Annotated in this window: 53 protein-coding genes and 2 tRNA genes (1 of these 55 cut by a window edge); 24 read left to right on the forward strand and 31 right to left on the reverse strand. The window is 71.1% G+C overall.

Annotation, left to right across the window (positions count from 1 at the left end; all coding sequences use genetic code 11):
- The first annotated feature begins 598 nt into the window (after positions 1-598).
- Positions 599-1,009, forward strand: a complete 411-nt coding sequence (locus GT755_RS36450; protein ID WP_161484132.1) for a hypothetical protein — start codon at positions 599-601, stop codon at positions 1,007-1,009.
- Positions 1,010-1,844: 835 nt separating this feature from the next.
- On the opposite strand, the gene GT755_RS36455 is transcribed toward GT755_RS36450, so the two are convergent.
- The 6 genes from GT755_RS36455 to GT755_RS36480 form a co-directional block, all read right to left on the reverse strand.
- A tRNA-Met gene (locus GT755_RS36455) sits at positions 1,845-1,921 on the reverse strand.
- 84 nt (positions 1,922-2,005) lie between these two features.
- Positions 2,006-2,079, reverse strand: a tRNA-Met gene (locus GT755_RS36460).
- Between the two features lie 56 nt (positions 2,080-2,135).
- Positions 2,136-5,057 (reverse strand): UPF0182 family membrane protein, encoded by a 2,922-nt coding sequence (locus GT755_RS36465; RefSeq protein ID WP_328794740.1) that lies wholly within the window; start codon positions 5,055-5,057, stop codon positions 2,136-2,138.
- A gap of 167 nt (positions 5,058-5,224) precedes the next feature.
- Entirely contained in the window at positions 5,225-6,268 is a 1,044-nt protein-coding gene (locus GT755_RS36470) for a YlbL family protein (RefSeq protein ID WP_161484134.1), read from the reverse strand.
- Positions 6,269-6,302: 34 nt separating this feature from the next.
- Positions 6,303-6,725 (reverse strand): molybdenum cofactor biosynthesis protein MoaE, encoded by a 423-nt coding sequence (locus GT755_RS36475; RefSeq protein ID WP_062339097.1) that lies wholly within the window; start codon positions 6,723-6,725, stop codon positions 6,303-6,305.
- Between the two features lie 9 nt (positions 6,726-6,734).
- Entirely contained in the window at positions 6,735-7,805 is a 1,071-nt protein-coding gene (locus GT755_RS36480; RefSeq protein ID WP_328794741.1) for an NAD-dependent epimerase/dehydratase family protein, read from the reverse strand.
- Between the two features lie 82 nt (positions 7,806-7,887).
- Here GT755_RS36480 and GT755_RS36485 point away from each other — a divergent pair, with 82 nt between their 5' ends.
- Genes GT755_RS36485 through GT755_RS41465 form a run of 3 tightly spaced genes read left to right on the forward strand, consistent with a single transcriptional unit; the run spans position 7,888 to position 10,749 of the window.
- Entirely contained in the window at positions 7,888-9,147 is a 1,260-nt protein-coding gene (locus GT755_RS36485) for a zinc-dependent metalloprotease (RefSeq protein WP_407929449.1), read from the forward strand.
- Positions 9,144-9,698, forward strand: coding sequence for an NUDIX hydrolase (locus tag GT755_RS36490; protein ID WP_161484137.1), 555 nt, complete (start codon positions 9,144-9,146; stop codon positions 9,696-9,698). Before GT755_RS36485 ends, GT755_RS36490 begins: the two co-directional genes overlap by 4 nt.
- A 40-nt stretch (positions 9,699-9,738) precedes the next feature.
- The gene (locus GT755_RS41465) at positions 9,739-10,749 is read left to right on the forward strand and encodes an endonuclease/exonuclease/phosphatase family protein (protein ID WP_161484138.1); all 1,011 of its coding nucleotides are present in this window, start codon (positions 9,739-9,741) and stop codon (positions 10,747-10,749) included.
- Here the strand turns inward: GT755_RS41465 and GT755_RS36500 are convergent.
- Genes GT755_RS36500 through GT755_RS36515 form a run of 4 tightly spaced genes read right to left on the reverse strand, consistent with a single transcriptional unit; the run spans position 10,721 to position 12,664 of the window.
- A complete protein-coding gene (locus GT755_RS36500) occupies positions 10,721-11,143 on the reverse strand; it encodes a VOC family protein (protein WP_161484139.1) in 423 nt (140 codons plus the stop codon). The two genes, GT755_RS41465 and GT755_RS36500, sit on opposite strands and share 29 nt — an antisense overlap.
- A 38-nt stretch (positions 11,144-11,181) precedes the next feature.
- Positions 11,182-11,529: a helix-turn-helix transcriptional regulator gene (locus GT755_RS36505; RefSeq protein WP_202610958.1), complete on the reverse strand. Its 348-nt coding sequence runs from the start codon at positions 11,527-11,529 to the stop codon at positions 11,182-11,184.
- Between the two features lie 41 nt (positions 11,530-11,570).
- Positions 11,571-12,155, reverse strand: coding sequence for a glycosyltransferase family protein (locus tag GT755_RS36510; RefSeq protein ID WP_161484141.1), 585 nt, complete (start codon positions 12,153-12,155; stop codon positions 11,571-11,573).
- The gene (locus GT755_RS36515; RefSeq protein ID WP_161484142.1) at positions 12,149-12,664 is read right to left on the reverse strand and encodes a M48 metallopeptidase family protein; all 516 of its coding nucleotides are present in this window, start codon (positions 12,662-12,664) and stop codon (positions 12,149-12,151) included. The genes GT755_RS36510 and GT755_RS36515 overlap by 7 nt, the downstream gene beginning before the upstream one ends.
- A 603-nt stretch (positions 12,665-13,267) precedes the next feature.
- Here GT755_RS36515 and GT755_RS36520 point away from each other — a divergent pair.
- Both GT755_RS36520 and GT755_RS36525 read left to right on the forward strand, forming a co-directional pair.
- Complete coding sequence (locus tag GT755_RS36520) at positions 13,268-14,338, forward strand: ThiF family adenylyltransferase (RefSeq protein ID WP_328794742.1); 1,071 nt, start codon at positions 13,268-13,270, stop codon at positions 14,336-14,338.
- Positions 14,335-15,666, forward strand: a complete 1,332-nt coding sequence (locus GT755_RS36525) for an ABC1 kinase family protein (RefSeq protein WP_161484144.1) — start codon at positions 14,335-14,337, stop codon at positions 15,664-15,666. Before GT755_RS36520 ends, GT755_RS36525 begins: the two co-directional genes overlap by 4 nt.
- A gap of 37 nt (positions 15,667-15,703) precedes the next feature.
- Here GT755_RS36525 and GT755_RS36530 read toward each other — a convergent pair whose 3' ends face one another.
- The 4 genes from GT755_RS36530 to GT755_RS36545 form a co-directional block, all read right to left on the reverse strand.
- The gene (locus GT755_RS36530; protein WP_161484145.1) at positions 15,704-16,369 is read right to left on the reverse strand and encodes a class I SAM-dependent DNA methyltransferase; all 666 of its coding nucleotides are present in this window, start codon (positions 16,367-16,369) and stop codon (positions 15,704-15,706) included.
- Positions 16,370-16,670: 301 nt separating this feature from the next.
- On the reverse strand, positions 16,671-16,934 hold the full coding sequence (locus GT755_RS36535) for a WhiB family transcriptional regulator (protein WP_030451771.1): 264 nt from the start codon (positions 16,932-16,934) through the stop codon (positions 16,671-16,673).
- A 475-nt stretch (positions 16,935-17,409) separates the two neighbouring features.
- The gene (gene tesB / locus GT755_RS36540) at positions 17,410-18,276 is read right to left on the reverse strand and encodes an acyl-CoA thioesterase II (RefSeq protein ID WP_161484146.1); all 867 of its coding nucleotides are present in this window, start codon (positions 18,274-18,276) and stop codon (positions 17,410-17,412) included.
- The gene (locus GT755_RS36545; protein ID WP_161484147.1) at positions 18,273-20,315 is read right to left on the reverse strand and encodes an ATP-dependent DNA helicase UvrD2; all 2,043 of its coding nucleotides are present in this window, start codon (positions 20,313-20,315) and stop codon (positions 18,273-18,275) included. The genes tesB and GT755_RS36545 overlap by 4 nt, the downstream gene beginning before the upstream one ends.
- 149 nt (positions 20,316-20,464) lie before the next feature.
- Between GT755_RS36545 and GT755_RS36550 the strand changes: the two genes are divergently transcribed.
- The 5 genes from GT755_RS36550 to crcB are packed head-to-tail and all read left to right on the forward strand — an operon-like array spanning position 20,465 to position 22,852.
- Complete coding sequence (locus tag GT755_RS36550) at positions 20,465-21,400, forward strand: alpha/beta hydrolase (RefSeq protein WP_235968193.1); 936 nt, start codon at positions 20,465-20,467, stop codon at positions 21,398-21,400.
- 59 nt (positions 21,401-21,459) lie between these two features.
- The gene (locus tag GT755_RS36555; RefSeq protein ID WP_161484220.1) at positions 21,460-21,711 is read left to right on the forward strand and encodes a mycoredoxin; all 252 of its coding nucleotides are present in this window, start codon (positions 21,460-21,462) and stop codon (positions 21,709-21,711) included.
- Between the two features lie 45 nt (positions 21,712-21,756).
- Complete coding sequence (locus tag GT755_RS36560; protein ID WP_161484148.1) at positions 21,757-22,155, forward strand: fluoride efflux transporter FluC; 399 nt, start codon at positions 21,757-21,759, stop codon at positions 22,153-22,155.
- Positions 22,152-22,481 (forward strand): DUF190 domain-containing protein, encoded by a 330-nt coding sequence (locus GT755_RS36565; RefSeq protein ID WP_161484149.1) that lies wholly within the window; start codon positions 22,152-22,154, stop codon positions 22,479-22,481. Before GT755_RS36560 ends, GT755_RS36565 begins: the two co-directional genes overlap by 4 nt.
- Positions 22,482-22,489: 8 nt before the next feature.
- The gene (crcB, locus tag GT755_RS36570; RefSeq protein WP_161484221.1) at positions 22,490-22,852 is read left to right on the forward strand and encodes a fluoride efflux transporter CrcB; all 363 of its coding nucleotides are present in this window, start codon (positions 22,490-22,492) and stop codon (positions 22,850-22,852) included.
- Between the two features lie 18 nt (positions 22,853-22,870).
- Here crcB and nudC read toward each other — a convergent pair whose 3' ends face one another.
- Positions 22,871-23,785, reverse strand: a complete 915-nt coding sequence (nudC, locus tag GT755_RS36575; RefSeq protein ID WP_161484150.1) for an NAD(+) diphosphatase — start codon at positions 23,783-23,785, stop codon at positions 22,871-22,873.
- Positions 23,786-23,865: 80 nt separating this feature from the next.
- On the opposite strand from nudC, the gene GT755_RS36580 reads away from it, so the two are divergent.
- Genes GT755_RS36580 through GT755_RS36595 form a run of 4 tightly spaced genes read left to right on the forward strand, consistent with a single transcriptional unit; the run spans position 23,866 to position 29,103 of the window.
- Positions 23,866-24,999 carry an ATP-grasp domain-containing protein gene (locus GT755_RS36580; protein WP_202610946.1) on the forward strand — a complete coding sequence of 378 codons (1,134 nt, stop codon included), beginning with the start codon at positions 23,866-23,868 and terminating at the stop codon, positions 24,997-24,999.
- Positions 24,996-26,555 (forward strand): IucA/IucC family protein, encoded by a 1,560-nt coding sequence (locus tag GT755_RS36585; protein WP_161484151.1) that lies wholly within the window; start codon positions 24,996-24,998, stop codon positions 26,553-26,555. Before GT755_RS36580 ends, GT755_RS36585 begins: the two co-directional genes overlap by 4 nt.
- Entirely contained in the window at positions 26,552-28,057 is a 1,506-nt protein-coding gene (locus GT755_RS36590; RefSeq protein WP_161484152.1) for an IucA/IucC family protein, read from the forward strand. The genes GT755_RS36585 and GT755_RS36590 overlap by 4 nt, the downstream gene beginning before the upstream one ends.
- The gene (locus GT755_RS36595; RefSeq protein ID WP_161484153.1) at positions 28,054-29,103 is read left to right on the forward strand and encodes a type III PLP-dependent enzyme domain-containing protein; all 1,050 of its coding nucleotides are present in this window, start codon (positions 28,054-28,056) and stop codon (positions 29,101-29,103) included. The genes GT755_RS36590 and GT755_RS36595 overlap by 4 nt, the downstream gene beginning before the upstream one ends.
- Here the strand turns inward: GT755_RS36595 and GT755_RS36600 are convergent.
- From GT755_RS36600 to GT755_RS36655, 12 genes are all read right to left on the reverse strand, one after another.
- Positions 29,082-32,318 carry a UvrD-helicase domain-containing protein gene (locus GT755_RS36600; RefSeq protein ID WP_161484154.1) on the reverse strand — a complete coding sequence of 1,079 codons (3,237 nt, stop codon included), beginning with the start codon at positions 32,316-32,318 and terminating at the stop codon, positions 29,082-29,084. The two genes, GT755_RS36595 and GT755_RS36600, sit on opposite strands and share 22 nt — an antisense overlap.
- Complete coding sequence (locus tag GT755_RS36605; protein WP_161484155.1) at positions 32,312-35,476, reverse strand: ATP-dependent helicase; 3,165 nt, start codon at positions 35,474-35,476, stop codon at positions 32,312-32,314. Before GT755_RS36605 ends, GT755_RS36600 begins: the two co-directional genes overlap by 7 nt.
- Before the next feature lie 19 nt (positions 35,477-35,495).
- A complete protein-coding gene (locus GT755_RS36610) occupies positions 35,496-36,890 on the reverse strand; it encodes a beta-N-acetylhexosaminidase (protein ID WP_161484156.1) in 1,395 nt (464 codons plus the stop codon).
- Between the two features lie 136 nt (positions 36,891-37,026).
- The gene (locus tag GT755_RS36615) at positions 37,027-39,915 is read right to left on the reverse strand and encodes a CDP-glycerol glycerophosphotransferase family protein (RefSeq protein ID WP_161484157.1); all 2,889 of its coding nucleotides are present in this window, start codon (positions 39,913-39,915) and stop codon (positions 37,027-37,029) included.
- Positions 39,916-39,966: 51 nt separating this feature from the next.
- A complete protein-coding gene (locus GT755_RS36620) occupies positions 39,967-40,272 on the reverse strand; it encodes an MGMT family protein (RefSeq protein ID WP_161484158.1) in 306 nt (101 codons plus the stop codon).
- Positions 40,269-40,628 (reverse strand): hypothetical protein, encoded by a 360-nt coding sequence (locus GT755_RS36625; RefSeq protein WP_062356077.1) that lies wholly within the window; start codon positions 40,626-40,628, stop codon positions 40,269-40,271. The genes GT755_RS36620 and GT755_RS36625 overlap by 4 nt, the downstream gene beginning before the upstream one ends.
- A 67-nt stretch (positions 40,629-40,695) precedes the next feature.
- Positions 40,696-41,823: a S8 family serine peptidase gene (locus GT755_RS36630; RefSeq protein WP_161484159.1), complete on the reverse strand. Its 1,128-nt coding sequence runs from the start codon at positions 41,821-41,823 to the stop codon at positions 40,696-40,698.
- Positions 41,817-42,650 (reverse strand): hypothetical protein, encoded by an 834-nt coding sequence (locus GT755_RS36635; RefSeq protein WP_161484160.1) that lies wholly within the window; start codon positions 42,648-42,650, stop codon positions 41,817-41,819. Before GT755_RS36635 ends, GT755_RS36630 begins: the two co-directional genes overlap by 7 nt.
- 52 nt (positions 42,651-42,702) lie before the next feature.
- Entirely contained in the window at positions 42,703-43,902 is a 1,200-nt protein-coding gene (locus tag GT755_RS36640) for a S8 family serine peptidase (protein ID WP_328794743.1), read from the reverse strand.
- Positions 43,896-44,615 carry a hypothetical protein gene (locus tag GT755_RS36645; RefSeq protein ID WP_328794744.1) on the reverse strand — a complete coding sequence of 240 codons (720 nt, stop codon included), beginning with the start codon at positions 44,613-44,615 and terminating at the stop codon, positions 43,896-43,898. The genes GT755_RS36640 and GT755_RS36645 overlap by 7 nt, the downstream gene beginning before the upstream one ends.
- A gap of 32 nt (positions 44,616-44,647) precedes the next feature.
- Positions 44,648-45,829, reverse strand: coding sequence for an adenylyltransferase/sulfurtransferase MoeZ (moeZ, locus tag GT755_RS36650; RefSeq protein ID WP_161484161.1), 1,182 nt, complete (start codon positions 45,827-45,829; stop codon positions 44,648-44,650).
- A 65-nt stretch (positions 45,830-45,894) separates the two neighbouring features.
- Positions 45,895-46,818: an alpha/beta fold hydrolase gene (locus GT755_RS36655; RefSeq protein ID WP_328794745.1), complete on the reverse strand. Its 924-nt coding sequence runs from the start codon at positions 46,816-46,818 to the stop codon at positions 45,895-45,897.
- A gap of 148 nt (positions 46,819-46,966) precedes the next feature.
- On the opposite strand from GT755_RS36655, the gene GT755_RS36660 reads away from it, so the two are divergent.
- The gene (locus tag GT755_RS36660) at positions 46,967-47,545 is read left to right on the forward strand and encodes a fimbrial protein (protein WP_161484162.1); all 579 of its coding nucleotides are present in this window, start codon (positions 46,967-46,969) and stop codon (positions 47,543-47,545) included.
- Positions 47,546-47,689: 144 nt separating this feature from the next.
- Entirely contained in the window at positions 47,690-48,031 is a 342-nt protein-coding gene (locus tag GT755_RS36665) for a hypothetical protein (RefSeq protein WP_161484163.1), read from the forward strand.
- Positions 48,032-48,044: 13 nt separating this feature from the next.
- Here the strand turns inward: GT755_RS36665 and ku are convergent, their stop codons facing one another.
- Positions 48,045-48,875 carry a non-homologous end joining protein Ku gene (gene ku, locus GT755_RS36670; protein ID WP_030451796.1) on the reverse strand — a complete coding sequence of 277 codons (831 nt, stop codon included), beginning with the start codon at positions 48,873-48,875 and terminating at the stop codon, positions 48,045-48,047.
- A 77-nt stretch (positions 48,876-48,952) separates the two neighbouring features.
- On the opposite strand from ku, the gene ligD (GT755_RS36675) reads away from it, so the two are divergent.
- The 5 genes from ligD (GT755_RS36675) (at position 48,953) to GT755_RS36690 (ending at position 51,955) form a co-directional block, all read left to right on the forward strand.
- Positions 48,953-49,882, forward strand: coding sequence for a non-homologous end-joining DNA ligase (ligD, locus tag GT755_RS36675; protein ID WP_328794746.1), 930 nt, complete (start codon positions 48,953-48,955; stop codon positions 49,880-49,882).
- Complete coding sequence (gene ligD, locus GT755_RS36680) at positions 49,879-50,745, forward strand: non-homologous end-joining DNA ligase (RefSeq protein ID WP_161484164.1); 867 nt, start codon at positions 49,879-49,881, stop codon at positions 50,743-50,745. Before ligD (GT755_RS36675) ends, ligD (GT755_RS36680) begins: the two co-directional genes overlap by 4 nt.
- 22 nt (positions 50,746-50,767) lie before the next feature.
- The gene (locus tag GT755_RS38990) at positions 50,768-50,938 is read left to right on the forward strand and encodes a hypothetical protein (RefSeq protein ID WP_202610947.1); all 171 of its coding nucleotides are present in this window, start codon (positions 50,768-50,770) and stop codon (positions 50,936-50,938) included.
- A 79-nt stretch (positions 50,939-51,017) separates the two neighbouring features.
- Positions 51,018-51,638 (forward strand): TetR/AcrR family transcriptional regulator, encoded by a 621-nt coding sequence (locus tag GT755_RS36685; protein WP_030451799.1) that lies wholly within the window; start codon positions 51,018-51,020, stop codon positions 51,636-51,638.
- Positions 51,639-51,724: 86 nt separating this feature from the next.
- A complete protein-coding gene (locus tag GT755_RS36690) occupies positions 51,725-51,955 on the forward strand; it encodes a DUF3107 domain-containing protein (protein WP_161484165.1) in 231 nt (76 codons plus the stop codon).
- Positions 51,956-52,251: 296 nt separating this feature from the next.
- Here GT755_RS36690 and GT755_RS36695 read toward each other — a convergent pair whose 3' ends face one another.
- Positions 52,252-52,905 (reverse strand): ferritin-like fold-containing protein, encoded by a 654-nt coding sequence (locus tag GT755_RS36695; RefSeq protein WP_161484166.1) that lies wholly within the window; start codon positions 52,903-52,905, stop codon positions 52,252-52,254.
- A gap of 351 nt (positions 52,906-53,256) precedes the next feature.
- Between GT755_RS36695 and GT755_RS36700 the strand changes: the two genes are divergently transcribed.
- Complete coding sequence (locus tag GT755_RS36700) at positions 53,257-54,909, forward strand: DEAD/DEAH box helicase (RefSeq protein WP_202610948.1); 1,653 nt, start codon at positions 53,257-53,259, stop codon at positions 54,907-54,909.
- Between the two features lie 63 nt (positions 54,910-54,972).
- Complete coding sequence (locus tag GT755_RS36705; RefSeq protein WP_161484167.1) at positions 54,973-55,848, forward strand: alpha/beta fold hydrolase; 876 nt, start codon at positions 54,973-54,975, stop codon at positions 55,846-55,848.
- Positions 55,849-55,920: 72 nt separating this feature from the next.
- Here GT755_RS36705 and GT755_RS36710 read toward each other — a convergent pair whose 3' ends face one another.
- Both GT755_RS36710 and GT755_RS36715 read right to left on the reverse strand, forming a co-directional pair.
- On the reverse strand, positions 55,921-56,730 hold the full coding sequence (locus tag GT755_RS36710) for a RecB family exonuclease (protein ID WP_202610949.1): 810 nt from the start codon (positions 56,728-56,730) through the stop codon (positions 55,921-55,923).
- Positions 56,731-56,759: 29 nt separating this feature from the next.
- Positions 56,760-57,187, reverse strand: the 3' portion of a protein-coding gene (locus GT755_RS36715; RefSeq protein ID WP_161484169.1) for an MBL fold metallo-hydrolase. It continues 286 nt past the right edge of the window; only the last 428 of its 714 coding nucleotides appear in the window; the start codon falls outside the window, past its right edge; it ends in the stop codon at positions 56,760-56,762.

Below are 57,187 nucleotides of genomic sequence, written 5' to 3' on the forward strand. Positions count from 1 at the left end.
AATTTTTCCTGGCCAACATTCACATGAATGTCAACCAAAGGAATCCGTCATCAAATGACGGGGTTGTGCATCATGCACTGGCTTTTAGCACACTGTTGAGTTCTCAAGAAACGGACTTGCTTTTGTTCTTGCTGTTGTGCCTTTATCTTCTCAGCGGCCCCGGTTAGTGTCAAATTCAGCGATTTGACTTCCGGGTCCGAATCCGAGAGGAATTCGGCGCCCCCTTCCGGAGGGCAACCCCTCTAACTTACCAGCGATCGGGGCGGAAGGCGAACCAGCCGCTAGACCGTGGTGTTCAGGGGATGAAGCAACCCACGCCGGATCGCCGTGAGGCGGTGGGTGGGGTTTCGCCGGACCAGGCCGACACGAGAAGACTAACAGTTCCCCCGACCACTCACGCCACAAACGACTGCCGTGGCCTGACAACCAACCTGGTCACTCGCGCATCTAAGTAGCACCCGGTTCGAGCGCGGCCGCATGACCTCGGTGAGGGCAAGCCGATGTCAAGCCGACCGCAATCAGGGCGGGATACGAATGAGATGCGGGAGTCACCCGACGCCAACCCGGCGTCTGGACCCCCGCCGTGGAGGTGGCCATCATGACGCAGCGGTCGGAGTTCGATGACATCCGCGCCCACATCACGGCCGAGGCCGGGCACGCCGGCGATCTTCTCCGGATCGCCCGGGAACTGCTCGACGATCTGGAGCAGGCGCGCATGCGAGAGGCGTCCCTGCGCAACTACTACCTCGCCCTCCTGACGGCCAGTCGCGCGACGGTCGCCGCCCACGCGGCCGGCGACCCCGAGCCGATGACCTTCCTTGAGCACGAGCTGGCCAAGAACGGCCAGCTGCCCGTGGGCGAGGAGGCCGCCCGGGTACTGGCCGACGCCAAGACCGCCCAGGCGCTCGTGGCCGCGCTCGACCAGCCGGTCCACCAGCCGCGGCGCATGGGCCCGGCGAGCAGCCGGCTGCGCCGTTGCGTGAGCGTGCACCGCAGCCTGCCGCACTGACCACAGCCGTAGCGCTCGAAGCCACCGCGGCATAACGCGGAGGGCGACCGCACCAGGGGCTGCCACCCCGCGACCGCCCTCCGCCGATGGCCCGCACCCCACACCCACACCCCGGGGTACGGCCGGGCCCGGTTCCGATCCCATCGGAGCCGGGCCACCCAAAGCACCACCAAGGGGGAACGGGGCCTGATCCTGGGGGGTCGGGATCAGGCCCCACACACCGAGGCCCGGCCCGACATGGGCCAGGGCCTTTTCTCCGTTACGGCTCCCGCCCACCCGGCACCCCCCGCCGTCCCCGGCCCGCCAAGCGCCCGGCGCCAACCGGCCGCTTCCGGAACCCACCGCCACGGGCCATCTTGGGCATCTCGCCTTAGACGTTCTCGACAGTCCAGGGCCTTGGATCGCCTGCAACGAGCCGAGGTGGTCACCGACCCGCCGCCCCCTCGGATATCTCGGCAGCCCGACTTCCCCACCTCCACCGGCAGCCTCGAACAGCCCGACTCATGTGCGGGGAGTTGTCCAGGGCGACGGCAATGTCCTCACGGGCAGCCAGGGCCGCCGGCGGTCCAGCGGATCACGCGTGACGGCTTGGTCGGGATCACGGCCACCCGACCGCCTTGGTCGCCACGGGCACAGCCCGGAGCGTGGTCTCGGTCGCGGCGCAGCCGCCGAGCGCCCCTCCGGCATCCATCTCAGGGAAATATCGCGATTTTCCGATATGACCAGCCAAGACGCACGGCAAAAATTCGACATCAGATCATTCGGCCGGAATCGTCGGGGCGTACACGAAGAAAAAACAAAGTGGCCCGGTTCCAGAGGAACCGGGCCACTTTCTTGGTAGCGGGGACAGGATTTGAACCTGCGACCTCTGGGTTATGAGCCCAGCGAGCTACCGAGCTGCTCCACCCCGCGTCGGTATGTATGAACACTATCCATGAACGTGGAGTAGTGCAAATCAAAAGGCCCGGAGAGTGATCTCCGGGCCTTTTGGCTGAGTAGCGGGGACAGGATTTGAACCTGCGACCTCTGGGTTATGAGCCCAGCGAGCTACCGAGCTGCTCCACCCCGCGTCGGTGTGTCTTAAGACTATCCGGCGCGGGGTGATGCGGCAAATTGAATGCTCGGATCAGGGCGCTTGCGGTGGTGTCGACGGTGTCGGCGTGGGTGTCGGGGTCGCCGATCCCGAGGCTGCCGGGGTCGGCGACGGGCTTGGTGACGGGGACGGGTTCGCCGCCGCGCCCTGGGCGGCGGCCAGCTCGTCGAGGGCGGCCTTCAGTGCGGCCTGGGCGGTGCCGTAGGCCTGCCAGTTGGGCGGGTTGGCCGCCAGAGCCGCCTGGGCGTCCTCGTAGGCCTTCTGCGCCTTGCCCAGGGCCGTGGCGACCGTGGCCTGCTGGGTCGGCGTCTCGGCCTGCTCGTTCTGCGTGGGCTGGGTCTGGCCCTCGTTCTGGTCGGTCGGTTGGGTCGTACCCGACTCGCCGAAGACCTGCTTCAGGGCGGTCTCCAGGTCGTCGCCGAAGCCGACGCGCTGGCCGTAGAGGACCAGGACCTTCTGCAGGGTCGGGAAGCGGCCGGCCGCCTCGTCCTTCGGCTGGATGTAGACCGGCTCCACGTAGAGCAGGCCGCCGCCGAACGGGAGGGTCAGCAGGTTGCCGAAGATGACGTCGGTGGCGCCGCCGCTGCCTCTCAGGATGTTGAGCTGAGCGGAGACGGTCGGGTCGGTCAGGAACGTGTTCTGCGCCTGGGGCGGACCCTGGATCGTCGTCGTGCTCGGCAGCTGGAGGATCTCCAGCTTGGCGTTCTTGGCGTCGGCCGTGGCGTCGACCGCCATGAACGCGGCCATGTTCTGCCGGTTGTTCGGGACGAACGTGGTCGTCAGGGAGAACTTCTCCTGGGCGACGCCCGGCATCTTCATGGTCACGTAGTAGGGCGGCTGCTTGCTCTTCTTGGTGGCCGGGTCTTCCGGGACCTTCCAGAAGTCCTGGCCGCCGAAGAAGGAGTCGGGGTTGGTCACGTGGTACTGCGTGAGGATCTCGCGCTGGGCCTTGAACAGGTCGGCCGGGTAGCGCAGGTGCTCACGGAGTTCCGGCGAGATGTCCGACGCCGGCTTGACGATGGTGCCGAACGCCTTCTGCCACGTCTTCAGCACCGGGTCGGTGTCGTCCCACGCGTAGAGGGTCACCGTGCCGTCGTAGGCGTCGACGGTGGCCTTCACCGAGTTGCGGATGTAGTTGATGTTGTCGCGCGGCACCTGCGGCACGCCGGGCTGGAGCGAGGAGGTCACGTCGGTCGTGAGGCTCTCCAGGCTGTGGGGCTCGGAGTAGGGGTAGGCGTCGGACGTGGTGTAGGCGTCCACGATCCACTTGATCCGGCCGTCGACGATGGCCGGGTAGGGGTCGCGGTCGAGCGTCAGGAACGGGGCGACCGCCTGGATGCGCTCGATCGGCTTGCGGATATACATGATCTTCGAGTCGGCGTTGATGCTGGAGTTCAGCAGCAGGTTCGTCTCGCCGTACTTGAGGGCGTAGAGGAACCGGGTGAAGATCCCGCCGATCGGGACGCCGCCGTTGCCGGCGTAGGTGTTGTTCTTCTGGCCGCTGGTGCTCTGCTCGGGGTAGTCGAGCTCGACCGGGTTGCTGCCCTGCGGGCCGCCGACGATCGAGTAGTCGGGCGAGTTCTCGCCGAAGTAGATCCGGGGCTCGTACTTGCCGAGGGCCTGGGTCGGCGGGATGTCCTTCTCGTTGAAGCTGGGCACGCCGCTGCCGTCGACCGCGCTACCGGGGGCGGCCACGAAGCCGAAACCGTGGGTGTAGACGAGGTGGTCGTTGATCCAGTTGCTCTGCGCGCTGGGCGGGGCGCCCATCTCGCGGACCGCCACGACCGTGTCCTGGATCTTGCCGGTGGCCGGGTTCTTGTAGCGGTCGATGTCGAGCTGCTCGGGGAACTGGTAGTAGCCGCGGATCTGCTGCAGCTGCTGGTAGGTCGGGCTGAGCACGGTCGGGTCGAGCAGGCGCAGGCCGGGGATCTGCGACGACTCCCGCTGCAGCACCTCGGGCTTGGCCTCGGTCTCGGCGCCGTATTGGGTGACCGTCGCGTTGTCGACCCCGTAGGCGGCTCTCGTCGCCTTGATGTTGCGGTCGATGTAGTCGCGCTCCTTGGCCTGCTGGTTCGGCTTGACCTGGAACTGCTCGACGAGCGCCGGGTAGACGCCGCCGATCAGGACCGCCGACAGGACGAGCAGGCCGAGTGCGACGCCGGGCAGCATGCCGCCGGACCGGACGACCCCCGCGAAGAACAACGCGGCGCAGATGAGCGCGATGAACGCGAGGATGGTCTTGGCCGGGAGCACCGCGTTGACGTCGGTGAACGAGGCGCCGAACACCTTGCCCCGATCGGAGAAGACCAGGCCGAATCGATCGAGCCAGTAGGCCACCGCCTTCAGCAGCACGAACACGCCCAGCAGCACCGACAGGTGGGCCCGCGCGCCGCGCGAGGCATGCACGCCGCCGGGGGTCTGGATGCGGAAGCCGCCGTAGAGGTAGTGGACGAGCGCCGCCGCGATCGCGGACAGGACGACCGCGATGAACAGGAAGTTCAGCACCATCCGCAGGAACGGGAAGGTGAACATGAAGAACGACAGGTCGATCCCGAACTCGGCGTCGACCTTGCCGACCGGCGTGGCGTTCGCGAACTCTATCCAGGTCTTCCACTGCCCTGAGGTGGACGACCCCGCGAACAGCGCCAGGACCGCCATCCCGATCAGGAAGATGATCTTCCGGTGCGGGTCGATGGCCAGCCGGTAACGGTCGGCCCCCTGGGCGTTGCCGAACATGCCGGGGCCGAACATGGGACGGACTCGGAACGCCAGCGCCATGTTGCCGCCGACGATGCCCACCATGAGGGCGGCGCCCACGACGAACAGCAGGATCTGGGTGATCAGCATGGTCGAGAAGACCGAGCTGAAGCCGACCGAGTCGTACCAGAGATAGTCGGTATAGAAACCGGCGAAGATGTAGAGGACGATCACGACCGCGACGATCGCGATTCCCACGGGAATGAGCAGGCGGGGCCGGCGGGGCACGCGCATCGCCCGACCGGCTCCGGGGCTCCGGAAGCTCAACGCCAAACCCCTTTGGTCAAAAGCACAAACGGTCTGTGCCTGGCAACCTACACCGCGTTCGGCAGTGCTGCGCTTCCCGAAAGCTCTCCGGAAAGTGTTCAGGAAGTGCAGGCGGGGACGGATCCCGATCCGGTCCGAATCGCGTCGATCGCCTTGATGGCGCCGTTCAGCGTGTCGACTTTGACCAGGCGCAATCCGTCGGGGACGGCCGCGACGGCGGCGGGGCAGTTCGCCGAGGGCGTCAGGAAGATCGTCGCGCCGGCCTTCTTGGCGCCGACCATCTTCTGCTCGATGCCGCCGATGGCGCCGACGGTGCCCTGGGCGTCCATCGTGCCGGTGCCGGCGATGGCCTTGCCACCGGTCAGCGGGCCGGGGGTGAGCTTGTCGTAGATGCCCAGGGAGAACATCAGGCCCGCGCTCGGGCCGCCGACGTCGCCGACGCTGATGTTGACGGTGAAGGGGAACTTGTAGGACATGCCCATGCGGACGCCGACGATCGCCTGGCCGCTGGACCCCTTCACGGTCTTGACCGTCACGTCCTGCTTGGCGCCCTTGCGGTCGACGCCGAAGGTGACGTCCTCGCCGGGACTGTGCTTGCGGACCAGGGCGGCCACCGTCTCCATGTCGGTGGCGGGGGCGCCGTCGACGGTCGTGATCAGGTCGCCGGGCAGCAGCTTGCCCTCGGCCGGGGAGCCCTTGTCGGTGCTGGCGACCTCGACCACGTTCTGGTAGGCGATCTTGAGTTCGCGCAGGGCGGCGGCGGTGGAGGTCTCCTGGGAGGTCGCCATCTCGGCGGTGTTCTCCTCTTCGACCTCTTCCACGGTCTGCTCCCTGGGGAAGATCGTCTCTTCCGGCACGACCGCGATGGTGTCGTCGAGCCAGCCGCGCAGCGCGGTCAGCAGGCCGATGCGGTTGCCGGGGCCGCCCTGGTAGGCGACGGTGACCATGCTGAGCATGCCGGTCGTGGGATAGGTCTGGTGCCCGGCGACGGTGATCACCGGCTTGCCCTTCACGTCGCCGATCGTGTTCTCGGTCGGGCCGGGTGACAGCACGACGTAGGGGACGGGGAGCATCGCGCCGCCCACAGCCAGCGCGAGTGTGAGGAAACCCGCCACGAGCAGGGTGAGGGCACGTCGGGACATGCCAGAACTCTAAGGGCTCGCCGATAAGGAGCGGCTAACAGGCGCCGACCCACTCGGCCGATCCGTCGGCGAAGCGCTGGTTCTTCCAGATCGGCACCTCGTGCTTGAGGTCGTCGATCAGCCGGCGCGAGGCCGCGAACGCCTCGCCCCGGTGGGGGCAGGCCACCGCGACGATCACGGCGATGTCGCCGAGCTCCAGGTCGCCGACCCGGTGGACGGCCGCCAGCGCGGTCACCGGGAAGTCGGCGGCCACCTTCTCGGCCACCCGCCGGAGCTCGGCCTCGGCGCTCGGGTGGGCCGAGTAGGACAGCAGCTCGACGTCGCGGCCCTCGTCGAGGTCGCGGACGGTGCCGATGAAGAGCGTGGTGCCCCCGGCCGCGTGGTCGCCGACGGCGGCGACGACCTCGTCGACGGAGAGCGGGGTCTCGCGGATGGCCAGGAGGCGGATGACGTCCACCCCAGGAGTCTAAATCTTCTTCTTCCGCCGGGCCGCGCGGACGATCGCCGCGGTGCCGATGACGGCCACCGTGGCGCCGGCGGCGGTGAGGGTGGCGTCCTTGCCGGACAGGCGGCGGCCGACGACGGCGTGCTTGCCCTCGCGGTAGGTCATCAGCTCGCGCAGCGCGGCGTCGTTGGTCCAGGCCGGCTTCCAGCCCGCGGCCCGCAGGGTCGCGCAGTCGACGACCCAGGGGTAGACGACGTAGTGGAGGTCGGTGGCCGGGGCGGGGGTGATGCCCAGGCGGTGGAGGCGCTGGGCGGTGGAGAACGTCAGGCCCGCCGGGAGCTCGAAGCGGCGTACGCCGGAGATCTCCTCGACCTGCTCCATCTCCAGCCAGCCCTCCGAACCCACCGCGACCACGCCGTTGACGTGGCCGAGCGCGGCCAGTTCGAGGGCCGAGACCAGGTCGTCGACGTGGCAGAACTGCCAGCGGGGCAGGCAGCCCTTGACCACGAGCAGGCGGGGGGCCTCGAAGTGGCGGGTGACCACGGTGTCGACCTCGGGGCCGACCAGGGCGGCCGGGCGCAGCACCACGACCTCCAGGCCGGGGTGGGCCCGCAGCGAGCGGCGGACCAGCGACTCGATCTCGAGGTGGTCGCCCACGACGCCGGTGTCGGACTCGGCCGCCACGGGGGCGTCTTCGGGCAACGGCACGGGGTTGTCGGCGTCGGCGCCGTACACCATCGCGCTGGTGACCAGCACCACCCGGCGCACCCGGGCGGCGGCCGAGGCGGTGAGCACGGTCTGGGCGGCCCGCAGGTTGTAGGCCCGGCGTTCGGCGGGGTCGCCGTCGAGCGAGAAGTCGCCCGCCAGATGGACCAGCACGTCGACGTCGGAGATCCGGTTCGCCAAGAGCGGATCGCGGATGTCGAGCACCCGCCAGGTCACGTCGGTGACGTCGCCGCGTTGCGCGTCGATCGCCACCACACGGCGGAAATCCGCAGACGAGGCGACTTTCGACAGGAACGCCCTGCCTACTCCCGAGGCCGCGCCGGTGACGGCGACGACGGGCGGACGATGGCGTTTCGAGACTGGCACGCGGTCCTCACTTTGCGCTGACACGCCCCACGACGGATAACGTGGCGGATGTGGACTCCTCCATCCTGCACGAGGTGGCGCGGTGACTGACCTGCCAGGTCGCGAAAACGATCCTAACGAGAACCCGTTCGCCATGTTCGGCAACCCCGAGCAGATGGCGCAGGCGATGCGCCAGTTCGCCGACATGCTCTCGGCCCCACCCGGCTCCGGCCCGGTGAACTGGGAGATGGCGAAGAACATCGCCCGCCACGCGGTGGTCGCCGACGGCGGTGATCCGAGTGTGATGGAGGGGGAGAGACGCCAGGTCGTCGACGCGCTGAACCTCGCCGACCTGTGGCTCAACGAGGCCACGTCGTTGCCGAGCGGCGTGTCGAACCCGCAGGCGTGGAGCCGGTCGGAGTGGATCGAGAAGACCGCCCCGATCTGGGGTCAGCTGTGCGACCCGGTGGCCGCCAAGATGGTCGAGACCATGGGCGGCAGCCTCGGCGCCGCCGGGCTCCCGGCCGAGGCGCAGGCCATGGCCGGGCCGCTGATGGGCATGCTGAAGCAGATGGGCGGCATGATGGTCGGCCAGCAGATCGGCCAGGCCCTCGGCACCCTCGCCCGCGAGGTCATCGGCACCAGCGACATCGGCCTGCCGTTGTCCGACACCGCCGCGCTGCTGCCCGGCGGGATCGCGGCGTTCAGCCAGGGGCTCGAACTGCCCGCCGAGGAGATCCGCCTCTACCTGGCCCTTCGTGAAGCGGCGCATCACCGGCTGTTCCAGCACGTGCCGTGGCTGAAGTCACATCTGCTCGGGGCGATCGAGGAATACGCCCGCGGCATCACCGTCGACGTCTCGGCCCTGCAGGACAAGCTCCAGGGGCTCGACATCAACGACCCGTCGCGGCTGCAGGAGATCCTCTCGGGCGGCGACCTGCTCAAGCCCGCCGAGACCGAGCGGCAGAAGGCCGCCCTGGCCCGCCTGGAGACCACGCTCGCGCTGGTCGAGGGCTGGGTCGCCACGGTGGTCGACGCGGCGGCGGCGGGCAAGCTGCCCTCGGCCGGCGCGCTGGCCGAGACGGTCCGGCGCCGCCGGGCCTCCGGCGGTCCCGCCGAGCTCACCTTCTCCACGCTGGTCGGCCTGGAGCTGCGGCCCCGGCGGCTGCGTGAGGCGGCTGCGCTCTGGAAGGCGCTGGGCGACGCGCGCGGCGTCGACGACCGCGACGCGGTGTGGAGCCACCCCGACCTCATGCCGAACTCCGACGACCTCGACAACCCCGAGCCGTTCGTGGCCGGCAAGGAGGACTTCGACCTCGGCCTGCTGAAGCTCCTCGAAGAAAACGACGACGACGACAAGTGACCCTGCGCGACGAAGCCGCGGCGCTGCTCGCGGCCTGGACCGGCCCGACCCCGCAGGAGGAGTCGCTCCGCCAGGAGTTCCTCCGTCATCTGGCCGAACACGAGAACGGCATGTGGCGTGAGTGCGTACCGGGGCATCTGACCGCCACGACGGCGGTGTTGTCCCACGACGGCGCGAAGGTGCTGCTCACCCACCATCCAAAGGCGAAGTTGTGGCTCCCGATGGGCGGCCACTGTGAGCCCGGCGACCAGACGCTGCCCGACGTGGCGCTGCGTGAGGCGATCGAGGAGTCGGGCATCCCGGGCCTGACCCTGCTGCCCGGTCCGCTGGCGCTCGACCGGCACGAGGTGTGGTGTCATCCGCCGCAGTGCTGGCACCTCGACGTGGAGTTCGGCGCGGTCGCGCCGCCCGGCGCCGAGTTCGTGATCAGCGACGAGTCGCTCGCGCTCGACTGGTTCCCGGTCGACGACATCCCCGAGCCGAGCGACATGGCGACCCGCCGGCTCGCGCGCAGGGCCCGCGCGATGCTCGCACACGATCTTCACAATTGACTTACCCCTCCCCTGCGCGGCGCTGGTTAGTGTGGCCGGGGTGGACACACAGGTAGGCGTCGAAGTCGGCGGGGAGATCCGCTCGCCCGCCCCCTCACCGGGGCGCAAGCGGCGGGCGTTCGCCTGGCTGCTGGCCGGGATCAGCGTGGTCTGGGCGGTCTTCCGGCTGACCGGGATCGAGCTCACCGGGTTCGGCACGCTCCTGTCCACGGGCACGCCCTACGCGGTGCTCGGGGCGGTCGTGGCGGTCCTCGTCGCGGTGCTGAGCCGGGCGCGGTGGGCCGCAACCCTCGCGCTGGCGTCGGTGGTCGCGTTGTCGTTCGTGGTGCTGCCTCGGGCGCTGCCCTCGGCGCAGCCCTCGGCCGACGGGCCGTCGCTCCGGGTGCTGTCGGTCAACATGCGCTTCGGGCGCGCCGACGTCGGTTCCCTGATGGCTCTTGTACGTTCTGCGCGTCCCGACGTCATCTCGGTGCAGGAGCTGAGCCCCCGGGCCGTCGAGGGGCTGGCCGCGGCGGGGCTGGGGGACCTGATGCCGTACACCCATCTGGAGCCCCACTGGAGCGCCGCGGGGTCGGGCATCTACTCGCGGTTCCCGCTGGCCCCTCTGGCGCCGTTCGCGCCCGGGGAGGGGCACCGGATGCCGTACGCGAAGATCGAGGTTCCCGGCGGCCCGCCCGTCGAGCTGGTCGACGTGCACACGGTGGCGCCGCTGGGGCGCGACATCGGTCTGTGGCGCGACGGGCTGCGCTCGCTGCCCCGGCCCGAGGCCGGCACGATCCGCATCCTGGCGGGCGATTACAACGCCACCTTCGACCACGCGGAGTTCCGCGCGGTGCTCGGTCACGGGTGGGTCGACGCCGCCGACGCCACGGGGAAGGGCCTGATCACGACCTGGCCGGCCGAACGGCGGCTGCCGCCCCTCATCACCATCGACCACGTGCTGGTCGACCCCCGGGTGGCGGTCGGGCACGCCAGCGTCCACGACGTGGCCGGCACCGACCACCGGGCGGTCTTCACCGTGCTCAGGCTTCCTTCTTCAGCGGCTGGTTGAACCGCAGCAGGTTGCCCGAGGGGTCGCGGAAGGCGCAGTCGCGGACGCCGTAGAACTGGTCGATCGGCTCCTGGAGGACTTCGGCGCCCGCTTCGGCGATCTTCTCGAAGGTGGCGTCGCAGTCGTCGGTGGTGAAGATCAGACCACGCAGCAGGCCCTTGGCCAGCAGCTCGGACATGGTCTCCTTGTCCTCCGCCGAGGCGTTGGGGTCGGCCAGCGGCGGCTCGAGCACGATCTCCACGTCGGGCTGCGACGGCGAGCCGACGGTCACCCAGCGCATGCCCTCGTAGGAGACGTCGTTGCGGACCTCCATGCCGAGCACGTCGCGGTAGAAGGCGAGCGCGGTGTCGTGGTCGTCGACGGCGAGGAAGCAGGTGTGCAGTTTGATGTCCATGCATCTCACGCTAGAGGGCGACCTGCGGGGTCGGCTTCTCAGTTCCTGACCGGCCTGGTGTGGATCTTCGCGATGCACGCGGGGATGGCGGCGGCCTCGTCGTGGGAGCGGGCGCGGTAGGCGCTGGGGCTCTCGCCGACCAGTTCGGTGAACCGGGAGCTGAAGGAGCCGAGCGACGTACAGCCGACCGCGAAGCAGACGTCGGTGACGGACATGTCGCTGTTGCGCAGCAGCGCCTTGGCCCGTTCGATCCGGCGGGTCATGAGGTAGCTGTAGGGCGTCTCGCCGTAGGCGGCCCGGAAGCTGCGGGAGAAGTGGCCGGGAGACATGAGGGCCGCCTTGGCCAGAGCGGGCACGTCGAGAGGACTGGCGTAGTCGCGGTCCATCATGTCGCGGACCCGGCGCAGCCGGACGAGGTCGTCGCGGTTCACGACAGGACCAACGCCCTGGTGGAGTTCCATCCTTCCAGGCCCGGGTCGAGGCGGGCGAGGTCGTCGGGTCTCCGCAGGCGGTGCCAGCCCGGCCCGGTGGCGACCTTGCGGGGCCCGGGGGCCTGGGCGCGCAGCGCCTTGACGACCTCGGGGTGGTCGACGTCGAGGGTCGCCCACGCGGGGAACGGCAGGTGGGCGGCCACCGCGACCGCTCCCCCGGTGTCGGACGGGCAGACGGCGATCTCGGCGCGGCCGAGCTCGCGGAAGAGCTTGCCGATCAGCAGCGGCGGCAGGTCGGGCGCGTCGGCGCTGACCACGACGGCCTGGTCGGCCGGGGGCAGCGCGGCGAAGGCCTGGTCGGCGGAGTCGACGGAGATCACCGGCGTGCCCGGCCAGGCGATCTCCTCCAGATCGGGGACTCCAACGGATATGATCACCGGGGTCACCAGGTCGAGCCCCGCGACCATCTCGTACGTGTCCTCGGCCACGGCACGAAGGAACTCCTCGCGGCCGACCCCCGGTGGCGCGGCGTCACCGCACGACGGGGTCACCAGGACGGCCACCAGCCGTTCGGTCAACATTCCTCCGGGGTGCCGCTCGCGGCCATGGAGAATCCCTCCAGGAAACCGCGCGCCCGTTCGGCCTTGGGGTAACGTTCGACCAGCGCCCAGAACCGAGGGCCGTGGCTCGGCACCAGCAGGTGCACCAGCTCATGCATGATCACGTAGTCTACGACCCACGCGGGCATCCCCCGGAGTCTCGCCGACAATCGGATCGTGCCATGATCTGGTGTGCACGACCCCCATCGGTGGAGCTGGTTCTCGACCCAGCGCACACTCGATGGCGTGGCCCGTCCGTCGAGGTAGCGGGCCGACAGTTCCCGCGCGCGATCGAGCAGGTCGTCGTCGCTCGGTCTTTTGCGCTGCTCCTTCGCCGCCAGGCGTTCGAGCATGCGGCGTACCCACTGCTCCTCGTCGGTCGTGCTCAGACCGGCAGGCAGCAGCACGATGGTCTTGTCTCCATCGCGGTACGCGGAAACGGTTCGCCGCCGTCGTGCGCTCCGACGAACCTCGACTGTCTCGGGGGGCACATATGCACGGTACTCGACACGCGCGGAATTCCACAGGGGGTCACGGGCGTTCCCGCTGGTCAATCAACGTTTCCCCCATGTTAAACCGGCCCACCGGTCCCATCCGTCTGGCGCGGGAGAGCTGGTGAGAGTGCCCGGTAAGGCCGGTGCACGGCCTGTTTCCGAGATTGCGGGGCGATGAATGGATATGGGCGGCGGCGCAGGAGTAAAACCTGCGGTGCGGGCCTGACCTGCGCGGACGCATGCCGGGGACAGCCTCCGCAGCGCGCACCGGGCGTCAGTGATCATGCCTCGCTCGACGGCCGGTGGCGCCGCGCGCCGAGGAATGATCAATAGTGGTCCCGGCGGACGTGAATGCTGCCGCACCTCTTATCGATCTTTTCTCGCATACATCCGATTCGATGCCGGAATTCTCACTTGGGAGAAATCGGGGCCAGGCGCTCGACGGGTGGGCCTTCCGACGTGCCGGAAGCGATGGACGGTTATCCACAGGCGGCGGGAAAGCGGCTCGGGTGACCGGCGGGATGTGACAGTTTCCGGGCCATGACACAACCCTTGGGTATGGCCAGCCGGCCGCGGGTGAAGCCCGCTGTCGGAGTCGCCGTGCGTGACGAGGAGACCCTCCAGTTCGGGCTGCACCCGGCGCGGGCCGTGCTGCTGACCGGGCTCGACGAGCGGGCGCGGCGCTTCGTGGGCAGCCTCGACGGCACCAGGACGCTGGCCCAGGCCATCGCCGACTCGCGGGTCGACGAGACGATCGCCACGCGGATCATCGACCTGCTCGCCGGGCGCGGCCTGCTCGACGACGTCTCGGGGCCGGCCCCGCTGACCACGCTCAGCCGCGAGGAGCGCGACCGTTTCAGGCCCGACCTGGAGGCCCTGTCGCTTCCGCCCACGGTGTACGAACTCCCGGAGACCGCCTCCGGACAGAAGTCCCCTCCCCCGGCCCTGGATGGAGGCCTGAAGGCCTTCGCGGGCAGACAAGGGTCTTATGTCCGTATTTACGGCGCCGGGCGCATAGGGGCCCGTGTGGCCGCCCTGCTGGCGGCGGCCGGGGTCGGGCGCATCTGCGTGCTCGACCCCGGGTGCGCGCGGGCGGAGGACGTGGTGCCCGGCGGGCTCGGCTGGGAACACGTCGGCAGGCCCCGTGAGGAGGGCGCGGTGGCGGTGGCCGCCGCGGTCGCGCCGAGTGTCACGGCCTGGGCGGGTCGTGCCGCCGCCGGGCTCATGGACGGCGCCGCCGCGCCCCACCTGGTCGTGCTGGCGCCCGTCGGCGCGCCCGATCCGCTGCTGGCCCACGACCTCACCACGCTCGGCATCCCCCATCTGCTCGCCACCTGTGCCGAGGGGTGCGGGGCCGTCGGGCCGCTGGTCGTGCCGGGGCAGTCGCCGTGCCTCTCGTGCATCGAACTGACCCGGCGCGATCGGGATCCGGGCTGGCCGGCGGTCCGGGCCGCCATCAGGGGGCAGTCGGGCTGCGACACCATCACCTCGGGTCTGGTCGCCGCACAGGCGGCCGGGCAGGTGCTCGCATTCCTCGACAAACGTGGGGTCGACGCCGTCGGAACGGCCGAGATCCTGCCCGATTTACAGTGGCGGCGCCGGGTCTGGCCGCGTCATCCCCGATGCCGTTGTAGTCGAAACGACCAGGCTGGGCTAACAATGGTCGCGTGAGTGACCTTCCGCGCAACGCCGTGACGCGCTCGGCGAAGCTGGCGGCCCTGCCCCTGGGGTTCGCCGGGCGCACTGCTCTCGGCCTGGGGAAACGGATCGGCGGGAAGTCCGCGGAAATCGTCGCCCAGGAGATCCAGGAGCGTACTGCGGCGCAGATTTTCAAGATCCTCGGTGAGCTCAAGGGCGGGGCGATGAAGCTCGGCCAGGCTCTGTCGATCTTCGAGGCGGCACTGCCGAGCGAGATCGCCGGACCCTACCGGGCCACCCTGACCAAGCTGCAGGACGCCGCGCCCCCGCTGCCCGCCGCGACGGTGCACCGGGTGCTCGCCGAAGAACTGGGCGACGACTGGCGGGAGAACTTCCTGTCCTTCGACGACCGCCCGGCCGCCGCCGCCTCGATCGGGCAGGTCCACCGCGCGGTCTGGCACGACGGCCGCGAGGTCGCCGTGAAGATCCAGTATCCCGGGGCGGGCAAGGCGCTGATCTCCGACTTCAACCAGCTCGCCAGGCTGGGCAAGCTGTTCGGGGCGCTGCTGCCGGGCCTCGACGTCAAGGCCGTGCTGGCGGAGCTGAAAGACCGGGTGGTCGAGGAGCTCGACTACTTCCTGGAGGCCGAGGCGCAACACGCCTTCGCGGTCGCCTTCAAGGACGACCCCGACTTCCGGGTCCCCGACGTGATCGCCGCCAACGAACACGTCCTGGTGACCGAGTGGATCGACGGCACCCCCCTGTCGAAGGTGATCACCGGCGGCGGGCAGGAGGAACGCGACCGGGCCGGCCTGTTGCTGACCCGGTTCCTCTTCAGCTCGCCCGCCCGCGTGGGCATGCTGCACGCCGACCCGCACCCGGGCAACTTCCGCATGCTGCCCGACGGCCGGCTCGGCGTGCTCGACTTCGGCGCGGTCAACCGCCTGCCCGACGGCTACCCGCCGGTCTTCGGCCGCCTGGTGCGCCTGTTCAACCAGGGCGACATGGACACGGTCGTCGACGGCCTGCGGGCCGAGGGCTTCATCCGCCCGCACATCGAGATCGACGTCGAGGCGTTGCGGGCCTTCCTTGCCCCTTACGTCGAACCGACCCAGGTCGAGGAGTTCACCTTCAGCCGGGAGTGGCTCCAGACCCAGGCGGCGAGCGCGACCGACCTCCGCCCGACGAACGTGGTCCGCCACCTCAACCTGCCGGCGACCTATGTGCTGATCCACCGGGTCCACGCGGCGGGTGTGGGCGTCCTGTGCCAGCTCGGCACGACGGCCCGCTTCCGCGACGAGGTCATCGCATGGGTCCCCGGCTTCGCCGACGAGAACGAGGAACCGGCACCCGCCTCTTGAGCCGGCTGCTCGGGCCGGGCGCGTGTCTGTTCGGTGGTCATTCCGGCTGTTCCCCTGTGGGGCGGCGGGCCAGTAAGTATGCCTGGGGGAAGCCGCGTTTGGCGTCCTCGCCTGGGGCGATGACCAGTCGGGCGACCTCGGTCAGGTCCGCGTCGAGGAGGAGTTCGGCGACTCGGTCGGGGGAATAGCGGTGGGCCGGGGTTATCGAGTGGTCGAAGGGCTCGCCCAGCCGGGTGGGGTGGTCGTCGGCCTGGAAGCCGAGCAGGAGATGGCCGCCCGGGGCGAGCACGCGGTGGAACTCGGCGAACGTCTCGGGGAGGCGTTCTGGCGGGGTGTGGATGATGGAGTAGTTGGCGACCACGCCCGCGAGTGTCGCGTCGTCGGCCGTGAGGGCGGTCATCGTGCCCACGTCGAAGCGCAGTCCCGGGTGGGCGGCCCGGGCGAGCACGATCATCTCCGGTGACACGTCGACGCCGTGGGCGCTCACACCCAGCGTCGACAGGTGGGCGGTCACGTGGCCGGGGCCGCAGCCCACGTCCGCCACCGGGCCGCCGCCACCGGCCCTGACCAGTTCGGCGAAGACCACGATCATCGCGTGGGCCAGCGGGCTGGAGTGGTAACGCCCGGGGATGTCCCGGGCGTAGTTGGCGGCGACGGCGTCGTAGGCCGCGCGGGTGGTGGCGAGGGAGTCCGGTTCTGTCACGGTTGGAAGCATGCAGAAGGCCCGGGTGTGTAGTGGTACACCCGGGCCTTTTTCTACAAGTGGCTGTTAGAGCCTCGACAGGGCCGCCTGAAGGGCGGCGGTGGCGCGGGCGGCCCGCTTACGGGCTTTGTTCGCGTTGGCCACACGACTGGCGAGGCGGTGCTCCGCGGCTTCCCGCTGGAGCCCTCGTATTCGCTCATCCACCAGTTCCTGGAACAGATGTGGGGCGGTGGAGGTGTGGAAGGTCATCGGACTTCTCTTTTCTGCAGGTCTTCGGGTCGGGTTGTCTGTCGGTCGTTCGTCAGAGCGGGAGCGGGGTCTTGCGGGGACGACCACGGGGCCGCTTGCGCGGAACCACGGTGCCTCGCAGGATCAGCTCGCCGCCCCAGACGCCCCAGGGCTCCTCACGCTCGAGGGCCCGGGCCAGGCAGGTCTCCCTGATGGGGCAGCCGCCGCAGAGCGCCTTGGCGAACTCGACGTCTTCGGGAGACTCGGCGAACCAGAGGTCGGGGTCGGTACGACAGGGGATTTCGGCTTCGATCAGGTCCATGACCGGGGCCGCCATCTGCGTCACCTCTTTGTGAATCGGGTTGGTGTCTGTCCTCTGCAGTGGGGGGATACGGGCCGGAGAAAAAACAAGAAGGCCGCGGATCCGATGTGGGGATCCGCGGCCTGGAGGCTGACTGACCGGTCAGGTTGTGACTGGCCTACTCCAGGCAGGACGCGGACGCCCCACTCCACCCTTGGTGGTGTGGCTGGTCTGCTCGATACGCACGCGCCGGACTAGCGGGTTCGGCGCGAAGGCGCCATCGACGCGCAGTTTGGCGTGCGAGCCATAACCGGCATCGGTGGCAGGGCATGCGGCGGCGAGCCACGGCGTGGCGTTCGACATTCTGATGCTCAGCACGGGGCTCACCTCCTGGTGACTAACTCGGGGGGCCGGACAGTAGCGTCCGACTCGCATGTGCATGACCCTAAACGGCAACCTGCCGAGTGGGCAACACATTTTCGACCTGCGATTACATAGAAATTTTCCGGGTTCAGCCAACCCGGATGAGGCACTCCTGCACGACCGACACGGCCAGTTCGCCGGAGGCGGTGAACATCTGGCCCTGGGCGAGGCCGCGGGCGCCGCCGGACCACGGGGATTCCTGCGCGTACAGGATCCAGTCGTCGGCGCGGAACCTGCGGTGGAACCACATGGCGTGGTCGAGGGAGGCGCCGGAGATGTTCGACGCGCCCCAGGCCAGGCCGTGGGCGAGCAGCACCGTGTCGACGAGGGTGTAGTCGGAGGCGTAGGCGGCCAGCACTACGTGGAGCAGCGGGTCGTCGGGCAGGTCGGCGTCGTAGCGGAACCACACCTGGTTCTCCGGGCCGACCAGGCTCGGGTCGCGGTTGGCCTCCCACGTCAGCGGGGTGACGTAGCGCGCGTCGAGGGGGCGGGGGCGCGACAACCAGCCCGACCACTCGGGGTCGTCGCCGATGAGCTTGCGCAGCCGGTCCTGGAGAGAGGCCAGGTTTTCGGGGCCGGGCACGTCGGGCATCACCGCCGCCTGGTGGTGCACGCCCTCCTCCTCGATGTGGAAGGAGGCCGACATGGTGAAGATGACCTTGCCGTGCTGGACGGCGACCACACGGCGGGTGCTGAACGACCGTCCGTCGCGGACGCGGTCGACCGTGTAGACGATCGGCACGGCCGGGTCGCCGGGGCGGATGAAGTAGGCGTGCAGCGAGTGCACCTGACGTTCCCGGTCGACCGTGCGGGCCGCCGCCATGAGGGCCTGGGCGGCGACCTGGCCGCCGAAGACCCGCTGGATGCGCTCTTCGGGACTGCGACCGCGGAAGATGTCGAGCTCGATCTGCTCCAGGTCGAGCAGGTCGAGCAACTCCTTGAGGGCGGAGTTCACGAGGCCTCCAGACGGCGTCGGACGAGGGAGAGTACGGCTTGACCGTATCGCTCCAGTTTGACGCGGCCGATCCCGGCTATCGCGAGGAGGGCCTCCTCGGTCGCGGGGGCACGTTCGGCGATGGCCTGGAGCGTGACGTCGGTGAAGACCACGTAGCTCGGCACCTTGGCCTCTTTGGCCGCCTCGGCCCGCCACGCCTTCAGTTCCTCCAGCAGCGCCTCGTCGTATTCGGCGGGGCAGGTCGCGCAGCGGCCGAGCTTCTGCTCGGGGCCGGTGGCGAGCGTGCGGGCGCAGACCCGGCAGGTCGCGGGGGCCGCGACGGTCCTGCGGGCGGCGGGCTTCGGCGCGAACGAGGGCTGGGTCGCCGGGGTGCCGGCCAGGGACTCCACGAAGCGCGACGGGCGGCGCGACCGGCGGCCGCCCGGGGAGCGGGCCAGGGCCCACGACAGGTTGAGGTGGACGCGCGCCCGGGTGATGCCCACATAGAGGAGGCGGCGTTCCTCCTCGATCTGGTCGGGGGTCTCGGCGTACACGATGGGGAGCATGCCCTCGGTGAGGCCGACCAGGAAGACGGCGTCCCATTCGAGGCCCTTGGCGGCGTGCAGCGAGGCCAGGGTGACGCCCTCGACCGGCGGGGCGTGTTGTTCGGCGGCGCGGCGTTCGAGGTCGGCGACGAACGCGGGCAGGTCGCCGCCCTTGGCGGCCAGATCTTCTGCGAGTTCGGCGATGGCGTTCAGCGACTCCCACTTGGCGCGCGCGGCGCCGCCGCCGGGCCGTTCGGGGGTCAGGCCGATGCCGGCCAGGATCGCGTGGACGGCCGGGGCCAGCGGCTCCTCGTCGTTGGCCGAGCGGGCGGCGCCGCGCAGCAGGACGACGGCCTGGCGGACCTCGGGCCGCTCGAAGAACCGCTCCGCGCCGCGCAGCAGGTAGGGCACGCCGGCCTGGGTGAAGGCCTGTTCGTAGGCCTCCGACTGGGCGTTCACCCGGAAGAGGACCGCGATCTCCCTGGTCGGGACGCCGTCGGCCATCAGCTTCTTGACGCGGAGCGCCACGCCCATGGCCTCGGCGGCCTCGTCGTCGTATTCGGTGAAGACCGGTTCGGGGCCCGGCTCCCGCTGGGCGACGAGTTCGAGGCGGTGGGGGCTGCGGGCCATCACCCGGTTGGCGAGGGTGACGACCTCGGGGGTCGAGCGGTAGTCGCGGACCAGCTTCACGACCGCCGCACCCGGGTGTTCGACCCCGAAGCCGGTCAGGAAGTGGGGGCTGGCGCCGGTGAAGCTGTAGATCGTCTGGTTGGGGTCGCCGACGACGCAGACGTCGTCGCGGCCGCCGAGCCAGGTGTCGAGCAGGAGCTTCTGGAGCGGGTTGACGTCCTGGTATTCGTCGACCACGAAGTAGCGGTACTGCGACCGGATCTGGTTGGCGACCTCGCGGTGCTCGGTCATCACGGCGGCCGTGAGTTCGAGGATGGTCTCGAAGTCGACCAGGTGGCGGGCGCGGCGCAGCTTCTCGTACTGGTCGAAGAGGCGGGCGACGTCGTCGGCCGGGATCGGCGGGGTGCGGCGGGCCTTGAGGGCGGCGGCCGGATAGTCCTCGGGGCCGTGCTGGGTGACCTTGGCCCACTCGATCTCGCTCGCGACGTCGCGCAGTTCGGCGCGGTCGGGGTTGCGGCGCAGCATGCGGGCGGCCTCGACCAGCAGCGGCAGCTTCGACTCGATCACCTGGGGCGGGTCTCCGCCGATGACGCGCGGCCAGAAGTAGGTGAGCTGGCGCAGCGCGGCGGCGTGGAAGGTGCGCGCCTGGACGCCCGGCGCGCCCAGTTCGCGCAGCCGGTGGCGGAGCTCTCCGGCGGCCCGGGTGGTGAACGTCACAGCGAGCACGCTCGGCGCGTCGGCCACACCGGTTCGTACCGCATGGGCGATTCTGTGGGTGATCGCCCGAGTCTTGCCGGTACCTGCGCCGGCCAGCACGCACACCGGACCCCGCAGCGTTTCGGCCACCGCCCGCTGCTCGGGATCGAGGCCCGAAAGGACGTCCAAATGCGGCCTCCAACGTGCGCGGCGGGTGATCTGCTGGCATCATCCTTCCAGCACCCGGCCAAGCGCGTCTCAAGAGCCGGGTCGCAGAAGGCAAAGAGGGAGCGCCCCCGGAGGGCACGACGGGGGCCGCGCGGGGAGGTTTCAGACCCTTGAAGAAAGCGGCCGTCGCCGGTGCGCTCGCACTCGCCGCCGTCCTCAGCGCTCCGATGAGCGCGGGCGCGCACGCCGTCAGCCCCCAGCCGTCCGCCACGGCCTCGCCGACGCCGGTCCCCTCGCCTTCGCCGACCACGACGTCCACGCCGCCGCCGGTCCAGGAGCGCAAGACGCTCGTGAAGTACGGCCGCCACGTGCGGCAGCGGATGGACGTCTACTGGCGCGCCGGCGACCCGCTCATCCGCCCGGTCGTGTTCATGATCCACGGCGGCTGGTGGTCGGGCGGTGACAAGGCCTACATGAAGGCGGTCACCCGCAGCTACTTCGACCTCGGCTACGTCGTGGTCAACGTCAACTACCGGCTGTCCGGCGACGCGCGGTGGCCGGCGCAGCGCGACGACGCCCTCGAGGCGATCGCGACCACCCGCCGCATGGCCGCGGAGTTCGGCCTCGACCCCAACCGCTACGCCGTCATCGGCTTCTCGGCCGGCGGCCACATCGCGGCCTCCGTGGGCACCTACGGCCACGGGCAGCCCGGGTTACGTGCGGTCGTCGGCGTCTCGCCGGTGATCTCCCCGCTGACCGCCTACTCCGACGGCGGCCCCGGCGCCACCCACGAGCAGCGCAAGCTGCGCCAGGCGGCGGTGGCCCTGGCCGGGGGGTGCGGCCCCAACAAGTGCCCCCGAATCTGGTCGAGCATGGAGGTGCCCTTCCACGCCTCCTACGGCGACGCGCCGATGCTCAGCGTCCACTCGGCCCGCGAGTTCGTGCCGCCCTACCAGAGCGAACTGCTCCGCGAGTCGCTGGCGGTCTACGGGATCGACATGTCGGTCCGGGCCTACCCCGGGCGCAACCACAGTTCGCCCCTGTTCCGGGAGCCCGGCGTGGCCGAGACGATCCAGGCGTGGGTGATCGGACATCTGGCGTACTAGATGGGAAGATGAGCACCATCCGTTGTGTTGGCAATGACCGCCGACAGAAAGGGACGACAATGGCGCTCACGGTATACACCACCACGTGGTGTGGCCCCTGCAAGCGGCTCAAGAGCCAGCTGACCCGCGAAGGCATCGCTTACCAGGAGGTCGACGTCGAGGCCGATCCCCAGGCGGCGTCGTTCGTCGAAAGTGTCAACAAGGGCAACCGCGTCGTTCCGACGGTGGTGTTCCCCGACGGGACCTCGGCGACCAACCCTTCGGTGATCGAGGTCAAGCGTCGCCTGGAGACGATGGGCCAGTCGATATAGCAGTCCGCTGCCGACGGTCCCTACCTTGACCGGTAGGAGGAACCGATGCCCGTCCGAACACTCGCCGTGATCGCGGCCGGAGGGGTCGCGGGCTCACTGCTCCGCTACGGGCTGGGGGTGCTCTTCCCGAGCGCCCCCGGATTCCCGTGGACGACCCTGTTCATCAACGTCACCGGATGCCTGCTGATCGGCGTCCTGATGGTGGCCGTCACCGAGATCTGGGCCGCCCCCTCCTGGGTACGCCCCCTCCTGGGGGTCGGGGTGCTGGGCGGCTACACCACCTTCTCCACCTACGTCGCCGACATCGGCCTGCTGGTCGCGGGCGACGCGCCCCGGGCGGCGCTGGTCTACCTGGTGGTGACGCCGCTGCTGGCGCTGGCCGCCGTGTGGGCGGGCACGGCCGCCACCCGGGCGGCGGCCCGGCGACTGGGGAGGCTGACATGACACCGGCGCTGCGGCTGACCATCTTCGTCGGCGAGTCCGACACCAGCCACCACAAGCCGCTCTACCACGAGATCGTGCACCGCGCCCACGCCGCCGGGCTGGCCGGGGCCAGCGTCTTTCGTGGCATCGAGGGCTACGGCGCGTCCAACCACATCCACACCACCCGCATCCTGTCGTTGTCGGAAGACCTGCCGGTGGCGATCGTCATCGTCGACGAGCCCGGCCGGATCCGGGCGTTCCTGCCCGAGCTCGACGGGCTGATCGGCGAGGGCCTGGTCATGGTGGACGAGGTCGAGGTGCACCACTACGGCGGGCGGTCGCGGTGACCGGACTGCTGACCGCCCTGCTCGTGGCGGCGGGCGCGGCGGTCGGGGCTCCCCTGCGTTACCTCACCGACCGGCTGATCCAGTCGCGGCACGACAGCGTGTTCCCGTGGGGGACGTTCGTAGTGAATCTGACAGGGTCGGCCCTGCTGGGTTTCCTGGTCGCCCTGCCCGCCGACGACGCGGTGCGGGCCCTGGCCGGAACGGGCTTCTGCGGCGCGCTGACGACGTATTCGACGTTCAGCTACGAGACCCTGCGCCTGGCCGAGGACGGGGCCCGGCTGGCGGCGGTCGCGAACGTGGTGGTCAGCATCGCGGGCGGGCTGGGGGCAGGGGCCTGCGGCATGCTCCTCGCCCACAACGTCGGAGGATGATTCCACGGCGCACCCACGTCAGCGGCCCCAGTTGCCCTCGTCGTCGATCGCCGATCCGTACCAGGTCTCGATGAGCCTGCGGGCGATGGAGACAGGGGGCGGGACCCTGAGTTCGCCCTTCGCGACGGCCACGCGCAGTTCCTCTCGGGTGAACCAGCGGGCCTCGGCGATCTCCTTCGGGTCGAGGGTCAGGTCGCTGGAGAGGGCGCGGGCGAAGAAGCCCAGCATCAGGCTGCGAGGGAACGGCCAGGGCTGGCTGCCGAGGTAGCGGGGGTCGGCCACGCGTACCCCGACCTCCTCGAAGACCTCCCGGGCCAGCGCCGCTTCCAGGGACTCGCCCGGTTCGACGAAGCCCGCCAGGACCGACATGCGGCCCTCGGGCCACTGGGGGCCGCGGGCCAGCAGGACGCGGTCGTCGGGGTCGCGGATCAGCATGATGACGGCGGGGTCGACGCGGGGGAAGTGCTGGGAGCCGTCGTTGGGGCAGACGCGCACGTGGCCGCCCTGGGTGACGGTGGTCTCGGCGCCGCACTGGGGGCAGAAGCGGTGGGTGGCGTGCCAGGCCTCCAGGGCCACGGCGTAGACGAACAGGCCGGCGTCGCGGTCGCCGAGGAGCGAACCGGCCTCTCGCAGCCCGGCGGAGTCGGCGTCGTCGGGGAGCTTGGCCGAGACGGAGAAGTAGGCCACGCCGTCGGCGACGCCGAGCAGGTGGCGCTGACCCTCAGGGGCCTCGGCGGGGGTCAGCAGGACGAGGTCGGCGTCGTCGCCCGACCGCTTGACCAGGGTCTGGCCGTCGCTGATCACGAGGACGCGTGTGGACGGGTCGTGCCACACCCGGTCGAGCCAGTCGGGGTCGTGGCGGAGCTGGGCGGAACGGTCGATGGTGCTGCGGCTGAGTAGCAGGGGCCCCAGGAGTCCCTCGGTGATGTCCACGGGGTTATTCTTTCATCGGCGCACGCAGACGCCCGTTCCCCAGTAAGGTTCTAGAGGTTAGGTAAGCCTTACCTCAGGGGATGCACTTGCGGCTGTACCTCACCACGCTCAACCCCACCGACTCGGTCACGCGGGGTTTCCTGCCCGCCGCGAAGGCCCTCGGGTGGGAGGTCACCATCCTGACCGATCAACCGGAGGGCTATCCGGGGCACGAGACGATCGCGGCCGACGTACACGACCCGAGAGCCGTCATCGACGTCATCGCCCGCCACCACCGGCCCGACGTGATCTTCTCCAACTCCGACCACCTCCAGGTCGAGACCGCCCTGGCCGCCGACTACTTCGGCCTGCCGGGCAAGGGCTGGCGGGCCTGCCTGACCACCAAGAACAAGGCGCTCACCCGGCGGGCGCTCGGCGACGTGCGCTCGGCCCGGGTGGTGCCGGGCGAGCCGCCGCCCGAGGTCGACTACCCGGTCGTGGTGAAACCGCGCGAGGGGGTGGCCAGCGAGGATGTCGTCCTGGTCCACGACGACCTCGCGGCGGCGGCACGGGACATCTGGACGCGACGCCCGGGGGCGGTGCTGGTCGCGGAGGAGTACCTCGAAGGGCCGCTGATGACCCTCGAAACGCTCGGCGACGGGGTCACGACCCGGGTGCTGGGCGGGTTCCACACCACGCTCGGCCCGCTGCCCCATTTCGTGGAGGAACGCCTCGACTGGTCGCCGGAACTCGCCGGCGCCGACGAGGTCCTCGCCCAGCTGGAGGCGCTGGGCGTCGGGTTCGGGGCCTGTCACACCGAATACGTCCTCACCGAGAAGGGCCCGCGCGTCGTCGAGGTCAACTACCGGGTCATCGGCGACAACTGCGACCTGCTGCTGGCCGACCATCTCGACGTGCCACTGTTCGAGTGGATCCTGCGGGTACACGCGGGCGAACCGGCCCCCGAGCCGCCCCGGCCGGGCGGGCACGCGGCGGCGATCAGCGTGCTGGCCACCCGGCCCGGCACCATCATGAAGGCGCCAAAGGAGCTCACGGGCGCCCATGAGGACGTGCGGCTCTGGCACCTGCCGCTCAAGGAGGCCGGGCAGCCGGTAGCGGTGACCCACACCAACCGCGACTACCTGGCCCTGCTGCGGGCCGTCGGCCCCACCCGCGACGCCGTCGACACGGCCGCGAAGGCCTTCCTGGACGCCCACCCCTGGGTGGTCGCGTGACCAACGCCACGGCGGTGCGGGTCGGCCGCGACGGCTACCTGGCGGCGCGGGTGCTCAACGCCCTGATCAGAGAGGACGTCGGCGGGCTCGCCGGCCGGTTGAGCTGGGACAAGGCGGGCGCCTACGTGCCGCTGTCGGCCGCGCGGCGGGTGCGGCTGGCTCCCGGGTTCCCCTCGGGCGGTCTCGAAGGGCTCTTCCAGGACTTCACCGTGGCCCCCGGCGAGGCCGTGCGGCTGCGCGAGGTGCTGGCGACGCTGGCCAGGGTCGCCGACCCGGCCGACGCCGAAGGGGTGGCCGCCTTCACAGAGGAGTGCCGCCAGACGCTGACCGGCCTGGAACTGCTCGACCGCCACCGCGCCTCGGTCGAGGACCGGCTGCCCGAGCTGGGGCCGATCGGCTACGAGGTGCTGGCCGCGTTCAGCGACCATCCGGTCTATCCGACCGCCCGCTGCCGCCACGGGCTGACCGAGGAGCAGCTGCTCGCCTACGCGCCCGAGTTCGCGCCGAGGTTCACGCTGCGCTGGGCGGCCGTGCCGGGGGCCGGACCGGCGCCGGAGTTCTTCCCGTCGTTCGCCGCCGTCGGCCTGCCGCCTGGGCTGGCCGCCACCCACCGCCTGTTCCCGGTGCATCCGCTGTCGTTGCCGCAGGTGAACGCCGTGGTCGCGCCGCTCGACTTGCTGCCGGTACGCCCCACGTTGTCGATGCGCACGGTCGAGGTGTCACCCCGCACCCACCTGAAGATGCCGCTCGCCACGGCGACGCTCGGGGTGCGCAACCGAAGGTCGATCAAGCCGGGTGTGCTCGACGACGGCGCGCGGGCCGAGCGGCTGCTCGGAGAGGTGCTCGACCGGCACCCCGGCCTGCGCGTGTGCCTGGCCGGGGAGCAGGAGTTCGCCCACTCGGGCAACGAGTTCCTGGCCTGGATGGTCCGGCGGCTGCCCGAGGGCGAGATCGTCTCGGTGGCGGCGCTCAACGCGCCCGGCGTCCTGGAGGCGCTGGCCGACCGGCACTACCGCGGCGACGTCGAGGCGCTGCTCACCGACTACCTGCGGGCGCTGCTGACCTGGAACGTCACCCTCTTCGTCCGGTACGGCGTCGCGCTGGAAGCGCACCAGCAGAACCTCGCGCTCGTCTTCGGCGACGGCCCGATGCGGCTGCTGGTCAAGGACAACGACGGGCTGCTGGCCTCCCCCGACCACCTGGCGGCGGCCGGGATCGAGGTGCCGGGTTTCGCCGACGAGCGCATGCTGACCGGCGATCCCCACGCGCTGGCCGACGTGTTCGTGACGATCACCCTGCACCTGGCCGCCGCCGCGGTGACGCTGCGGCCCGACCTGGTGCGGGCCGCGCTGGCCGAGGCCCTCGACGCGCACGGCGACCACCCGATGGCCCGGCTGCTGCGCAACCGCACGCTGGAGGCCGCCCGCCTGGTCGGCAAGAGCATGGTCACCGCCGGCAGCCTCGTCTCCAAGGCCAGGAGCGGCGCGAAGGACATCAACAAGTTCTACGGGACCAGCGGCCCCAACTATCTGCGAAAGGGGTCCTCCGGCCCATGAACACGAACGTCGCGGAGCACGCCACGGTCGCCGCCCTTCTCCGGTGCTGCATCCGCGAACTGCCCGGCCAGGCGTTCCCGGCCGGGCCGTACACGCTGGTGCGGGTCGGCGGGGTGTGGCTGCGGGCGAAGACCGCCGGAGGCACCGCCCTGCGCGTCTCCGAGCCGGAGCGGCTGACCGGGCCGGCCTGGGAGCCGCTGCGCTCAGCCGACCTGGTCGAGCTCGTCGCGCGGGAGCTTCCCGGGGTGAACGGCGAGTTCGCGGCGCAGGTGGCTGGGAGCCGGGAGGTCGTCGAGCGGCTGCTGGCGGCCCGCGCCCAGGGCAAGCCGCCCGCCGACGAGTGGATGGCCTCCGAGCAGGACCTCGTGTTCGGGCATCCGTTCCATCCGGCCCCCAAGGCCCGGGAGGCGGCCAGGGGCGACTGGCTCGACTACGCGCCCGAGGCCTACGCCCGCTTCCCCCTGCGGCTGCTGGCGGTGCGCGACGACCTGGTCGTCGAGGAGGGCGACGTGAGCGCCCTCGACGGTATCCCGGCGGACGTGCCGCCGGGATACCGGCTGCTGCCGGTCCACCCGTGGCAGTTCGAGCTGATCCGGCCCCCGGTCGACGGCGACCGGCTGATCGACCTGGGCCCGGCCGAGCACGACGTGCTGCCGACGTCGTCGGTGCGGACCGTCTACGACCCGCTGCTCGACAAGTGCCTGAAGTTCTCCCTCGACGTGCGGATCACCAACTGCGTGCGGAAGAACGCCTGGTACGAACTGGCGGGCGGGGTCGAGTTGTCGCGGCGGCTGGCGCCGGTCTTCGCGGCCCTCACCGAGCGGTTCCCGGGCACCCGCTGGTTGCCCGAGCCCGGCTACCGGACCGTCGACCTGGGCCGGGAGTTGTTCGAAGGGCTCGGGGTGCTGGTGCGGTGCAGCCCGCGCGGCCGGTGCGGACCCGACGTCACGCCGGTGCTGGCGGGGGCGCTGGCCCTGCGGGAGCTCGGGGGCGACGACCCCGTGGCGTGGTGGCGCTCGTACGTCGAGGTGGTCGCGCTGCCCGTGCTGGAGGCGTTCCTGCGGCACGGGGTGGTGCTCGAAGCGCATCTGCAGAACGTGCTGGTCGGGCTGGACGCCGACGGGCGGCCCGTGCAGGCGGTGTTCCGCGACCTGGAGGGCGCCAAGCTGGTCGGGCACGACCTGGCCGGGGTCGCCGACGAGGTGGCGCGGGCGATGACGTACACGCCGGAGAAGGGCTGGGACCGGGTGGTCTACTGCCTGGTCGTGAACCATCTGGCCGAGATCGCGGCGTCCGTGGACGCGTCCCTGGAGACGTTGTGGGGCGTGGCGGCGGAGGAGATCGGCGCCTACGGCGACTCGATCGGGTGGCCCGAGCCGCTGGCCCGGCTGATGTCGGGGGTGCCGCTGCCAGCCAAGGCCAACCTGACCGTGCGGTGGGAGCGGCGGGCCGACCGGGCCGCGACCTACGTGCCGGTGGCGAACCCGCTGGTGGTCGCGTGACCGCCGGGCTCCGGGAGATCGCCGGGCGGCTGGGCGACGTGCCGGCCTACGTCTACGACCTCGCGGCGCTCGACGCCCACGCGGCCCGGATCCGCGCGGCCATGTCGGGGATCGAGGTCTACTACGCCGTCAAGGCCAACCCCGACCCGGCGATCCTGCGGACGCTGGAGCCCCACGTCGACGGGTTCGAGGTGTCGTCGGGCGGCGAGTTCGACCACGTCTCGGCGCTGTTCCCGGGTAAGCGGCTGGCGTTCGGCGGGCCGGGCAAGACCGCGTCCGACCTGACGCGCATGCCCTACCGCTTCCACGTCGAGAGCCCCCGGGAGCTCGGCCTGCTGGAGCCGGCCGACGTGCTGCTGCGCATCAACCTCCGGGTCGAGGCGCAGGGCGCGGCGCTGGCGATGAGCGGGCCGTTCGGGATGGACCCGGCGATGGTGGCCGAGTGTCGCGCCCGGCCGGGCAGGGCCCGGATCAGGGGGATCCACGCCCACCTCGCCAGCGGCCTCGACGCCGCCACCCTCACGGGCCTGGCCAAGACGATGGCCGGCCACGCCCTGCCGGGCGAGGAGGTGTGCGTCGGCGGCGGCATGGCGGTGGACTACACCGATCCCGCGAACCTCTTCGACTGGGAGGCCTACGGGGCAGGTCTCCGCGGACTCGACAGAGAGGTCGTCAGGATCGAGCCCGGCCGGGCGATGACCGCCTACTGCGGCTGGTACCTGACCAAGGTGCTCGACGTGAAGCGCGTCCACGGAGAGCTGTTCGCGATCCTGACCGGCGGCACCCACCACCTGCGCACACCCGTCACCAAGGGCCACGACCAGCCCTTCACGGTCTTCGGCTCAGGCGGCCACGAGGAGGAGGTCACGCTCGTCGGCCAGCTGTGCACCCCGAAGGACGTCTTCGCCCGACGGGTCAGGGCCGCCCTCGCGCCGGGAGACGTCGTCGCCTTCGCGATGGCCGGGGCCTACGCGTACAACATCTCCCACCACGACTTCCTGATGCACCCGAAGCCGGAGTTCCACTACGTCTCGGGGATGCCGTAGATCAGCGCCGTCAGGTCGTCGAGGCCCATGAGGTCGACCGGCCGGACGGTGCGGTTCTCCAGCACGTAGTGGAAGGCCGCGCTCACCCGGTTCAGCGGCACCTCGGCCAGCTTCGCCCAGGCCAGCCGGTAGGCGGCGAGCTGGATGGCCTGGATGCGGGCGGCGGCCGACCCGCGCGGCCGGTTGCCGGTCTTCCAGTCGACCACGATGTAGCCGTCGTTCCAGGGGAACACGGCGTCCATCCGGCCGCGCACCAGCCGGTCGGCGATGACGGTCTCGAACGGGACCTCCAGGTCGATCGGGGTGCGCTCGGCCCACTCGCTCTCCTCGAAGCGCGCCTGGAGCACCCGGAGCTGCTGGTCGGCCTCGTTGAGGTCGTCGGCCGCGCCGGGCAGGTCGAGTTCGTCGATGAGTCGCTGCTGGCCCCACCGGGTCTCCAGCCAGCGGTGGAACGAGGTGCCCCGCCGGGCCAGGGGGGCGGGTTTGTGGGGCAGCGGGCGGCGTACCTCGCGGGCGTACGCGGACGGGTCCTTGGCCAGGGAGACCAGCGACGAGACCGACAGGCGCAGCGGCAGCTCCACGAGGTTGCCCTCGCGCCGCCGGTCGCGCTCGCGCAGCAGCAGCGTGGTGTCGCGCGCCCACGACTGCATGCGCTCCTGCTCCCACTGCCGCAGCTCGCCGACGCCCTCCTCGTCGAGCCCGTCGAGGGCCTCCCGGACGAACCTGGCCCCTTCGGCGATCCCGTCGCGGACCACCACGGACGGCCACGCCGCCTCGGCGGGCTCGGCCAGCAGCGGGTTCTCCACGGCGTCGTCGTCGGTCCAGACCGGGACCGACGAGGCGTGGTCGCGGACCTCCAGCAGGAACCGGGACGGCTCCAGCGGACGCGACGCCGACCCCCACCGGTAGCCCGACGCGATCAGCAGGTAGTGGGCCCGGGTCACCGCCACGTAGGCCAGCCGCCGCTCCTCGCGCAGGTCGCGCTCCCGGCAGGCGGCGTCGAAGTCGGCCAGTTCCTCCTTGGTCAGCCCTCCGAGGGCGGGCAGGTCGCGGGCGTCGCCGCGCAGCGCGTAGGGCAGCTTGCGCGGGTTGTCGGTCCAGCGGGAGTTGGTCACCGGCGTGGCCGGGAAGATGCTGCCCCGGGCCAGCCCACCGGCCGCCGTGGTGACCTCGGACAGGCCGGGCACGATCACGACGGGCCATTCGAGGCCCTTGGAGGCGTGCACGGTCATCAGCTTGACGCTGTTGGTCTCGCCGACCCGGCCGCCTTCGAGGCCGAACTCCTCGGTCTCGGCCGCCTTGAGATAGGCCAGGAACGCGCCGAGCGTCGGGTCTTCCGCGTCACCGGCGAACCGGGCCGCCGCGTCGAGGAAGGCGTCGAGGTCGGCGCGGGCGGCCAGCGGGCTGCCGCCCCGCGAGGCCACCTCGACGTCGAGGCCGGTCCGGCGCTCCACCTCGGAGATCAGGTCGGGCAGCGGCAAACCCGCGTGGGCACGCAGCGTCCGCAGCTCCTCGGCCAGCTTCGGCAGCCGCTCGCGGGCCAGCGGTGAGTAGGGGTCGAGCCACTCGGGCCGGTCGGGCAGCTCGTCGAGGGCGTCGATGATGCTGCCGCGTTCGGCCTCCAGGTCGGCGACCACCTGGTCGAGGGGGTCGCTGGGGCGTCCGCCGCGTTCGTCGCGCTCGCGGTTGAGCTCCCTGGCCTGGTCGCCGAGTTGCTTCAGGTCGGCGGGGCCGATGCGCCAGCGGGGCCCGGCCAGCAGTCTGATCAGGGCGTCGCCGGCGGTGGGGTCGTACATGACCCGGAGCGTGGCGACGATGTCGGCCACCTCGGGCACGGTGAGGAGCCCGCCGAGCCCGACCACCTCGACCGGGATGCCGCGCGCCTCCAGCGCCTTGCGGAGCGTCGGGAACTGCGAGCGCTTGCGGGCCAGGATCGCCACGTCGCCCGGTTGCAGGGCCGGGCCCTGCCGGGGCTTGCTCCGCTCGCCCTCCCCCCACGGAAGGCCGTCGGGCGCGAGTTCCAGGCCCAGTTGCTTCTGTACGCCCTCCGCGATCCACTCGGCCTCGTCGTGCGCCGTGGCGTGGTAGGCGCACACCACCCGGCCACGGTCGGCCCGGTTCTCCCCCGGCGTCAGCACCGGCACCTCGGCGCTCTCGCGGCGCAGGTCGGTCTGGATGCGGGCGGCGACGTCGAGGACCCGCTCGCCGTTGCGGAAGCTGATCGACAACTGCCGGACCGGCGCGGGCTCCCCCTGCGCGGTCGGGAAGTCGTGCGGGAACCGCGACAGGTTGCCCGCCGACGCGCCCCGCCAGCCGTAGATCGACTGGCACGGGTCGCCGACGGCCGTGACCGGATGCCCGCCCCGGAAGAGCGACCGCAGCAGCACGAGCTGGGCGTGGCTGGTGTCCTGGTACTCGTCGAGCAGCACCACGGTGAAGCGGGCCCGCTCGATCTCACCGACCTCCTCGTGCCGGGAGGCGATGCGCGCGGCCAGCGCCATCTGGTCGCCGTAGTCGATCACCTCACGGGCCTGCTTGAGCTTCTGGTACGCCTCCACCAGCGGCAGCAGCTGCTCTCGCACGGCATGGGTCTGCACCGGCCGGCGCTGGGCCTGGGTGACCCGGCCCGGCAGCATCGCCAGCCGTTCGGACCAGCGCCTGCCGTGGTCGCGCACCTCGTCGGCGGTGGCCAGGTGTTCGGCCATCTCCCCGGCCAGGTCGAGCACGGCGGCGGTGACGCTCGGGGGGCCGAGGTCGATCTGGTCCATCGGACCGTCGTACTGGCCGACGACGCGGGCCGCCATCTGCCAGGCGACGGCCGGGGTGACCAGGCGCATCGTCGGCTCCATGGCCTCCCGGAGGGCGTGGTCGGTGACCAGGCGGGCGGCGTAGGCGTGGTAGGTGGAGATCGTCGGCTCCACCTCCAGGTCCATCGGCGTCTCGGTCTTCTCGGCGAGCGTCGTCAGCCGCTTGTGCACCCGTTCGGCCAGCTCCGCCGCCGCCTTGCGGGTGAAGGTGAGGCCCAGGATCTGCTCGGGCTTGGCGAACCCGTTGGCGACCAGCCAGACGACCCGCCCGGCCATGGTCTCGGACTTGCCCGACCCGGCTCCCGCGATGACGACCATCGGCCCGAGGTCGGCCGAGATCACTCCGGCCTGCTCGTGCGTGGGCGGTGGCACACCCAGCGTCGCCGCCAGGTCGAACGGGGTCAGCACACCTGGCCCCCGCCGTCGTTCACCGGGCACGAGAACCGGGCCGCGCAGGTGCGGCACCCGTCGTTGACCTTGGCGACGAACAGGTTGGCCGACATGCCGGCGGCGACCGTGGTGACCAGGTCCTGCGCCCAGCCGGGGTCGACGTCGTCGGCGAGCGGGAGCTGCGCCTGCTCCCTGGCCAGCGGGCCGGTCCCGGCGGCCTTGCCGACCTGGAGCAGCGCGGCTCCCCCGGGCTCGGTCATGCCGTGGCGCTCGAACGCGCCCAGGACCGTCGCGAGCTGGTAGACGCCGAGCTGCGGGTGGCGGTCGAGCTCGTCGTCGCGCGGCTTGGCGGTGCCGGTCTTGATGTCGATGATCACGGCCCGGTTGTCGCCGTCGCGCTCCACCCGGTCGACCCGGCCCTTGATGACGATCCCGTCGGAGACGACCTGGGTGAACGACTCCTCGAACCCGACCAGCTCACGCGGGTTCTCCCGGTGCCAGGTGAGGAAGCGGTCGACCATCTTCTCGGCCACGGCGCGCTGCTTGCGGTTGAACCAGATGCCGCCGAAGTCGAGGTCGTCCCACACGTCGTCGAGCCGTTTGGCGAGCTCGTCGGTGGTGTGCTCCTCGGCCGCGAGCACGGCGATGGCGTGGATGACGTTGCCGAAGACCTGGGGGACGCTCTCGCCGCCCGTGCCGACCGCGGTCTCCAGCACCCACCGCAGGCCGCACTTGGTGAACTTCTCCACCGCCGACGGCGAGATCTGCACCACCCCGTCGGGCCAGGCCAGCGGGCGGTCGTCGGAGATCTCGGTGAGGGCGTACCACGACGAGGGGTCGGCCCCCGGCACGCCCTCGTCGGCCAGCCGGGCCAGATGGCGGGCGGCGGCGCGGCGCATCGGCTCGGGCCGGGTCGGGTCGCAGACGGCGGCGCGCAGGTCGGCCACCAGGGCGGGCATGCTCAGCCAGCGGGCCCGGTCGTCGACGGTCGCGTTCTCCAGGCCGCCCGGGACCAGCTCGTTCAGGAACCGCGAGGGGCGCTCGTCGGCGTCCTCGCCGCCGACCGCCGTCACCACCAGCCGACGGCGGGGGCGGGTGGCGGCGACGTAGAACAACCGCCGCTCCTCGGCCAGCATCTTCGAGCCGAGCGCGTACCTCTCGGCGTCGGTGCCGTCGAGCGCGATCCCGCCCGCCACCTCGACCAGCGACTCGACCCCGAGCAGCGACCCCCGCACCCGCAGGTCGGGCCAGACGCCCTCCTGCACCCCGGCGGCCACCACCACGTCCCATTCGAGGCCCTTGGCGCGGTGGGCGGTCAGGATGCGCACCGCCTCGCCGTCGGGCGCCTGGGCGGCCAGCGAGTCGGCCGGGATCTCCTGGGCCATCAGGTCGTCGACGAACACCTCGACGCCGGCCTGCGGCAGGCGGTCGACGAACTTGGCGGCGTAGTCGAACAGGTTCACCACCGCGTCCAGGTCGCGGTCGGCCTGGCCGCCGCGTGCCCCGCCGCCCAGGCTCGAATGGGTCCACCGCTCCGACAGGCCGCTGGCCTTCCAGACCTCCCACAGGGCGTCTTCGGCGGTCAGGTTCTTGGCCACCGTCTGCCGCGCCGTGGCGAGGAGGGTGGCCAGCCGCTGGGCGGGCGCGGCGACGTGGGGTTCGAGCAGCGTCAGCTCGTTGGGGCTCTGCACCGCCGCCACGATCAGCTCGTCGCTCGACCGGGGCGGCACGATCCCCGCCTCGTGCTCGGCGATCCGCAACCCGCGCCGCAGGCGGCGTACACCGATCATGTCGGTGCCCCCCAGCGGGCCGGTCAGCAGTTCCTCGGCGGTGGCCACGTCGAGCGACTCGGGCCGCGCCGCCGCCTTGAGCAGCAGGATGAGCGGCCGCACCCCCGGCTCGGTGATCAGCGGCCCCTCGTCGCCCGTCACGACCACCGGCACCCCGGCCGTGTGCAGCGCCCGCCGCAACATCGGCACCTGCCGGGTCGCGCTGCGCACCAGCACCGCCATCCGCTGCCACGGCACGCCGTCGAGCAGGTGCGCCCGCCGCAGCGTGTCGGCGACCACGGCCGCCTCCTGCGACACGCTGTCGGCGATCACCACCCGGACCTCGCCCGGCTCCAGCCCGTCGACGGCGTGCAGGTCGCGGTGGGACGTGTCGCGCCAGCCCGGAGGCACCGGCAACCGGCCCGCGATCCGGCGCGAGGCGGCCAGCAGGTCCTCACCCATGCGGCGGCAGGTGCGCAGCGCCACGACCGGCGCGGCCGCGTCGTCGGCGGTCCGGAACCGTTCGGAGAAGTCGAGGATGTTCCGCACCTCGGCGCCGCGGAACCCGTAGATCGCCTGGTCGGGGTCGCCCACCACGATCAGGTCGCGCCCGTCTCCGGCGAGCCCGCGCAGCAGCTGCTCCTGGGCCGGGTCGGTGTCCTGGTATTCGTCGACGAACACCACGTCGTAGGCCGCGCGTTCGCGGTCCCGGACCGGCCCGTCGGCCAGCAGCGCCGCCGCCTCGCGGATCAGCTCGGCGTAGTCGAGCGTCCAGATCGGATCGAGGTCGAACCGCTCCTGGTAACGGGCCGCGAACCGCCCCACCGCCACCCAGTCGGACCGCCCGTGGGTGTGCCCCAGCTCGACCAGCGCGGGCCCGTCGAGCCCCCGCTCCCGCGCGCGGGCCAGGAAGTCGCGCACCTCCTCGGCGAACCCCCGCGTCTTGAGCCACTCGCGCATCGCCTCGGGCCACTGCCGGGCCCCGTCCTCCAGCTCGCCGTGCAGCAGCCGCCGCACTTCGAGCAGCTGCTCGGGCCCCGTGAGCAGCCGGGGCGGCGGCTGACCCGCTTCCAGCGCCTCACGGCGCAGCAGCGCGTAGGCGTAGCTGTGGAAGGTCAGCGCGAGGGGCGTGCGGGTGGTGCGGCGCAGCCGGGCGGTGACGCGGTCACGCAGCTCCCCGGCGGCCCGGCGGCTGAAGGTGAGGACCAGGACGCGCTCGGGGTCGACGCCGCGCGCTTCGACCCGGTCGACGACGCTCTCGACTATGGTGGTCGTCTTCCCGGCCCCGGGACCCGCCAGAACCAGCAGCGGCCCGCTCTCATGGGCCACCACAGCCCGCTGATGCTCGTCGAGCACAGGACCGGGACCCCGTCCCACGCCCCCACGCCGCACCAGCCGATAGCTCATAACGCTCTATTGCACCAGATCATGGCCATGCGATGCGCGGCGAACGGTGGTAGTCGACCCCCCATCGGTCCCAGACGGTCGCCATCGGGGCCAGGCGGGCCGCGAAGGCGTCGAACGAGCGCTGGGACTGCGGGGTCCAGGCGACCTCCGCGATGGCCGGGAGGCGGGGGAAGGTCAGGAGTTCGACGTCGTTCATCGTGACGACGGTCTCGGTCCACAGGGCCATCTCGACGCCCTCGATGCGGTCGTCGCCGATACCGTCGATCAGGGTGGCCGGGTCCCAGTCGTAGGCGTCGTCGACCTCGGTCGTGCCGGCCCAGGTCTGGCCGATGCGGGTGGTGTCGTCGTACTTCATGTCGAGGTAGACGCGGCTGGCCGGGGACATGATGACCTTCGCGCCCCGGGCGACCGCGCGTTCGACGACTTCGGGGCCGCCGTTGGTCTGCCAGTACTGGACCAGCGCGTTCGGCGGCAGGGCGGTCGCGCCGGCCTCCTGCCAGCCGACGACCTCCTTGCCGTTGGCGGTCACGGCCTGGGCGGCGAGTTCCACGATCTGGGCGTACTCGCGCTCGCTCAGCTTCTCGACCTCGTCGCCGCCGATGTGCAGGTGGCGGCCGGGGGTGAGGGCGGCGAGCTCCTTCAGGACGTCGGCCAGGAACCGGGCGGTCTCCGGTTTGCCGGGGCAGAGGGCCGAAAAGCCGACCTTGATGCCCGTGTACGGTTCGGGCGCCACCCCGTCGCAGGTGAGCTCCGGGTGAGCGGCCAGGGCGGCGTTGGTGTGGCCGGGCACGTCGACCTCGGGCACGACGCGGACGAACCGCTCCTGGGCGTACCGGACGATCTCGCGGTAGTCGGCGGCCGTGTAGAACCCGCCGGGGCCGCCGCCCACCTCGGTGGAGGCGCCGACCGTGGTCAGGTTGGGCCAGCCGGGGACGGCGATGCGCCAGCCCTGGTCGTCGGTGAGGTGCAGGTGCAGCACGTTCAGCTTGTAGGCCGCCATCAGGTCGACGAACCGCTTCACGTCGGCGACCGGGCGGAAGTGGCGGGCGACGTCGAGCATCGCGCCGCGCCAGGCGTAGCGGGGGCGGTCGCTGATCCGCACGCCCGGCAGCACCCGTTCGCGGGCGAGCTGACGGAAGGTCTGCGCGCCCCGGAACAGTCCCTCGGGGGTGGCGGCGCTGATGCGGGCGCCGTCGGGGCCGACGGTGAGTTCGTAGCCCTCGGCCCCGGCCTGGGAGGCGTCGAGGTCGAGCCTGATCCGGCCCGCGGGGCCGGTGGTGAGCTCCAGGCCGGTGTCGGCCCTGACGCCACTGACGAGCTGGGCGGCGACCGCCGGCTCCTCGGAGGTGACCGCGTCGCCGGGTTCGAGCGTGAAGCCCTGCTCCAGGCGGGTCACCGAGGCGGGGTAGGGCACGAGGGAGAGCTGAAGGGGTTCCGCCGGAGTCCCCGGAGCACACGACGTCACCAGCATCACCAGTCCCAACGAAAGCCGCCGCCACACGACCCTCATTGGATCACGTGACGGCGGCAATAGGAAAGTTTCTTTAACGTTATCCGGTGAAGACGTGGTCGACCAGGCGGGCGGTGGCCTTACCGGAGTCGTGCGGGGCGTACGTCCGGGCGAAGGCCGCGTAGCGGTCGGCGAGCCGGACCGAGACCGAGTCGATGGTGCGCAGCACCTCGACCACCTCGGCCGAGCTGGCCAGGCGCGGGCCCGGTCGCTGGGCCTCCAGGTCGAGGTAGAGGCCCCGGTTGGTCTTGTACTTGTCGATGTCGGGCGTGAACAACACGATCGGCCGCCCGGTGGCGACGAAGTCGAACATGCTGGAGGAGTAGTCGGTGACCAGCACGTCGGCGATGACCAGCAGGTCGGCCATGTCGGGGTAGGTCGTGACGTCGATCGCGAACCCGCCGAGCGACTGGACGTGCGGGAACGCCTGCATCATGTGCCCGCGGACCAGCACCACGTGGTCGTCGCCCAGCGCCCGCTGCGCGTCGGCCAGGTCGAGCTTGACGGCCGCGTTGCGGCGGTCCCAGTCGCGGAAGGTGGGGGCGTACAGGACGACCCGCTTGCCCTCGGGGATGCCCAGCCGGCGGCGGATGGCCGGGGCCAGCGCGTCGCGGTGGAACAGCACGTCGTTGCGCGGGTTGCCGCACTCCAGCAGCTCGCCCTCGTAGCCGAACGCCTTGCGCAGCACGCCCGACGCCCACGGCGACTGGGAGATCAGCAGGTCCCACTGACGGACCTCGGTGGTCTGCCGGGCGTACACCGGCGGGCGCGGCTCGCGCCGCATGTGGGGCAGGTCGCGGCCGATGTGCTTGACCGGGGTGCCGTGCCAGGTCTGGACGTAGACCTGGTCGTCGCGGGCCCGGAACCACGGCGGCAGGAACTGGTTGGCCACGATGTAGCGGGCGCGGGCCAGGGCCTCGTAGTGCTCCCGGCTGCCCTCCCGCACGACCGTCGGCACGATGCCCTCGCCGAGCCCGAGCTCCGCCGAGCCCGGGGGCACGAAGGCGCCGTCGCGGACGACCCAGATGTGCTCGCCCTCGTCGCCCCGGCGCACCCGCTCCTCGTAGATGGCGCGCGGGTTGTCGGAGTAGGACCGGCCGTCGAAGGAGGCGTAGACGGTGGCCTGGCGGATCGGCTTGGCCTTCTCGGCCGGGTAGAAGGTGCGGCTGAGCGCCCAGACCCCGGCCGCGCTGCGCTCGTCGCCGGGCCGCTCCTCGGCCGCCACCAGGACGGGCACGTCGTAGCGGGTGGCCACGAACCGGTAGACCCGGCCGCCGACCGTGCGCTGCTCCTCGTCGATGGTGTCGAGGGCGGCGTGGTCGACCCGGACGGGGACCATCGCGGGGCCGTACTTGCCGGGCGGGGCGACCGACATGGTCCAGGTGCCCTCGACCAGCGGGGTGGTGTCGCCGAAGCGGGCCATCGCGCCGGGCGCGAACTCCACGGTGAAGGCGGTGCCCTCGCGGCGCAGCGGCACCCGGTAGGTCAGCCCGCCCCGGTGCCGCAGCACCAGATCGCGCTCGCCGGTCTCGGCGGGGTAGTCGCCCTCCAGCGTGAGGACGCCGTCGCGCCAGGCCATCGCCTTGATGACGGGCAGCACCTTGTGGCCGGAGATGACCACGCGGTCGCGCCGGTCGCCCTGGACGGTGATCTCGCGGTCGCCCAGCAGCAGCCGGGTCTCCGGAGTGCCCTCCAGCATGACCGAGGCCGCCGGGTCACCCTTGGGCTCGACCCAGAGCCGCCGCGCGTCGGCGGTCAGCAGGGTCTGCACGCTCAGCGAGAGCGAGAAGACGCTGCCGCCCTCGGCGGGGGTGAACTCGGCCGGCATGCGGTGGCCGCCGACGCGGGCCTTGCCCTTGCTGACGGGACGTCCCGGCAGGAAGCCGGTCAGCTCGATCTGCTCGCCGTCGAGCTTGACGCCGGTCAGCTCGGCCCGGGTGGGCTGGAGCACGACCTGGAGCGCCTTGTCGGAGGTCCAGACGGGCCGCACCCACCAGCGGTCGCGGGTCCTGCGCCCGGCGGGCCGCTCGACCCGGCCGATCGACGGGCCGCGCAGCACGCCCTTGGCTCGGGCGGCGCGCGACCAGATCACGATCTCGGCCCGCCAGGTGGTGGTGTCCTGGACGGTGTGGCGGCGCTTGAGCATGCGCTTGCCGCCGCGGACCAGCGCCCGCACCCCGGCCCGCCAGCGCAGCGAGAACGGGTTGAGCTCGGCCTGGAAGCCGGCCCAGTCGTAGTTGCAGCCGGGCTCGCGGGCGTCGTGGGTGGCCTCGGGCCGGAAGACCCGGGTGGTCTTGAGGGTGACGGGCGGCAGCCAGCGCGGACCGCGCAGGACCACCGTCGCCCGGTTGAAGCGCCGCGACCGCACCGACAGGCCGGCCAGGTAGGCGTGGCCGGTGATGCGGAGCTTGCCGCCTTCCCAGGTGATGTCGTCGATCTGGGTGACCGGCACCATGTCGGCGGGGCGCAGGCGCAGCAGCGACTGGTCGGGGACCTCCACGGGGAGGTCGGCGTACCAGCGCAGGCCCTTGCGGACGCGGCGGGACGGCTCGGCGGCCGCGGCGGCCAGCTTGGCCAGCGCGTCACCGTCGGCGAGCGTCTTGGTGTCGGAGGTCTCGACCAGGTGAAAGGCCACCCGGCGGCCGACCGGCAGGTCGCGCTTGACCTTCGGGTCGACGGTGGCCAGATAGGGGCGCAGCACCTCGATGGCCTGGGCCCTGCGGGCGGGCCCGCGCTTGGCGGCGGCGTCGAGCCGGGCGCCCAGGCAACCGGCCAGCACCTCGGCGTCGAGCCGGGCGCGTTCGGCGCTGCTCAGACCCTCTGCGCGGATGAGCTCCACCAGGGCGTCGAGTGGCTCGCCCCGGTCATAGAGCTCCTGGACAGCCCGCAGTCGATCGGCGACGGAATCGCCCTGGCGAGCGGGTGTCATAAGGGGGCACCACCCTTCGGATGACCGGTGTTTCAGAAATGGTAATGCCGGTTAAAGGGGGATTCCGTCCCATCGTGCCTCACGCATCAATGCGCGTTCCCCTTTCACCGGTGTTCCTTCCGTACGCCACCTGCGGAGACATTCGGCCTCCAGCCCCGGCGGCGGGCTCCCATCGGTTCTGATCACGCGCCACCACGGGACGCCTCCGCCCCACGTGGCCATCACCCGCCCCACCTGCCGGGGCCCGCCTTCACCGAGATATTCGGCCACGTCGCCGTACGACATGACCTTCCCGGGCGGGATCCGGTCGACCAGGTCGAGGACCCGGTCGGCGAAAGGGGGCGGGTGTCCGTTCATTGGCTCCAGCTCGTCGGTCCGGCGTAGAGGAGGTCCTCCAGCTTGCCGAATTCGATGTCGCCCTGTTCCAGAATTCCGTCGCGGACGCCGTAGACCTCGCCGTCCTCACCGACCAGTCGCCCGCCCAGCAGCTCGGCGACGCGCGCCAGATGGGCGAGGTGCCAGTCGGATTCCGGCGAGCCGAACAACCGGCCCGACCATTCGGCCACCCGGTGGCCGTCGTCGCCATGCCGCGCGACGACCTCTCCCGCCTCGGCCGATCCGCGCACCTCTAGGTCGGAATGGCCCGACAGCGCCCGGACGAGTTCGGCGTAGGCGAGCGCTGATTCACGCTCGACGCGCAGCTCGTAACCCATGAGGCGCGACGATAGCGAACCTTTGCCCCTTGTTGTGATGAGAAAGGGCAAGTTTCCCTCTAAGTCGTCATCTCCTTCTGCGGGCCAGCAGTCCCGCGAGAAGGCCGAAGGCGGCCAGGCTCAGCACGGCCACCGTGCCGAAGACCCACAACCGGAGCGGGTCGGGGCCGGGCGGTCGCGGGCCGTCGGACTTGGGGCCCCCGCCGAAGTAGAGGTCACCGGCGACCGGCACGGCCTCCTGGTATCTCGCCAGCTCACCGGCCCGGCTCAGCGCCCTGCCCGCGTTCACCACGCCGAAGCCGACCTTGTCGTCGTAGCCGTTGCCAGGGTGGGGCCCGGCCGAGTCGGACATCGACCGGGCGACCAGTTCGGCGGGCAGCCGGGGGTATTCGGCCCGGATCAGGGCGGCCACCCCGCCCACGAGGGCGCTCGCCGCCTGGGTGCCGTTCACCGCCAGCTGCCGGCCGCCCACACGGCCCGCCGGGATGCGCACGCCCGGGGCGGCGACCAGGACCGAGAGGTTGTCGGAGCTGCCTGGGGCGCGCACGCCCGCGTCGTCGACGGCGGCCACCCCGATCACGCCGGGGAACCCGGCGGGGAACTGCCAGTAGGAGGTGCCGTTGGCGGTGGACGAGGGCCACTGGCCGATGTCGCCCGCCCCCGAGACGATCACCACGTCGCGCTGGAGGGCGTAGGCGACCGCGTCGCGCTCGACCCGGCCGACGCCGAAGATGCCCATCGGCACCACGATCACCTGGGCGCCGTGGTTGACGGCGTAGCGCACGCCGCGCGCGATCGGGCTGTCGAGCGGGGTGCCCTGCGCGTCTTCGGGGTCGACCAGCCCGCCTTCCAGGGGCATCGAGGTGATCGGCACCGACAACACCGTGGCCTCGGGCGCGGTGCCCTGCCCGCCGCCGCCGGTCCCGTTCCCGGCGACCAGCCCGGCCAGGACGGTCGAGTAGTCGTTGGTGCGCATCTCGTCGCCCTCGAAGAGGGTTCCCGTCATGTCGGGGGCCTGGACGACGCGGCCCTTCAGCTCGGCCGGTTCGCCGACGCGGTCGTGGAGCAGCGCCACGGTCACCCCGGCGCCCTTCGTCTTGGCCCAGGCGGCGTCGACGCCGAGGTCGTCGAGGGGGGCCGGGGCCGCCGCGACGGCCAGCAGCGCGGCCACCGCCAGGGCGGCCGCCCTCAGCACTCGTTCCCCTGGGTGCAGCGCGGCACGTCGGGCTCCTCGCCCAGCGACCGGGCCACCCGGCCGCCGAGGGCCTGCGCGGTCGGCCACAGCTCGCTGTGCAACAGCTCCTCCTGCGGGATCGCGTCACGGGTGCGTCCGTCGGTGTACCCCGCGGTGTAGAAGACGATGTACGGCCCCACCCCGACCCAGCCCGACCGCTGCCGCTGGGCCGCGCCGAACAGGTCGGTCACGGTGCCCGGGAAGGCCACCGGCCGCACCCCGACCCGGTCGTCGATCGGCAGTTTGGCGGCGGCGGAGGTGCGGGCGTCCTCGTCGGCCATGACGGCCACGCCGATGGTGATCGCGAAGGCGCCCGACTGGTCGACGTAGGTCGCCCGGAGCAGCGACCGGCACGACACCTCGCGGAAGACCGAGGCGACCGAGCGGTCGACCCCCGCCCAGCAGGGGATCTCGGGCGCGATGCCGACCCGGCGGGCGAACTGCTGCGAGCGGGCCAGGCCGACGTATTCGAGCTCGTCGGGGAAGACCATGGACGCCGGCCAGTCGTGCCAGCGCCGCGCGACGTCCTCTTTCACGTAGTCGGCGCGTTCCTGGCCGGTCAGGGGCCGGGAACGGGTCTCCTGGACGATGCCGACCCCGGCGATCACCGCGTTGACGGCCGCCACCAGCACCGCGGCCGTCAGCAGGCTCGTGACGATGCCGCGGCGGCGGATGCCCTTCTCAAGCTCCCGCCGCTCCTCGGCCGCCTTGACGGCCGCCGCGCGCCCGCGCGTGGCCGGCCATGGGCGCACCCGCGTTCGCTGGGCTCGCGGCTGCTGTGGCGACATTCCTCAATGTTACGCCGAAGACTCCATACGCCAACGATTCGGTAGAGGTCTCCTAGGTGGCGATTTCTGGTGAAGCCTCCCTGCGCCGCGCCCTGCGGGCGCAGACGACGATCACCGCGACACTGCCACCTGCCCCGATGAGCCCGGCGGCGCCCGCCGCGCCGTAAAGGGTGATCATCCGGCGGTCGCGCTGGACCATCGCGATCGGCTCGGGCGAGGCGGTGGAGAAGGGGCGGTCGGGATCGTGGGCCTCCTTCCCGGAGGCCGTCGGTCTATGCCCGGCGAGCCGGGCGGCGGCGGCCAGCGCGCGGCCGGCGTTCACCACGCCGAAGCCGGTGCCGGTGTTGTAGCCGGCGCCCTTGGGTGCGACGGCGGAGCCGGCGAGCGCCTGGGCCACCAGCGCGGGCGACATCTTCGGATATTTCGCTTTTATCAAAGCGGCCACACCCGACACCAGAGCCGTCGCCTGCGACGTGCCCCGGCCGACCCAGTATTCGTCGCCGGGCCCGGCGCCCAGGATGTCGACCCCCGGCGCGGCCAGCATCACCGAGGCGTTGCGGGTGGAGAAGAAGGCCCTCTGCATCGTTCCGGTCACCGCCGCGACCGAGATCACCCCGGGCAGCGAGGCCGGGTAGGAGTAGTGGCCCCCGGTGTCTTCGGCGCCGTCGTTCCCGGCCGCCGCGACCAGCACCACGTTGTTCGAGATCGCGTACGCCACCGCCGCGCGGTCGTCCTCCGTCGCGGCGCCCTTGGCGATCGACAGGTTGATCACGTCGGCGCCCTCTTCGACGGCGTAGCGGATGCCCTTGGCCATCACGCCCTCGTAGCGCTCGTCCATGTTGAACGTCTTGAAGCCCGGCTCGTCGTCTTCGAGGATCACCCGGACCGACAGGATCCCGGCCTCCGGGGCGACCCCGACCACGCCGTCCCGCCCGCCGGGACCGTGGCCGTGCCCGGCGATGAGGGAGGCCATGTAGGTGCCGTGCAGCCGCTGGGGCCGCACGCCGGACGGGTTGGCGCCCTTGGTGAAGTCGCGGCCCACCCGGACCGACCCGGCGAGGTCGCGGTGGCCGGGGTCGACGCCCGAGTCGAGCACGGCCACCAAGACGCCGTCGCCCTTGGTCTCGCGCCAGGCCCGCTCGATGCCGATCATGCCGAGCGCCCCGGTCTGCCCGCCCCGCACGCCGTCGGCGTAGGCCGGGACGGCGAGGAAGAGCAGCGGGAGCGCCGCCGCGAGGGCCCGGATCAGCACAGGAAGCCCTCCGACTCGCAGGTCGCCCGCGCGGGCACGACGAGACCGCGGGCGATCTGCTCCGACAACTCGTCGGTGAAGGTGAACATCGAGGTCAGCGGGCGGCCCAGAGCCTTGGCGGGGCGGCCGTCCGCCTGCCCGGCGGTGACCATCACGAGATAGGGGCCGGCCCGGTGGTAGGTGCCGTACTGGCGACCGGCGGCGGTGAACCGCTCGGTGGCGGTCTTGGCGAAGGTCAGGGGGCGCAGGCCCGGCGAGGGGCGGTGTTCGCGGGGCAGCGCGGTGGTGGCGGCCATCACGGCGGCGGAATCGCGGAAGGCGGCCACCCCGATGGTGACCACGACGCCCTCGACGGCGTCGAGATAGGTGGCGCGGATGAGGCCGCGGCACCCGGCCTCGTCCATGGGAGCACGAAGCGCGGCGTCGACGGCGCGCGCGCAGTCGGTCTCGGGGCCGATGCCGACCCGGCGGGCCACCTCACGGCCACCCTGCTCGGAGGTGTAGGCGAGCCGTTCGGGGAAGATCTTGCCGGCCGGCCAGGTGCGCCAGCGGCGGGCCAGCTCCTCGGCCGCGGCGGCGCGGCGTTCCTGTTTGGTGGGGCCACGGGTCAGCTCGGTCATCGCCGAACTGACCCCCACCCCCGCGACGACCGCGCAGCTCACCGTGAGGGCCGACGCCACGACGAGCGCCGGCCAACTGCGTCTTTCCGTCACGGACCGACTGTAACCGGGCCAGATGGGTCGTATCAGTAAGTCGGCTGAGACGGGTCTACCGTCTTGACCCAGCTCAGCACGCCTCCACCCACGTGGACGGCGTCGGCGAACCCGGCGCTCTTCAGCACCGCGAGCACCTCGGCCGAGCGCGCGCCCGACTTGCAGTGCAGCACGATCTTCTTGTCCTGCGGCATCTTCTCCAGGGCCGAGCCGTTGAGGAACTCGCCCTTGGGGATCAGCGTCGCGCCGGGGATGCTGACGATTTCGTACTCGCCCGGCTCACGGACGTCGACGAGGTAGATGTTCTCGCCGTCGTCCTGCCACTTCTTGAGCTCGAGCGCGGTGATCGTGGACCCCTGCGCGGCCGCCTGGGCCTCGTCGGAGACCACGCCGCAGAACGCCTCGTAGTCGTCGAGCAGCGCGGTGACCGTGGGGTTCTTGCCGCACAACACGCACTCGGGGTCCTTGCGGACCTTGACGTCGCGGTACTTCATCTCCAGCGCGTCGTAGATCATCAGACGGCCCACCAGCGGGTCGCCGATGCCGGTCAGCAGCTTGATGGCCTCGTTGACCTGGATCGAGCCGATCGAGGCGCAGAGCACGCCGAGCACGCCGCCCTCGGCGCAGGAGGGCACCATGCCGGGAGGCGGGGGCTCCGGGTAGAGGCAGCGGTAGCAGGGACCGTGCTCGGCCCAGAAGACGCTGGCCTGGCCGTCGAAGCGGTAGATCGAGCCCCACACGTAGGGCTTGCCCAGCAGCACCGCCGCGTCGTTGACCATGTAGCGGGTGGCGAAGTTGTCGGTGCCGTCGACGATCAGGTCGTAGCCCGAGAAGATGTCCATCACGTTGTCGGTGGTGAGGGCCACGTTGTGGATCACCACATTGACGAGCGGGTTGATCTCGCGCACGGTCGCCGCGGCCGACTCGGCCTTGAGGCGGCCGACGTCGGACTGGCCGTGGATGATCTGGCGCTGCAGGTTCGACTCGTCGACCACGTCGAAGTCGATGATGCCGAGCGTGCCCACGCCCGCCGCGGCCAGGTACATCAGAGCCGGGGAACCGAGGCCGCCCGCGCCCACACACAGGACCTTGGCGTTCTTCAGCCGCTTCTGCCCGGTCATCCCGACGTCGGGGATGATCAGGTGGCGCGAGTAGCGGCGCACCTCGTCGACGGTGAGCTCGGGGGCCGGCTCGACCAGCGGTGGCAACGACACAGTTCCACTCCCGTTTCAGGGCGTTTGAGGGTAAGGCTCGCGCCCCCGGAGGGGCACGCTCCACATCACAACCTAACCGGCGCGTCCGCGCATTCCCGAATCAGCGCACGGGCCTCGCGGGCGACGATCTGAGGCGACTCCATCTGGGCCACGTGGCCCGCCCACGGCAGCGTCACGATGCGGACGTCCCGGAAGGCGCGCGAAGCGCGGGCGGCCATGCGCGCGTCGACGATGCGGTCGCGGCGCCCGTGGATGACCAGGGTGGGGGCCTCGACCCGGGCCGCCTCACGCCAGAGGTCGGGCCGGAAGTACTCGCGCACGATGCCCCGGGCCGAACCGATCATGGCCGAGGCGGAGTAGGGCAGGTCGTCACGGCGGCGCAGTTCCTCGATCGCGGCCGCCAGCCGGTCGGGGTGCACGCAGCCGAGGTCGCCGTAACACATGGAGATGGTGGCCTGGATGCGCTTCTCCGGCGGCACGACCACCGACATCCGCCGCACCACGAACTCGGCCACGCCGGGCACCGCCGACAGCGCCACCCGCGCCGGGCCCACCCGGGGCAGCAGGTCGGGCATCGCCGGCGAGACCAGCGTCAGGGACTTCACCAGATCGGGACGCCACGCCGCCACCCGTACGGACACCGCCCCGCCCAGCGAGTTGCCGAACAGGTGGACCGGCCCGCCCACCCATTCGATGAACCGCACCATGGCCCGCGCGTGGGCGGACACCGAATAGTCGCGGTCTTCGGGCTCGGGTGACCACCCGGCGCCCGGCAGGTCGGGGGCGAACGTGCGCACCTGCTCTTTGAGCAGGTCGGACAGGTCGGTCCAGTTGGTCGCCGAGCCCGCCAGACCGTGGATCATCACGGCCTTCTCCCGGGGCCCGTCAGGCGTAAATCGGTAATTAAGCCGCAGATCGCCAAGATCGACCCGGTCACTCGGCCAGTCGGGCACCGGGCCCGGAATCTCCGGGGAAATCGGGTTTGTCACGCCACGTCCTCCCGCCGTTTACGGACAATCCACCCCATCGTACTCCATGGCTACGCTAAGTGACCGCAAAAGCCCGATACTGCCCGTTTTGTCACGCAGAGTGAGGACATAACACGATCAGGCACCAGCCAATCACAAGGAGTAATTGATGCAGCTCAAGAAGCTCGCCAGCACCCTGGCTACCGCCGCCCTCGTCGGCGGCGGCGCCGTCCTCGCCCTCGCGACTCCCGCCGCCGCCGACGGCGGTGGCTACGAGTGGTCGGGTGACGACTGGGGCCACGGCCACCACGGCCACCACGGTCACCACCACTTCCACAACCACACCTGCGTCTTCAAGGTGCGGCACGGCTCGCACCACGCCGACCCGAAGCTGCACCACGGCGCCTTCCCGGCGGGCCGCTTCCGGCACTACATCCGGGTCTACCACCGCCCGTGGCACCGTAGCCGGATCGTCGGCTACCTGCACGCCGGCGGCTACACCATCGGCAAGTGCCACCCGGTCCGCGGCCACCACCACGGCGGCGGCGGCTGGGGCGGCGGCTGGGACGGCGACGGCGGCGGCGACTGGGGCGGCGACGGCGACGGCGGCGGCTGGGGCCACGGCTTCCACGGCGGCCACCACTTCCACAAGGTCAAGTCGCACTTCAAGCGTCACCGCTGGAGCCCGCGCACCGGCTTCACGGAGGGCTGGCACCTCCACAAGCAGTACCGCTGGCACCGCAACTAGCAGGACCTGATCACGGAATGACCTGAGTGGTCTTCTGAGATCCCGGCGACGATCGTGCCGCGATGACTCCGGTCATCGCGGCACGTTTCGTTTGGTCACGCAGGGTTATCACCCAGAGGATCGTATTGATTACTGGGAGTGATGATGAGAACCCGTCTGACTGGTATCGCCGTCGCGGCGGCCCTTGCCTCCGGCACCCTCGTGACCGCGGCGGCGTCCCCCGCGGACGCGGAGGCCTGCTCGTATCAGCTCATGAGGGGCGCCAAGAGCATGTTCAACGCGGCCGCCCCGGTCCACACGGCGCCCGACGTCAAGAGCAAGATCATTGACGACCTCTACAACCTCGGCGACTTCATCACCGGCAGTTGCCTGCTCTACGGCGAGGACAAGAGGTGGCGCCGCGTCGTCGGCGTCGGCAACGGCCGCGCGGGCTACGCCCAGAACATCTACCTGAGGCGAGGCAACAAGTTCGAGCTCGACTACTGACGCACGGCCGTCACTAGGCGGTCTTGCGGGCCTTCTTCTTGGGCTCCGCCTTCTTCTTCTGGGCGCCCTCACGCTCGCGCTTCGCGGCGTCGACGCTGGCCCGCAGGGCGGCCATGAGGTCGACGGCGGGGCCCGCCTCGGCCGGCGCCTCGGCCGGCACGACCTCGCGCCCGGCCACCTTGGCGTCGATGACCTCCTGGAGCGCCTCTCTGTACGCGTCCTTGTACTCGCCCGGGTCGAAGTCGGCCACCATCGTCTCGATCAGCGACTCGGCCATCTTGAGCTCCTGCGGGCGCAGGTCGATGTCCTCGTCGAGGAACGCGAAGTCGGCGGTACGCACCTCGTCGGGCCAGAGCATCGTCTCCAGGACGAAGATCCCCTCACGCACCCGCAGGGTGGCCAGCGACTCGCGCTGGCGCAGCGCGACCTTCACGATCGCGACCTGGCCCGACCGCTCCAGGGCGTCGCGCAGCAGCACATAGGGCTTCGCGCCCTGGGCGTCGGGCTCCAGGTAGTAGGACTTGGCGAAGTAGATGGGGTCGATCTGCTCCACGGGGGTGAACTGGAGGACGTCGATGCGGCGGGAACTCGACAGCGGCAGGTCGGCGAAGTCGTCGTCAGTCAGCACCACCATGTCGCCGGTGGGCAGTTCGTAGCCCTTGGCGATGTCGGCGTAGGCGACCTCTTCCCCGTCGACGGTGCACACGCGCTTGTACCGGATACGGCCGCCGTCCTCCCGGTGGACCTGGTGGAAGGAGACGTCCTTCTGCTCCGTCGCCGAGTAGAGCTTCACGGGGATCGTCACCAGGCCGAACGAGATGGCGCCCTTCCAGATGCTGCGCATAGCCACATTCTCGTCTCTGTGTTCGAATACCGCCATGTCGGGATTCAGATGACTTACCTAATGGGCACATACCCCCTGTGGCACTGCCATACCCGGTCGAACCGATGCTCGCCGTACCCGGCCCGCTGCCGTCGGACGGCGCCCACTACGTGCTCGAGGTCAAGTGGGACGGCATCCGGGTGATCGCCTACCTGGAGGGCTCCCCGCGGCTGTTCGGCCGCAAGGGCGTCGACGTCACCGGGCGCTACCCCGAGGTCAGCCGCCTGGAGGTGCCCGGCCACTCGGTCGTGCTCGACGGGGAGGTCGTCGCGTTCGACCACGACGGGAAGCCGTCGTTCGAGCTGATCCAGCGGCGCATGCACGTCGGCGACCCCGGCGCCCACGGGCTGCTGCGGGCGGTGCCGGTGACGTACATGCCCTTCGACCTGCTCGCCCTCGACGGCGAGGCGCTGCTCGACCGGCCCTACCACGAGCGGCGGCGACGGCTGGAGTCACTCGGCATCACGGTCGCCCCCACCTTCCCGTGCCACCCCGACGTCGTGGCCGCCACCAAGGAGCAGGGGCTCGAAGGGGTGGTCGCCAAGCACGTCGACTCGCGTTATCGGCCGGGCACCCGGTCACCCTGGTGGGTCAAGGTGAAGAACGTGACCGAACGCGAGGTCGTCATCGGCGGCTGGCGGCCGGGCAGGGGCCGAAGATCGGGCGGCATCGGGTCGCTGCTGATGGGGGCCTTCGGCCCCGACGGCTTCGTCTTCCTGGGTCATGTCGGCACGGGGTTCAGCGACGCCGCCCTCGACGAGCTCTACACGCTGCTCGCACCGCTGGAGATCCCGCGCAGCGCGTACACGAGAGAACTGCCCAGGGAGATCGCCAGAGACGCGCGCTGGGTGCGCCCGGAACTCGTCGGCGAGGTCACCTACGCCAACCAGACCACCGAGGGCCGCCTGCGCGCCCCCTCGTGGCGCGGCCTGCGCCCGGACAAGATCCCGGCGGAGGTACGGCTGTGAAGAAGGTCCCCGTCCAGGTCGAGGGCCGTGACCTCGTGCTGAGCAACCTCGGCAAGACGCTCTACCCCGAGGCCGGGTTCACCAAGGCCGAGGTGATCGACTACTACACCCGCATCGCGCCGGTCCTGCTCCCCCATCTGCGCGGGCGGCCGCTGACCGTGAAGCGCTACCCGAACGGCGTCGGCGGAGCCTTCTTCTTCGAGAAGAACGCGCCCGCCCACACCCCTCCCTGGGTCCGCCGGGTACGTCTGCCCGTCCCCGGCAGCACCAAGGACCGCGAGACCATCGACTTCGCGATCGTCGACGACCTGCCGACGCTGGTCTACTACGCCAACCTGGCCGCCCTGGAACTGCACGTGCCCATGTGGCGGGTGTCGGACGACGGCGACCCCCTGCCCCCCGACCTGCTGGTCTTCGACCTCGACCCGGGGGCCCCTGCGACGATCGTCGAGTGCTGCGAGGTGGCGCTGCTGCTGCGCGACACCCTGGGGGACGAGGGCCTCGACTGCTTCGCCAAGACCAGCGGCAACAAGGGCATGCAGCTCCACGTGCCGTGGGACTCGGAGGTGAACACCTCGGAGTTCGCGAAGGTGGTCGCCGAACGGCTCGCCCGCCGGCACGACTTCATCACCGCCGTGATGGCCCGGCGGGAACGCCCGGGAAAGGTGTTCATCGACTGGAGCCAGAACAACCCGGCCAAGACCACCGTCGCCGTCTACTCCATGCGCGCCAACCCCCACCCGACCGTCTCCACCCCACTGACCTGGGAGGAGGTAGCCGATTGCGACCACCCCGACCAGCTCAGGTTCACCACGTCCGACGTGCTGGCGCGGGTCGAGGCGTCCGGAGACCTGTTCCCGTAGTGTGGGCCGAGAGGAGGACGCCATGTCCGAGAAGAGCGAAGCCACCGAGGCCGACGTCGCCGAGCAGAACCGCCCCCTCGACGACGAGCCCGAAGAGGACCCCTGGCCGGAGGATCTGCCCCTGGAGGCCGACCCGGCGGACACCGCCGACCAGAACCGGGCATATGCCGACGATGAGGACGACTATCGCTGACCTGGTGGCCCAGCCGTAGAATGTGGCCGCGGCCGAAGGCCACTTGATCAGAAGAGAAGCCCGTGCGCAAGGAGAGGCCGTGACCGCTACCCCGGACGCCAAGCCCCGGGGCACCCGGCTGCCCCGGCTCGCCCGCCGCCGCCAGCTGCTCAGCGCCGCCCAAGAGGTCTTCGTCGAGAACGGCTACCACGCGGCCGCCATGGACGAGATCGCCGAACGGGCCGGCGTCAGCAAGCCGGTGCTCTACCAGCACTTCCCGGGCAAACTCGAGCTCTACCTGGCGCTGCTCGACGTCCACGTCGACGACATGGTGTCGCGCTGCAAGGAGGCGCTGGCCTCCACCACCGACAACAAGCAGCGGGTCCAGGCCGCCATCGGCGCGTTCTTCGACTTCGTCTCCAGCCAGGGCGAGGCCTTCCGGCTGGTCTTCGAGAGCGACCTGCGCAACGTCGCGGCCGTGCGCGAACGCATGGAGCGCTCGCTGCGGCAGAGCGCCGACGCGATCGCCGAGGTGATCCAGGAGGACACCGGCTGCTCCAGCGAAGACGCCCACCTGCTCGGCGTCGGGCTCGTCGGCATGGCCGAGGTGAGCGCCCGCTACTGGCTGACCAGCGGCGGCGCGATCCCGAAGGACGCCGCGGCCGGGCTCATCGCCCGCCTGGCCTGGCGCGGCATCGGCGGTTTCCCGCGCACGACGTAGCCACCCCGTGGTTACGCCCGCCGCGATCAGAGCTCTGCCGGAGCGATTTCCGGGGCCACGATGGAACCCTCTCGAAAGGGGCCCAGATGGAAATCAAGATCGGCGTGCAGTCGGTGCACCGTGAACTCGTCGTCGAGACCGACCTCACCGTCGAGGAGATCGAGACGGAGATCCGCAACGCGCTCGCGGCCGACCGCGGCGTCTTCTCCATCACCGACGTCAAGGGAAACCGGGTGATCGTGCCCGTCGCGGCGCTCGGCTTCGTCGAGATCGGCGAGGGGGCCAGCCGTTCGGTCGGGTTCGGCGGCACTCTCTAGATTTCTCGCGTGAGGGCCTTCGGGCGCCGCTTTTGGACGGCGGCGCCCATTGGCTTCTCTAACGGGGACCGTGGATACAGCCCGGCGGACGTCTGCGTGGGATGTGTGCGTCGTCCCTGCGTCTGCTGATGGTCGGGCATCCTGAGCTCGCCCTGCGCAACACGGCGCGGGAGGCCCATCGGTTCGGTCCACATCTTGTCAAGGAACTGCCGTAGCGGCGCGAGGCCCTCATAACTCGCACGGTACAACCCCATGGCGCCTTCACGCCTCTCGATCATTACTCTGGGGCGCCTGATTCAGCCTCCGGGGGTGAGCCCGAGCGCCGCCATCCGCTTGCCGTGCTCCTCTGTCAGCTGGGCGAACATGCGTCCGATGGCGGCCAGGTCGTCGCCGTCGACCAGCAGCGCGGCCAGTTCGGGCCGGGCCGTGGCGACCCGGTGGGCCTGGCTCAGCGCCTCGCCGACCAGCCGCCGCGCCCACAGGGCCAACCGGCCGCCCAGGCGCGGATCCTCCTCCAGGGCCTTCCTGACACGCTCGACGACCAGTTCCGAGCGGGCCTCGTCGGCCAGCGCCTGGTCGACCAGCTTCTGGGTCTCCTCGTCGACCCTGCGGGCGGCCACGCGGTAGAAGTCGCCGGCCAGCCCCGTGCCGACGTAGGCCTTCACCAGGGCCTCGTACCAGTCTCCCGGCTGGGTCTGCTCGTGCCAGGCGTCGAGGGCGTCGGCGAAGGGCGCCATCGCCTCCTCCGGGTCGGCCCCCAGGTCGGCGATCCGGTCGCGGACCAGCCGGAAGTGGCCGTATTCGGTGGCCGCCACGTCGCCGAGCGCCGCCCTGTCGGTCAGCGAGGGGGCCAGCACGGAGGCGTCCTGCGCCATCCGGAGGAACGCGGTGAGCTCGGCGTAGGCGAGCACGCCCAGAAGGTCGACGACACCGGGCCGGGAAATGGTCATGGCAGCAGCGTAGGGGGGAAGGCTCACGAAGAAACATGCGAAACACGCCGCAAATCGGTTAGCAGCTGTGGTATCGAGTAGACTGCTCGGTGAGAAGTGCGACCGCACTGTGTTGATCCGGGGTATCTGTTCCCGGTAACCCCCAGAGAGTTTGGCTGCGCGCGGTCGCGTACGACGTCGAAGGCGCCTTTCGTAAGGACCCGGCACGCGAGCCCGTTTGGTCACGAAACCGCCTTCGCCACACGACTGAGGCAGGCGACGATTACGACGTTCCGAGACCTGGGTGTCATCCCAGAGATCGCCGATGCCCTGGAGACCGAGGGCATCGTCTCACCTTTCCCGATTCAGGAGATGGCTCTCCCCCTCGCGCTGTCCGGCCAGGATGTCATCGGCCAGGCCCGCACCGGCACCGGCAAGACCTACGCCTTCGGCGTCGCGATGCTCCAGTCCGTCGGGAAGCCACGCAAGAACCGCAAGAAGCCCCGGGGCCTCGTTCTGGTCCCGACCCGTGAGCTGGCCCTCCAGGTGACCGAAGACCTCGTCCTGGCCGCCGGGAAGCTCGGCTCCCGCATCCTGACCGTCTACGGCGGGCGTGCCTACGAACCGCAGGTCGAGGCGCTCAAGAGCGGCGTCGACGTCATCGTCGGCACACCGGGCCGGATGCTCGACCTGATCAAGCAGAAGCACCTCGACCTCAGCCAGATCACCATGATGGTGCTCGACGAGGCCGACCGGATGCTCGACCTGGGCTTCCTGCCCGACATCGAGCGCATCATCAAGCTGGTGCCGGAGCAGCGGCAGACCATGCTCTTCTCGGCCACCATGCCGGGCGAGATCGTGGCGCTGTCGCGGCGTTACCTGACCCGCCCGATCCATGTGCGCGCGGAGACCACCGAGGCGGAGAACGACGCCCCCTCGCAGGTCACGCAGTACGTCTACCGCACCCACCGGATGGACAAGATCGAGATCCTGGCCCGGCTGCTGCAGGCCGAGGGCCGAGGTCTCACGATGGTCTTCTGCGAGACCAAGCGGGCCTGCGACATGGTCCACGAGCAGTTGCGCGACCGCGGGTTCGCGGCGGCGGCCGTCCACGGCGACCTCGGCCAGGGCCAGCGCGAGCAGGCCCTGCGGGCGTTCCGCAACGGCAAGATCGACGTGCTGGTGGCCACCGACGTGGCGGCCCGCGGCATCGACATCGACGACGTCACCCACGTGGTCAACTACGACCTGCCGCAGGACGAGAAGACCTACGTCCACCGCATCGGCCGGACCGGCCGGGCCGGTCGCACCGGCGTCGCGGTGACGTTCATGGAGTGGACCGAGATGACCCGCTGGAAGGTCATCAACAACGCGCTGGGCCTCGGCAACCCCGAGCCGGCCGAGTCCTACTCCAGCTCGCCCCACCTGCTCGAAGAGCTGCGCATCCCGCCGGGCACCAAGGGCGTGCTGCCGCGCGCCAACCGCTCGCGGGCCGGCCTCGACGCCGAGGAGATCGAAGACCTCGGCGAGACCGGCCGCACCCGCAGCCGCCGCGACAGAGACCGCGACAAGGACCGCGACCGTGACAGGGACCGCGACAGGGAGAAGGACGAGCGCAGGGAGCGCCCGGCCCGCAACCGCCGTCGCACCCGGGGCGGCCGCACGTCCGACGAGGTCACCGAGACGGTCATCGAGCCCGTCACCGAGACCGGCGCCGAAGCCGTCGACGTCGTCGAGGTCCCCGAGGCGGTCGCCCCGTTCGAGGGCGACATCCTCGATCCGATCCACGATGAGATTCACGAAGTTGAGGAAGAGGTGGAGGTGACTCCCATGGAGACCACCCGACCGGCCGAACCCGAGAAGATCATCCCGGCCAGCCCGTTCGCGATCATCTTCCGTTCGCCCGACCTGGCCACCGAAGACGACCTGCCCGCGCCCTCGGCCGCCACCGAACGCAAGGCCCAGCGCGGCAACGGCCGTCACTCCGGCTCCGGCGGCAACCGCCCGCGCCCGCGCCGCAACTAGCCCGAACACCGCAGGGCTCCGCTCATCTGCGGCGCCCTGCGGGTTTCAGTATCGTGGCTTCACGTGAGTACGCCGAGATTCCTGGACCTGCCACCCGGGGTGAGCCCCAAGCGGATCGAGACCCCTGAAGGGGTGTTCGCCGCCCTGGAGGCGCTGCCCGGCAGCGGCCTGCCCGACCGGTGGCCGGCCCTGCTGGTGCCCGGCTACACGGGCAGCAAGGAAGACTTCCTCTCGGTGTTGCAGACCCTGGCCCAGGCGGGCCGCCGGGTGGTGGCCGTCGACCTGCGCGGCCAGTACGAGACACCGGGCCCCGACGACCCCGCCGCCTACACCTGCGCGGCCCTGGGGCGTGACGTCGACTCCCTGGTGGCCGTCGTGGGCGGCGGAGAGCCCGTCCACCTGCTGGGCCACTCGTTCGGCGGCCTGGTCACCCGGGAGACCGTGCTCGACGGCACCGGCAAACTGGCGTCCTACACGCTCATGAGCTCCGGCCCGGCCGGGATGGTGGGCGCCCGCGAGGTGGCCGGCCGCCGCATGCTGGAGAAGATGCCCGAGCTCGGCCTCGAAGCCATGTGGACCGAGAAGATGGAGCCCGACGCCCTGCGCGCCGGCGTTCCCGAGGAGATCGTGGCCTTCCTGCGCCGCCGGCTGTTCGCCAACTCGCTGGTCGGCCTGGAGTGCATGGGCCGGGCCGTCCTCGACGCCGACGACCGCGTCGACGAACTGGCCGAGACGGGCCTGTCGATGCTGGTCCTCTACGGGGAACACGACGACGGCTGGCCGCCGCGACTGCAGGCCGAGATGGCCGACCGCCTCGACTGCGAGTGCGTCGTGGTGCCCGGGGCGGTCCACTCACCCGCCGTGGAGGCCCCGGAGACGACGGCGGCCGCCCTCACCCGCTTCTGGAACGCGGCCGAAAGCATGATGCTGGCCCGCTGACAGAGCCGGTCGCCAGGATCAGCTGAATGCAGGCGCGGGAGCCGAGGCCGCCTCAGGGAGGCCCAACCCCGTCTAGATGGGCGCCAGGCCGTCCCATGGTTCCTTGTCGGGGGCGGCCGCCTGGCCTTCAGGGCAGTGTTTGCGGAAGTCGCACCATGAGCACAACACGCCCGGCGACGGCGCGAACGTCTCGTCTGTGGCCTCGCCCGCGCGGTAGGCCTCGTCGGCCTCCTGGGCCTCGGCGGCGATCTGGTCGGCCCGGGACAGGTGGCGGGCCAGGGACTCGTCGGTGTGCTCCCACTCCACGACCTCGCCGGTCGGCAGGTGGTGCAGCTCGACCCGGTGGCAGGGCCGCCGTAACATGCGGCCCGCCGCCACGGCGTAGACCGCCAGGGCCAGGGAGCCGCGGGCGTCGTCGCTGGTCAGAGGGCGCCGGCCGGTCTTGTAGTCGACCACGACCAGTTCGTCGCCACGGCGGTCGAGGCGGTCGATGCGGCCCGAGAGGGCCATCACGGACGTGCGGGTGGCGACGGTGCGCTCGACGCCGACCGGCTCGTCGGAGGGGTCGAGCGTGGCGGTGTAGCCGGAGACCATCTCGCGGGCCCGGTCACGCCACTTCAGCGACTGTTCGGCGTCGCGGAAGCCCTCGGTGATCCACCCGTTGGAGACCAGGATCGCCGCCGACAGCGGGGTCCGGCGCTCGTAGGGCTCCCGCCACCACGCCGCCAACGCGTTGTGGACCGACGCGCCCACGCTGTTGTGCGCCCACGGCGGCCCCTTCTGGGGCGCGGGGCGGTCGAGGTAGGTGAACCGGTAACGCCGTCGGCAGTCGAGCCAGGAGTTGAGCCGCGACGGCGTGCACGAGAAGAGCCGCCGCGGCATTCCTTCCAGGGGGAGCTGCTCCACCGCGCTCAGTCGTCGTCGGCGTTGAGGCGGATTCCCGACACGCGGGTGCCGTCGGTCAGCGGGCCCTCGGGCTGCTCCTCGGGGGCTGCGGTCAGCGAACCGGAGAGCCACCGGTCGAACAGGGGCTCCAGATCGCCGATCGTGGTCTCCTCGCCGTGGGCGGGGAGGACCCGGGTCTCGCCGGGGAGGGTGAAGAGCCGCTCGCCGATCGAGGTGAGCTGGTCGGCCAGGGCCGGGTAGTCGCCGCCGAGCTTGCCCGGGCCGTCGGCCAGCAGGGTCTTGCCGGTGAAGACGACGCCCAGCGACTCGGCCAGCAGCGACACGCCGCCCGCCGTCACACCCGGGGTGTTCATGACCTCGAGCTCGGTGTCGGCGACGGCGAACAGGCCCTCGTCCTCCATCTCGATGTCGGGCCAGGTGTCTTCCCAGGTCT

Source organism: Herbidospora solisilvae (genome assembly GCF_009901565.1).
GTDB lineage: Bacteria > Actinomycetota > Actinomycetes > Streptosporangiales > Streptosporangiaceae > Herbidospora > Herbidospora solisilvae.

Bases quoted from the DNA above. Each gene is read 5' to 3' on its own strand.
- GT755_RS36450 (WP_161484132.1), top strand. From the start codon at position 599: ATGACGCAGCGGTCGGAGTTCGATGACATCCGCGCCCACATCACGGCC.
- GT755_RS36470 (WP_161484134.1), bottom strand. From the start codon at position 6,268: ATGTCCCGACGTGCCCTCACCCTGCTCGTGGCGGGTTTCCTCACACTC.
- GT755_RS36500 (WP_161484139.1), bottom strand. From the start codon at position 11,143: ATGGACATCAAACTGCACACCTGCTTCCTCGCCGTCGACGACCACGAC.
- GT755_RS36505 (WP_202610958.1), bottom strand. From the start codon at position 11,529: ATGGACCGCGACTACGCCAGTCCTCTCGACGTGCCCGCTCTGGCCAAG.
- GT755_RS36510 (WP_161484141.1), bottom strand. From the start codon at position 12,155: ATGTTGACCGAACGGCTGGTGGCCGTCCTGGTGACCCCGTCGTGCGGT.
- GT755_RS36535 (WP_030451771.1), bottom strand. From the start codon at position 16,934: ATGGCGGCCCCGGTCATGGACCTGATCGAAGCCGAAATCCCCTGTCGT.
- GT755_RS36555 (WP_161484220.1), top strand. From the start codon at position 21,460: ATGGCGCTCACGGTATACACCACCACGTGGTGTGGCCCCTGCAAGCGG.
- GT755_RS36560 (WP_161484148.1), top strand. From the start codon at position 21,757: ATGCCCGTCCGAACACTCGCCGTGATCGCGGCCGGAGGGGTCGCGGGC.
- GT755_RS36565 (WP_161484149.1), top strand. From the start codon at position 22,152: ATGACACCGGCGCTGCGGCTGACCATCTTCGTCGGCGAGTCCGACACC.
- GT755_RS36580 (WP_202610946.1), top strand. From the start codon at position 23,866: ATGCACTTGCGGCTGTACCTCACCACGCTCAACCCCACCGACTCGGTC.
- GT755_RS36590 (WP_161484152.1), top strand. From the start codon at position 26,552: ATGAACACGAACGTCGCGGAGCACGCCACGGTCGCCGCCCTTCTCCGG.
- GT755_RS36605 (WP_161484155.1), bottom strand. From the start codon at position 35,476: ATGAGCTATCGGCTGGTGCGGCGTGGGGGCGTGGGACGGGGTCCCGGT.
- GT755_RS36615 (WP_161484157.1), bottom strand. From the start codon at position 39,915: ATGACACCCGCTCGCCAGGGCGATTCCGTCGCCGATCGACTGCGGGCT.
- GT755_RS36620 (WP_161484158.1), bottom strand. From the start codon at position 40,272: ATGAACGGACACCCGCCCCCTTTCGCCGACCGGGTCCTCGACCTGGTC.
- GT755_RS36625 (WP_062356077.1), bottom strand. From the start codon at position 40,628: ATGGGTTACGAGCTGCGCGTCGAGCGTGAATCAGCGCTCGCCTACGCC.
- GT755_RS36635 (WP_161484160.1), bottom strand. From the start codon at position 42,650: ATGTCGCCACAGCAGCCGCGAGCCCAGCGAACGCGGGTGCGCCCATGG.
- GT755_RS36660 (WP_161484162.1), top strand. From the start codon at position 46,967: ATGCAGCTCAAGAAGCTCGCCAGCACCCTGGCTACCGCCGCCCTCGTC.
- GT755_RS36665 (WP_161484163.1), top strand. From the start codon at position 47,690: ATGAGAACCCGTCTGACTGGTATCGCCGTCGCGGCGGCCCTTGCCTCC.
- ku (WP_030451796.1), bottom strand. From the start codon at position 48,875: ATGCGCAGCATCTGGAAGGGCGCCATCTCGTTCGGCCTGGTGACGATC.
- GT755_RS38990 (WP_202610947.1), top strand. From the start codon at position 50,768: ATGTCCGAGAAGAGCGAAGCCACCGAGGCCGACGTCGCCGAGCAGAAC.
- GT755_RS36690 (WP_161484165.1), top strand. From the start codon at position 51,725: ATGGAAATCAAGATCGGCGTGCAGTCGGTGCACCGTGAACTCGTCGTC.
- GT755_RS36695 (WP_161484166.1), bottom strand. From the start codon at position 52,905: ATGACCATTTCCCGGCCCGGTGTCGTCGACCTTCTGGGCGTGCTCGCC.
- GT755_RS36700 (WP_202610948.1), top strand. From the start codon at position 53,257: ATGGCTCTCCCCCTCGCGCTGTCCGGCCAGGATGTCATCGGCCAGGCC.
- GT755_RS36710 (WP_202610949.1), bottom strand. From the start codon at position 56,730: ATGCCGCGGCGGCTCTTCTCGTGCACGCCGTCGCGGCTCAACTCCTGG.